Here is a 57,671-nt window from a genome sequence, read left to right as displayed (position 1 = left end):
GTTGTGCTCCAGCCGCACTGTCTTGATCGTGGCGGCGGAGCCGGGGAGCGGCCGGACGGTCAGCTCCGGCACGTCCGCGCCGTTGCCGACGATGACGACCTCGATGTCGCCGTCGGTCTGGGTGAGCGCGGACTCCACCGCCCGGTCGAGCTCAGCGATCCTGTTGCCCATGGTGAGGATGACACAGGAGATTTTCACCGCGTCATCGCCTCGACGTTGGGCGCACTACACACGACTTCATGATCACCGAGTCTGTATGGCCGGGCAATCCGGAATCTGCCTGGTTTACCGTGGCACAAGGGTATCGGAACTGCCACCAAACCCCTACCCAACCGCGAATGTACGGCCGGTCGGCAGTGTCTCCCGCTCACCATCGCGGCGCTCATATCCGCTCGGTCGTGCCGGAGGCGCGCCATGAACCCCCCTCGTCGCGCTCTGGTCGCTTCGCTCCCGCGCGCTCCTCAGTCCAGACCGGCGGCACGTCCCTCCGGATCGCTCTAACAGAAGCTCGCGCGGGAACCGGCGCGCTCATGAGAGCCGCCGCGAGGCGAGGATGCTGACCAGGTGCAGCACAAGCTGGACTCCCGCGATGACGACGCAGGCGACCACGAGGATCCGCGTGGCGGAGAACCAGTTGTCGAGCGCCGCCGCGACCACGACGATCAGCGACAGCTCGACGGCCTGGATCACCCGGTGGAACCGCAGCGCCGCCGCGGCCCTGCGGGCGAGCGCGAGCCGGGGCGAGGTGAACTGCTGCGCCGCCGTCTCGGTGGTCGCGACCAGGCCCGACCGGGCGCGGGCGACGTCGACCAGGTCGGTCTCCGACTTGATCAGGATCGCGCCGAGCGCCGCCGCCAGGCCCATCACCGTGTACCAGTCGGGCAACGTCTCCGAGGCCCGGAAACCCAGCCCGATCAGCAGCGCCGCCTCGGCGAAGTAGTGCCCGACCCGGTCGAGGTAGACCCCGGTGATCGAGGTGCGGCCGGTCCACCGGGCCAGCTCCCCGTCGGAGCAGTCGAGCAGCAGGTAGATCTGGATGAGCAGGGCCGCGCCCAGCGCCGCCCAGAAGCCAGGGAGTGCGAGCACGGCGCCCGCCGCCACCCCGCACACGATCATCAGGCCGGTGACCTGGTTCGGCGAGATGGGGGTCTTGGCCAGCAGCCAGGTGGCGTAGATGGACAGACGCCGCATGTACAGCAGGCCGGCCCAGTGCTCGCCGCTGCGGCGATCCATCGTGGTCTGCGGCTGGGCGACCGCGCGGAGTTCAGCGACCGACGGCGCGGACATAGTCCTCAACTCTCCCCCGGACCTCGCGCTCCGACAGGCGGAGGTGCTCAAGGATGGTGTAGCGGCCGGGCCGGGTGCTGGGGGCCAGCATCACCGCGGCCGTGAACTGATCGGTCGTCAGGCCGACGTCGCCGGGCACGACGGGCAGGCCGTGCCGTCTGAGACAGGCGGTCACCTGGCCGAGACGGTGCGCGTCCTCCCGGAGGAAGTAACAGAACGCCGCACCGATGCCGGCCAGCTCACCGTGATTGGAGGTGCCGGGGAAAAGCTGATCCACAGCATGAAGGATCTCATGATCGCCACCACTCGCCGGACGGCTTGACCCCGCGATGACCATCGACATCCCCGAAAGGATCAGCGCTTCCGCGAGCACGGTCAAGAACGCGTCCGCCTCGATCGAGTCCGGCCGGCCCAGCACCGCCTCGGCGGCGGTGCGCGACATGGAGATCGCCAGCCCGTCGATGGGCTCGCCCCGCTCGGTGTTGCCGAGCTGCCAGTCCTCGATGGCCGACAGGTTGCTGAGCACGTCGCCGATTCCCGACCGGACGAGCGAGGGCGGGGCGTCGTGGACGAACTCGAGGTCCACCATGATCGCCAGCGGCATGGGCACGCCGAACGAGCCCTTGCCGCCCTCGTACACCAGCGATGCCACCGGCGAGCAGATGCCGTCGTGCGAGAGGTTGGTGGCGACGGCGACCATGGGGATGCCGGCCAGCGACGCGGCGTACTTGGTGGCGTCGATCGTCTTGCCGCCGCCGACGCCGACCACCGCCTCGTAGTTGCCCTTACGCAGGTCCGCGCCGAGTGACACGGCCGCGTCCACGCTGCCGTCCGCCACCCGGAGCACCTTGGCCTCACCCAGCGACGGCGCGATGACCTCCGCGATGCGGTCGCCCTGCCCCACGCCGACCGCGACCGCGACCCGGCCGGAGGTGGCCACCCTGCTGTCGGCGAGCAGGGTGCCGAGCTGCGCGATCGCGCCCCGCCGCACCTCCATCGTGAGCGGGGCGGGGAGCATCCTTGCCAGAATCGGCATGCGAACTCCTCAGATGGCCGCGGGGATCAGTAGCGGCACGCGATCTCACGGGCCTTCGCGAGGTCGTCGTGGTTGTCCACCTCGACCCACTCGACCTTGCCGATCGGCGCGACGGCGATCTTCTCGCCGCGCTCGACCATCTCCTGGTAGCCGTCCTCGTAGTAGAGCTGGGGGTCGCGTTCGAAGGTCGCCTTCAGCGCGTCGGCGAGGCGCTCTGCCGCCCCCGGCCGGATCAGCGTGGCGCCGATGTACTCGCCGTACGCCTCGGCGGGGTCCATCAGCTTGGTGATCCGCTTCAGGCGGCCGTCCTCCAGCGTGACCTTCATCTCCTCGTCGGCCAGCGACTTCACGTCGTCGACGGCGAGCAGGATGTCGGAGGTGTCCTCGGCGGCCAGCAGGGTCCGCTCCACCGACACGGGGTGGACGGTGTCGCCGTTCACCAGCAACGCGCCCTGCGAGAAGTAGTCACGCGCGCACCACAGCGAGTAGGCGTTGTTCCACTCCTCGGCCTTGTCGTTGTGGACAAGCGTGAGCTTCACCCCGTGGCGCCGCTCCAGGTCGGCCTGCCGCTCCCGTACGGCCTGGGCCTGGTAGCCGACGATCACCACGACCTCGCGGAGGTCCACGGCCGCCAGGTTACGCAGGGCGATGTCGAGGATCGTGGTCTCACCGTCGACCGGCACCAGCGCCTTGGGCAGCGTGTCGGTGTACGGCCGCAGGCGACGTCCGGCTCCGGCGGCCAGCACCATTCCGAGCAATTTCCCGCACTCCTTGAGGTCGAGCGTCAGACAGTAACCCCAAAGGTTAGTTGGCTCGGCACCCCGGTTGGGTAATCCACCGTTGGTCTGACGTTAATCGGCGGGTGCCGGTTCCACGGACTCGTCGGGTGTGCGGGGGGCGGCGAGCCAGCAGGTCAGGCTCTCCCAGCCGAACAGGCACCACAGGTAGAGGGCGAGCAGGACGAACACGACCGGCACCAGGCCCAGCAGGCCGCCCAGGGCGACGACGAGCATCCGGCCGTCCCAGCCCAGCCCGGCCGTCGCGAGCCACGGCGGCGGATACACGTGCTGGCGCAGCCGATAGACCGTGTCGTAGTGGTGGAAGGCCATCGCGCCGAGCAGGGCGACGACGAGCACCGGAGGGACGGAGCGGGCGAACCCGGCCGAGGCGATGAAGCCGTACTCGGTCAGGCGCAGGATCGGGGGCGCCAGCCAGTCGAGCCGGCCGTCGTGGCGGTGCGCGCTGCCCGCCCCAGCCAGCAGCAGGGCCACCGCCGGGGCGAAGACCGCGAAGTCGTCGGCTCCGGCGACGCCGAGCACCAGCAGCACCGCGGTCACGAAAGCCCCCGCGACCGCGGGCGGCAGCGGCGGGAGCTGCCCGGCGACGAGCAGCCCCATCGCCTTCGCCAGCGGGCCGTCGTCGCGGTAGGCCGCCACGACGCCGCGCGGCACCGGGGTCATGTGGACGGAGATCGCGCCGCGGCCCTTCCCTCCGGCCTCGCGAGGGCGGCGGCTCATGCCACCTCCTCGCCTTCGGCTCGGAGCGGCATGCGCCAGGCGCTGTGTCGACCGATTCGCTCGCTACGCTCGCTCATGCCACCTCCTCGCCTTCGGCTCGGAGCGGCATGCGCCAGGCACTGTGTCGACCGATTCGCTCGCTACGCTCGCTCATGCGAAGGACCTCGCCATCCGCCCGGCGGCCGTGTAGGCCAGCGCCACCGCGCCCCAGCCCAGCAGCGCGAGGAACGTCACCCGCGCGTCGAACAGCGCGGCCGTGACCGAGATCAGCGCCATCCGTTCTCCGATCGGCAGCACGATCATCTTCTTGGCCCAGTACGCCACACCCCTCGCGCCGCTCAGCGCGTCGAGCCGCCGCGACAGCGCGAGCACCGATCCGGTGCCCTTCACGGCCGCCGCCGCGGGCGCCTCGTCCCACGGCACGGCCATCGGACGCGGGGCCGCCGCCCGCAGGCCCGCCGCCCTGGCCCGGTCGGTCACGGCTCCCGCGTAGGAGAAGTCGACCATGTGGCGGATCGTCTGGAGGACCATCGCGGCCACGGCCAGGGCCCAGATCTCCCACGCCTTGTCCGGCAGGGTCACGTATCCGGCCGCCAGCCCGACGTACACGAGGTATTCCTTGAGCCGGTCGCAGATCGCGTCGAGCCAGCCCCCGAGCGGGGAGAACCGGCGCGTGTAGCGGGCGAGCTGGCCGTCCAGGCAGTCGAGCACGAACGACAGGTAGAGCGCGACGGCGCCGACCACGAGCCCCGCGCGGTGGCCGTCGGAGAACCAGATCGCGGCGATGGCCGCGAACCCGACCGAGATGCCGGTCACCGTGTTGGGGGTCAGTCCGAGACGGGCGGCCGGGCGGATCAGGTGACGCGACCACGAGCTGACGCAGTAGGTGGTGAAGAAGCCGTCGCCGCTTTTGACGGCGGCGTCGAGCCTGGCCTGCGCCTCGTCGACGTCGGCCAGCTCGCGCACGGCGCGCTCGGCGGCCGGGCGCGTGCCGGCTCTCCCGCAGTGCAGGGTGCCCAGGGCGACGGCGTGCACCTGGACGCCGGCCCGCACCAGCCCGGTGAGCAGCAGTTCGGGCACCTCGCCGTCGCCGACGCGCCCGAGATGGCGGCGCTGGGCCAGATCGGCCAGGTCTTCGGCGATGTCGGCCAGCCCCGCCAGGTGGGCCTCCCCGACCTGGAGGACGCCGCGGAAGGTGCCGTTGGCCCATTCGACCTCGTGGAAGGACGTGCCCGCGGACACGACGCGGCCCCACTCGGTCCGTACGGGCGGCCGCAGCGGGGCGGGGTCGCCGCTGGCGACGATCGCGCCGGTCGGGCGCGCGGGATGGTCGAGCAGCAGCGACAGCGCCTCGGTGTGCGCGACCACGTCGGCCGCCAGCACGGCGACCGGGGAGGTCGAGGCGCGGGCCGTCTTGGCGACGATCCGCAGGTCCTCGGCGAGCCCGTCGCTGACGCAGATCTGCCGGCGCGGGCCGCCCGTCTCCGCGCCCTTCTCCCACCCCCCTGCCTGGGCGTCCTGGGCGCGCACCACGATCAGCACCTCGCGGACCGGCAGGGTGAGGAGTTGTGCGGCGAGCCGCTCCAGGAGGCTGCCGTCCGACCGGGCGCCGTCGGACCAGGGCAGCCCGGCGGCCGGCGAGGTCGCGAGGACGACCGCCACCGTCTCTGTGTCCCGTGACGTACCGGGCTTGCTCGGATCCGCCCCCATATGGAAACCCGCTTCACGTCGACCGCACGTGCTCACCTCGCAAAGTAACCGAGTGATCACTAGGTGGCAATCACCTTCTCCGGCTTCCGGCACGGGTATGGTCTCCTCCGGGGAGGACAACATGATCGCCGAATCGCGTCTGCGCAGGGTGGGGGTGGTGCTGGCCGGCGGTGTCGGCCAGCGCGTGGGCCTCAACACCCCGAAACAGCTTTTGAAGATCGCCGGGAAGACGATCCTGGAGCACACCCTCGACGTGTTCGACGGCCATCCGGAGATCGACGAGGTCGTCGTCCTGATGGCACCCGGCTTCGTCTTCGAGGCCGAGGAGCTCGTCAGGAGGAACGGCTACACCAAGGTCCGCGGGGTGCTCGAAGGAGGCGCGAGCCGTACCGAGACGACCTGGCGGGCGTTGAGCGCGCTGGGCGAGCAGGAGTGCGACGTGCTGCTGCACGACGCGGTGCGGCCGCTGATCGAGCCCCGCATCATCAGCGAGTGCGTCGCCGCCCTCGAACGCTACGAGGCGGTCGAGGTGGCGATCCCGTCCTCCGACACGATCGTGGTGGCCGCGCCCGGCCCTCGTGGCGACATCATCCGCGACATCCCCGACCGTTCCCGGCTGCGCCGGGGGCAGACCCCGCAGTGCTTCCGGCTGTCGGTGATCCGGGCGGCGTACGAGCGCGCCCTGGCCGACCCCGAGTTCCCCTCGCTGCCGACGACCGACGACTGCGGCGTCGTGCTGCGCTACCTGCCCGACGTGCCGATCTACATCGTGCCCGGCAGCGAGCACAACATGAAGGTCACCCATCCCGTCGACGTCTTCATCGCCGACAAGCTCTTCCAGCTCGCCGAGAACACCGCGCCCGCGCTGGACGAGGAGGCCTACCGGGCCGGGCTCGAAGGCCGCACGCTCGTGGTCTTCGGCGGCAGCTACGGCATCGGCGCGGACATCGTCGCGCTGGCCAGGGGCTACGGCGCGAGCGTCCACTCGTTCTCCCGCAGCCAGAACGGCGTGCGCGTCGAGGACGTCGCCGCCGTCGAGGACGCGCTCGCCCGCGTGTACGCCGAGACCGGCCGGATCGACTACGTCGTCAACACGGCCGGCGTGCTGCACATGGGCAAGCTCGGCGAGTCCGGGCAGCACACCATCGAGGAGACCATCGGGGTGAACTACCTCGGACCGGTCAACATCGCCCGCGCGTCCGTGAAGTACCTGATAGAAACCCGCGGCCACCTGCTGCTCTACACCTCCTCGTCCTACACCCGCGGCCGGGCCGACTACAGCCTCTACTCCTCCACGAAGGCCGCCGTCGTCAACCTCACCCAGGCGCTCGCCGACGAGTGGGCCTGCCAGGGTGTCCGCGTCAACTGCGTCAACCCCGAGCGCACCGCCACCCCCATGCGGCTGCGCGCGTTCGGCGACGAACCCGCCGGAACGCTTCTCTCCCCCGCCGCCGTCGCCCACACCAGCCTCGATGTGCTGCTGTCCCGCCTCACGGGACAGGTCGTGGACGTACGGCTCAGCCGATGACCGCAACCATGTACGGAGGGACGGGCGCTCGCCCATGGGGGGAAACATCACGGGGCGCAGGGCCCCGAACGCACTGGTCGCGATAGCCCGGAGGCCGGCCCTGAGAGGCCTGGCCGGGGGACGCAGAGGCGCGTTCACCGCGCTCACGCTCGCGTCGTACCCGGCCCTGGTCGCGGCCGCCGTGTGGCCGCTGCCCGTGGCCTTCGCGGTGCTCGTGCCACTGTCGTACGCGGCGGAGGCCGCGCTGCCCGGCCGGGCCGCGGCAGCGCTGAGCCGGGCCCATCTCGGGGCCACGGTCCGCTTCCTGTCACGGGAGACGGCGGCCGTCGTGCTGCTGGCGCGGCTGGCGCCGGGGCGGCCGTGGTCGTTCGCGGCGCTCGCGGCCGGGCTGTTCCTGTTCCACGGCCTGCGGGCGGTGCAGACGTGGCTCGCCGAGCACGTCGACCGCCGGCACAACCAGATGCCGGTGATGACCCGCAACATCGACCTGCCCGCGCTGCGGATCCCGCCCGCGCCGCCCGGTGTGCTGCTCACCCGGGGCGCCCGGCTGCTCCACCTCGACGCGCTCGCGGTCGTGCCCGCCGCGGTGACGGCGCCCATGAGCCCGGGTTGGACGGGCCGTGGCTGGGTGGGCGCGGGCTGGACCGGCGTCGCGGGCGCCGTCGTGGCCCTGGCCCTGGAGACCGCCGCCGTCGCCGCGCTGCTCGCCCACGCGCGGCGCGCCAGGCACCTGGGCGACCGGCGCCGGGTTCTCGCCGCCGTGGACGACTGGGTCGCGGCCTACCGGCCCGAGGTCGTCATGTACTTCTCCGGGCCGGTCACCGCGGCCTACCAAGCCAGCATGTGGCTCGGCACGCTGGAGCGGATCACGCCGAGGACGCTGGTGGTGCTGCGAGACCGGCCGCTGGCCACGGCCCTCGGCGCGACGACGCTGCCCGTCGTGTGCATCCCCTCGTCGGTCGACCTCATGAACTTCCGCGCGCTCGACGGCGTGCGGGTCGCGCTGTTTCCCGCCAACGTCGGCAACAACATCCACATGCTCCGCGTGCCCGGCGTGCGGAGCGTGTTCATCGGCCACGGCGACAGCGACAAGGAGGCGTCCTTCAACCCGTACACCAAGGTGTACGACGAGGTCTGGGTGGCCGGGCCCGCCGGGCGCGACCGCTACCTGCGCGCCCAGGTGGGTGTGCGGGACGAGGCCGTCGAGGAGGTCGGCCGCCCCCAGCTCGCCGGGGTGCTGCGCACCAGCCCGTACGCCGAGGGGGCGGCGCCGTACCGGACCGTCCTGTACGCGCCGACGTGGGAGGGCTGGAGCGACGACCTGTTCCACAGCTCGCTCGTCGCCATGGGCCCCGCGATCGTGCGCGCCCTGCTCCGCGAGCGGGTGCGGGTGATCTACAAGCCCCACCCGCTGACCGGCCACCGCTCACCGGCGGCCCGGGCGGCGCACCGGAAGATCCTGGCCCTGCTGCAGGAGAGCACGGGAATGCCCCACGTCGCGGTCACGGGCCGGGAGCCGTCGCTGTACGAGTGCTTCAACGAGGCCGACGTGCTGATCTCCGACATCTCCAGCGTGGTGTCGGACTTCGTGGCCAGCGGCAAGCCGTACGTCGTCGCCAACGTGGCGGACCTGCCGCCCGACCGGTTCCGCCGGCGCTACCCGGCCGCCGGTGCGGCGTACCTCCTCGGGCCCGGCCTGGCGGAGCTGCCCGGCATCCTGCGCCGTCTCGACGCGCCGGGAGGCGACGACATGGCCGAGGCCCGGCGGGCGCAGCGCGCCTACCTGCTCGGTCCCGATCACCCTGACCCGCTGGCCCGCTTCGACGAGGCCGTACGGCGTGCCGCCGCCCGGGCCGAGGCCCGCGCCCGCTCCCTCGGCCTCGAAGCCCTCACCCCTTCCGCCCGCGACTGAATAAGCCGAGGAGAGCCATATGGACGCTGTCGAAGCCCCGCCCGCGCCCGCACTGGCGCCGGTGCCCGGCCGGCCTCTGCCCAGGACGCCGCGCGAGCTGTACGACGCGCTGCCTCCGCTGCCCGGCCTGCAGACAGAGGTGATCGACGGTCGGCTCGTCACCCGCCTACGGGACGCTCCCGAATACGCGTCGGCGGCGATGCAGTTGTTCGAGGCGCTCCTGCCGCTCATGGACGACCGCGGTTGGCAGGCGTGGGCGGGAAACGTGGGCGTGTGCCTCGACGAGACCAACGAGCCGGTGGTGCCGGATCTCGTGCTCGCCCCGTGGGGCTGTCCTCGGGACTGATGCTGGTGGCCGAGGTGGTATCGAAGGGCAGCGCGGAGGACGACCGTCTCAAGAAGCCCGCGATCTACGCCGGGGGCGGCGTGCCGGTGATGCTGCTCGTGGACCCGCTGACGAAGCCGGCGTCGGTCACGGTCTACAGCGACCCCAAGGAGGGCCAGTACCAGGTGATCTCGGCGGTGCCGTTCGGGCGGGAGATCCACGTCCCCCACCCGATCGGCTTCACGCTGGACACCTCAGTCTTCGAAGAGGTCCTCTAGCCTCGCCCGTTCGGGCTTGGGACGGGGCTTGCTGAGCTTCGGGGGGCTGGTCAGGAAGCCCGTCCCCCACGAGACGTGCATGGTGGCGTACACCAGCGGGAGCCGCACGAGCGCGGCGCCGGGCAGCCCGCGGCCGGTGAGGACCGAGCCCGCGAGGATCGCCGCGAGGTAGCCGCCGGGGATGATCAGGCCGGGCCAGAAGAACGGCGAGACCACCAGGCCCAGCGCCATCGCCGCGACGGCGGCGGGCGGGGCGAGATAGCGCAGGTTGATCGTGCCCTGGTGGGTGCGGGAGACGACCCGCCGCCAGCGGCCGTAGTGGAAGTACTGCTTGGCCAGCGCGCGCACGTTGGGCCGGGGACGGTAGGTGACGCGCATCCTCGGCTGGAACCACACCAGCCCGCCGGTCTCCCGGATGCGGTGGTTCATCTCCCAGTCCTGCGCCCGCAGGAAGTGCTCGTCGTAGCCGCCCACCCGGTCGAGGGCGCTGCGGCGGAAGACCCCCAGATAGACGGTGTCGGCCGGACCGGCCTGCCCGCCCGTGTGGAACCGGGCGTTGCCCACGCCGATCTTCGAGGTCATGGCGCAGGCCACCGCCTGCTCGAACGGCGTGATCCCCTCGGCGGCCATGATGCCGCCGACGTTGTCGGCGCCGGTCTGCTCCAACGTCTCCACGGCCGTACGCAGGTAGTCGCGGGGCAGGATGGCGTGCCCGTCCACCCGGGCGATGATGGGATTGCGGGACGCGGCGATGGCGGCGTTCAGCGCGTTGGGGGTACGGCCCGTGGGGTTCGGCACGACGACGACGCGGCGGTCCGCGGCCGCGATGGCGTCGGCCACCTCCTGGGTGCGGTCATGAGAGGGGCCCACGCTGATGACGACCTCGAGAGGGCCCTCGTAGTCCTGTTCGAGCACCTGCCGTACGGCGTCGCGCAGGTGCCGCTCCTCGTTGAGCACCGGCATGATCACCGAGATCGGCGGCCAGCTCCGCGCGGGATTCTGGCTCGACTGTCGCGAGTCGGGAAAGGGCTTCATGGCGGCGCTCACGCTACTGTACGGAGGGGTGGAGACGGCAACCGGAGGACGGGAATGCCCGGCGAGGATCAGGAGGACTCCGGCGTCCGTATAGGGGGCGACGGGAACGGCGGCGTGAGAGTGACGGCGCAACGCGCCCGCCGTCGGAGAACAAGCCTCCGATCCCTGGTCGTTTCGGGCTCGCTCTCCGGAGTCGTGCTGCTCGGTTCCGGCGCACTGTGGCTGCTGCCCAACTACGCCGCCGGAAAGATCCAGTCGGTGGACGCGGGCACGAGCGAGGCCGAATCCACGGGCGCGATGAACATCCTGCTGGTGGGCGTGGACAAGCGCGACAACCTGAGCAGGCGCCAGCAGAACCAGCTCCACCTCGGCCGCGACGTCGGGCAGCGCACCGACACGATGATGGTGATCCACCTGTCGGAGGACCACCGCAAGGTCACCGTCGTCAGCCTGCCGAGGGACACCTGGACGACGATCCCCGGCAAAGGCGAGCACAAGATCAACTCTGCGTACCAGTTCGGCGGCGCCAAGCTGGCCGTGAAGACGGTCGAGCAGGCGACGGGACTGCGCGTCAACCACTACGTCGAAGTCAACGTGCTGGGGTTCATCGACGTGGTGGAGTCGCTCGGCGGGGTCACCGTCTGCACTCCGGTGACGATCGACGACCCGAAGACCAAACTGTCCCTGCAGCCCGGGACGTACACGCTGGACGGGGTCAAGGCGCTCGCGTACGCCCGCACGAGGGCCACGGCCCGGTCCGACCTCGACCGGATCGACCGGCAGCAGCAGGTCATCTCCGCGCTGCTCAGCAAGGCGCTCAGCGGCGGCACACTGACCAACCCCGCCAAACTCGCCGGGCTCGTCGATTCCACGCTCAAGACGCTCACCGTGGACACCGCCCTGGCCAAGGACCTGCTCGGCCTGGCCAACCAACTCAAGGACGTCTCGACCGACGACGTGTCGTTCGCGACCGTGCCGCTGGCCGACGTGAACTACCACGCGCCGACGGGCGAGTCGGCGGTGCTGTGGGACAAGGAGGCCGCCCGCGACCTGTTCCGCCGCATCAACGCGGACCAGCCCCTCGTCGAACCGTCCGCGAGTGCCTCCGCGAAGGCCTCGGTGTCCCCTTCGGGTTCGCCCTCGGCGGCCGGCTCGCCGTCCGCCTCGCCGACGGCGCTCACGATCCCGCCCGGGCGCATCTCGGTCAAGGTGCTCAACGGGACGCTCATCACCGGCCTCGGCGCGACCACGAAGGCCCGCCTCGTCGAAGCGGGGTTCATGGTGCCCTCGCCTCCCGGTGACACGCCCCGCCGCGACTTCGCCACCACGGTGATCCGCTACCCGCCCGGCCGCGAGGACTCGGCGCGTACGGTGGCCGCCGCCATCCCCGGCGCCGAGTTGCGCGAGCAGCCGGACGTCGCCGGCATCGAGGTCGTCGTCGGCCAGAACAACCATGACGTCAAGAAGGTGACGGTGGCCGAGCCGGTGGGCGAGCCGGTTGGCTCCGCCGCATCGGCGACGCCCGCTGCGCAGGCGACTCCCACGGCCCGCACCGCGACGCAGAACATCTGCAAGAAGTAACCGCCCCGGCCGGCTCGCCTTCGGCTGCGGCAGAACTGCCGCAGCCGGGCCTCAGCCGATAGCGTCCGGGGCGTAGATGTCGTCCAGGCCGATCAGGCGGATACCGGGGTCCTCGGCTGCCGACGCCCGCAGCTCGGCCGTGAAGCCCGAGCCGCCGTAGCAGGCCAGAATCGTGTCGCGGGTGTCGTAGCCCTTGGCGGCGAGGAGATCGCGGGCCCGGGCCGGCCGCCCCACGTGGTGGTGGCTCATCGTCTCTCCCCACTTCGCCTCCCCCAGAGACAGCAGCCTGCCCGCCCGGCCTCCGTCAGGGGGCGAGAAGACCGCCACATCGATCTCTATCCGCGTACGGTTCTCCGGGTCGTTCACGGTGCCCGCCCCCACTATGGCGGGGAAGCCCCCGAACACTTCTTCGCCGGCGCCCCGGGCGTAGTCGCGGCACAGAGCCTCGAAGTGCGGGCCCACGATCTGGGCCAGGAAGGTCTCACGTACCGAGCCCCAGACAGTCTCACCGCGGTACGCCTCCAGCTCGGGCCAGCGCCGCCGCATCACGCCCTCGTAAAAGGTGATCAGTGGCTCGACGATGCGGTAGCGGGAACGGCCCTGGCGGAAGACGTCCGGTTCGCGGGCGACCAGCGCGCAGTCCTCGAGGACGTTGAGCGGATGAGTGATCTGGTCCGACCTGCGGCCGGGGCTGTCGCGGAGGTGCTACCGGGCCTGCGCCGTGATCGCGCCGCGGACCGCGTCGAGGAGCGTGGCGGCTCTCCGGTCCGGTACGCCTTCCTGAATGCGGTTCATGACGTACCCGAAGGCCAGGCCGGTTGCCGGGTCGGCGAAGCCGAGCGACCCGCCGTAGCCGGGGAAACCGAAGGCGGTCGGGCTGTACCAGAAGGCGTCGGGGGTCGGCAGGCCGAAACCGGTGGCGATCCGGACGGGCACGCGCAGGACGCGGTCCACGCCGCTGACCTGTTCGGCGGTCGCCGCCGCCAAGGTGTCCGGCGAGAGGATGCGATGCCCGTCGACCTCGCCGATGAGCGCGGCGTAGAAACGGGCCAGCGAGCGGGCGGTGCAGATGCCGTTGGTGGACGGCATCTCCGCGAGCTGCTCGGCGGGGTCGTCGTGGTTCGGCATCGGCGTGACGACGGTCATCGCCCGCATGGTCAGCGACGTGGGATCGGCGTAGGCCCTCATCACCTCGCGCGCGGGCTCGGGAAGGGCGTCGAGGTCGATCCCGGCCAGTGCGCCGAGGTCGATCGGGTCGGCGACGATCCGGCTGGCCCGGTGCTGCTCGGACTCCGGCAGCCCGATCCACAGGTCCAGGCCGAGCGGCGCGGCGATCTCCTCGGCGAGGAACGTGCCGAGGCTGCGGCCGGTCACCCGGCGGACCACCTCGCCGACCAGGAAGCCGTACGTGTGGGCGTGGTAGCCGTGATCGGTGCCTGGCTCCCAGAACGGCCGCTGAGCGGCCAGCGCGGTCACCATCGGGTGCCAGGCGATCGCCTCCGCCGGAGTGATCGGGTGATCGAGCGCGGGCAGTCCTGCCTGGTGAGTGAGCAACCACCGGACCGGGACGCGGTCCTTGCCGTTCGCCGCGAACTCCGGCCAGTAGTCGGCGACGGGCGCGTCCAGGTCGAGCTCGCCGCGCTCGGCCAGCAGGTGCGCGCAGGCGGCGGTGACGCCCTTGGTGGTGGAGAACACCACCTGCAGGGTGTCGTGCTCCCAGCGGCGGCCGCTGCCGGGGTCGGCGATGCCGCCCCACAGGTCGACGACCTTCCGGCCATGCAGGTAGACGGCGACCGCGGCCCCCGTTTCCTGTCCGCCGGACAGATTGACCGCGAACGCCTCACGTACCGCTTCGAATCCAGGTGCGGTCTCGCCACCGATTTCGGGCATGCGTCATCGCCTTCGAAATGGAATTGATCGGGGAAAGTGCTATCTCCGCCAGTGTCCGATGAGCCAGGCGCAGATCTCCTGCTCGGTCATCTCGGGAAACTCTTCGGACAAGGTGACGAGCGCGCGCAGCGCTTCATCCCGGTCCATGCCTCGCGCCGCCGCTTCTTTCAGGTATTCCTGTCGGGCGGCGGTAGGACGTCCGCCGCCGACGCCACGGCCCGGCAGGCCGTTGCGCCACTCGGTGATTTCCGCCAGCCGATCAGGCCGCCAGCCGGGAGTTCCGTCGACCTCGACATCGGGCTCCGGGAACGGGTGCTCCGAATCACCGGGATAGCGGGAGCGCCACTTGTGCACCGCGTGCCGGCTCACGCCCAGCGCCTCGCCGATACCGAGAACGCCGAGGTATCGCTCGGTCATGGTGCACCAACTCTGTCTGTACGGGCCTCCTCCGCGGATCTCATTACTACCACGCCCAGGACGGAGTCCCGCATCACCGATGCGTCTAACCTCGTCCCTCCTAGAGACGAAGTTAGACCAGGAGGCGGAACATCGTCAACAGAAGCCGGCGGGGCCGCTCGGGTTTCGAGTGCATTGAATCGCCTCGGCCGGTGCTCGACGCGATGACCGATGTTCCCCCGCCGGAGCCGGAATCAACGAGCATGATCGCTAGAAGCGACTGCGGTTTCTGCACCACTTCGCCCCGCGCCTTGCGGCGGGCGCTTCCACCTGGCCCCAGGCGCACCCGCCCGTGTCATGGCTGGCGATCGTCGTGTACGCACTGGTGGCCCGGCACCGCCGTCACCTTCCGGACGGCACCGCGGCATGCTCGATATCGGCGGGAATCAACCGGCCGAAGACTCGATCAAGCCCCACCTCATCGCAGTGGTGACCGCCGCCGTCCGGCCGGAGACGTCGAGCTTGCCGAAGATGCGATTCAAATGCGTCTTCACGGTGCTTTCACCTATGATCAGCGACCGTCCGATCTCGGCGTTCGACAGCCCCTTCGCCACCAAAGAAAGAACCTCCGCCTCGCGAGGAGTCAGGGATTGCATGTCCGGCATGCTCATCCTGGACACGAGTTTCGTGGCCACCGGCGGAGCGAGAACCGTGCCTCCCTCGACGACCGTGAAAATCGCCGCGAGCAGTTCGATGGCGCTGGTCTCTTTCAACAGGTAGCCGGCCGCTCCTGCCGCGATCGCCCCGAAGATGTCCCGATCATCCGCGGCACCGGTCAAGACCACCACCCGCGTCTCAGGGCGGTCGTCCAGGATGCGTGCGACAGTGTCGGCGCCGCCTCCGGATGACATCCGCAGATCCATCAATACGACGTCGGGCCGCAACTCCCTCGCCCGGACGACGACCTCCTCCCCCGAGGACGCCTCGCCCGCGATCGCGATATGGGAGTCGGCGGCGAGGACGGCACGCAACCCTTCTCGAAATATCGGCTGACTGTCCGCAATGATCATTTTGATCATGAAAATCCCACTATAGAGCAGCTCCGAGCCGCTGTCGGCACACCTGTCGTCGTCAACTTCACCGAAGCGAGCAGGCGTGAACTATCCCCATAGCCGCCAGGATGCTTCCCCGCCGAGATGGCCCGTGCCCGTTTCCCCGTGTGACGCTCGGGCGAACATGACTTTCATGGATGCCGGTTCGGCCGCCACGACCTTGAAAGTCGCCGCGGATGGCCATAGGCATCCACGAACCGTCGCGATCCCCGTGATGGCGTCGACCAACCCCACAAGGGTCGGTGATGTCGTTACCACTCTTATCCCACCCGCAACGCGCTCACAAGATCCTCATGCGGGAAATCTCGCTTGCCGGATCACCCCGGCCGGCGTCCGCGGGCCGATGTCGTCTTTCCGGCCAGTTGTCTGAACTCCGCCGTTCCCGGATCATCTCTCGAAAAGGTGCACCCGAAGGGCAACGATGAAGACAATGCTCGCACTCCTGGGCGCCGCCGCAGTGGGGGCGTTTGTCGCGGTCCTCCTGTTATTGCGGACGGCGCCGGACGGCGGTGCGAATGAGGAGCGCGCGGCGTCAAGTTCCACCGGCACGGCCTCCGTTTCCTCCGCGGCCTCCGCTTCCCCTGCGGCGGCCCGGAAGAGCGTGTTGCTGGATGTCGACGGCACCGTCATCGAGGAGTTCTCCGGCGACTGCGCGGGCAGCGGACATCCCTATCTCTGCCGTCAGGTCAGGAAGCGACTTCTCGCCGAGGACCCGCAACTGCTCACCCGCGACGGCCTGACGATCCGGACGACGATCGACCCGCGGCTCCAGCGGGCCGCGCAGCGAGCCGTCGACGCCTACGTCCATCGCGACGATCCGCAGCTCGCCGCCCAGGTCGTGATCGTTCCCGGCGAGGGCGCCGTCAGGGCCATGGCCACCAACCGTGATCCCGCCGACGGGCCGGCCTTCGCGCAGGGCACGACGGCGATGCCCTACGCCCTGACCGCCGCGCTCGCCGCAGGGCTGCGGTACGAGGACGGCTTCGTCGTCGCGGACGAGTACCGCGCCCCCCGCTTCTCGGCGTTCAAGGACTGTGCGGGCCGGCTTGTCGCCGATACGAGAATGGCCGTGCACAACCGGAAGGAGGGCGGGACCCGGTTTGTCACCCTGCGATCGGGCACCCGGGACGCGGTGAACACCTTCCACATGCAGTTGCAGCAGAAGGTCGGCCTGTGCGAGGTCGTCAAGACGGCCGAGCGGCTCGGCCTCAGGAGCGCCGCCGGGGAACCGCTCCGGGAATTCGAGACGTTCGCACTGGGCTTCAACGAGGTCGATCCCATCTCGGTAGCCAACTCGTACGCGAGCCTCGCCGCCCGCGGCCGCTTCTGCGAGCCGAGGGTGATCGCCGAAATCCGCGACGGCTCCGGTGCCACCCGCTCCTTCCCACCGCACTGCGTGCAGGTCCTGGACCCGGCGGTCGCCGACGCCGTCACCGGAGTGCTGTCGGACGTCCTGGCGAGGAGTCCGCTCAAGGGCGTCGGCCACGAGGCGGCGGGCATGCCCGGCATGGGCGACGCCTCCCGCACCGCCTGGTTCGCCGGCTACACCCCCGGCCTGGCCTCGGCCGTCAGCCTCGGCGACTCTCGTGGCCCGCTACGGCACCCGATGGTGGACGTCACCATCGGCGGCCGCCACTACGCGCACATGGACGGCACGTCGATTCCCGGCCTGATCTGGAAGAAGGCGATGAGCAAGGCGCTGCGCGGCACGCAGGAGACCCGGTTCGTCCGGCCGGACACCGAGCGCTTCGGCGGCTGCCACGACGCCTGCCCACCCCCCTGACCACTCGGTGAGCGGTCAAGCGCCGCTACTCCCGGGACGACGCGGTGAAGTCGCTATGGGAGCCGCCACAGCACCCGGCGCCGCTCGATCCCGCCGCTCGATCCCCCTGCTCGTAACGATGCTCAGGCACGGGTGATCGTCCTCGCGGAGCAGAGGGTGACGGCGGGCAGGGCGTTCGGCCTCAGCCGCGCATGCTCTCGTCGCTCAACTCGTTGAGGGGGGTCAGCGTCGCCGAGGCCTCGTCGTGATCCATCCCGGTCGCCTCGAGCAGGTCGACGGCGATGGAGCGCAGCTGCGCGATGATGACGTTCGCCGAGAAGCCCAGGGTCTTGGGCCGCTCCCGTGCGGCGACGGCGAGCAGCGCCTGCCTGGCCAACGTCGGTTCGCGCCCGGCCCCCAGTTCGAGCTGGAGCAACAGTGCCGCCTCCGAGACTTCGCGCAGCAACTCCGCCAGCGCCACCGGCGGCGGGCTCGGCTCCCCCATCGCCGCGAGCGTGCGGCGGACCAGTACGCGTGCGTTGCGCAGCGCCAGGTCCACCGGTAGGGCGGCGGTCTGATATCTGGCCAGCCTGGCTCGGTGGTGCCGGCGCAGCGGCGAGATCCTGATGATCTCCTTGCTGTTCTCCAGCGCCGCCGCGAACTCCTCGACCGCGGTCTGGGTTTTGCGTCCGCACTCCAGCGCCTCGGCCGCCAGGTCCATATCGCCCTTCTCGATGGCCTCCGCCGCCTGTTCCAGCACGGTGGAGAAGGCGTCCAGTACGCCGGACAGATGTTTGCCCGCGATGGTGAGAGGACTGGCGGGCAGCAAGGCGACCGCGACGATGCCGACGATGCCACCGGTGAGCGCGTCGGCCATCCGGTCGAGCCCGCCGCCGTCCTCGCCCGGCACCAGCATGGCGACCAGCACCGCGGACGACCCGACCTGCGACACGAACAGCTCGCTGCTGTTCAACAGCCCCGCGACGGTCATCGCCAGCGCGATCACGAGCGCCAGCTGCCAGGGACCCGAGCCGATCCAGGACACCAGCAGGTCGCCGACGCCCACCCCCAGACTGACGCCGACCACCAGCTCGGCCAGCCTGCGCAGCCGCTGCGCGTGCCCCACCCCCACGCAGATCATCACAGAGATGGGTGCGAAGAGGGGGTGGGCGTGGCCGAGCAGATGAACGGCGGCGATCCAGGCCAGCGCGGCTCCTACGGCACACTGCACGATGGAGGGCCCGATCAGGCCGAACGTGCCCAGCCGTTTCCTCACCTGATCACCGAGCCACGTCCGCACCCCTCCACGATGTCGGATCTTTATGACATTGGGATCACATTTGCCCCGAAATCTTCTGATGTGAGCTAATCGGCGAAGATCGAGGGATCCGCGGGCCACCCGCCCGCCGGAGCACGAAACCCCACTGCCCGAGGCGGGACTTCCGCACCTCAGGCGTTCGGCGACGGGCCGCGTCCGCCGCCCGGCGATCAAGCCATCGCCATCGGGACACCTCGCGCACCCCGGACAGCACCGCGACGACCGGCCGCCGGCTCCGTCGAGGTCACGCCGTACAACCCTCACCATCGACGGCCTCCAGCAGCGGCGCCGGCACCGCTCAGTGCACAGAGATCGAATTGCCGGGCGCAATTTAGAACATAGCGCCCATCAGGGACAGAACATCAGCTATGCCGCGAGGTCACACCTTTCCGATCAGAATTGACCAAAAAACACGTTAACGAGCACCCTCAAATAATTCATTGGGTTGCTGTCAATTTTTCCGGTTCCCGGCGAATTACTGACAAGTGGACAGCGCGACGTTACTCTGCGAATCAGTCGAGCCGGCGTCTTCCATGGCGAAGGGAAAATCGTGGAGTCGGACTACTGGCTGCAGTTGCACAAGGATGTGGTCACGCGATTCACGGCCGTGATCGAACTACTCGAGGAGGCCACTGCCTCTGCCCTGCACTGGTCGCCCGACGACAGTGACTCGGAGGCGTCCCTGCGACACCTCCGCCGACGGCGCCAGTCGGTGGTCGACCTCGAATTGCGAATGCCGATCGTGGCGCCGATGAAGGCCGGAAAGTCGACGATCATCAACGCTATCGTCGGATACGACCTACTGCCCGCGCGCAGTGAGGCGATGACCACCCTGCCGACCCGGATCGAACTGGTCGACGGTCTGACCGAACCGGAGCTGACCATCGCCAGGGAGGACGCTCTGCTTTTTTCCTCGCTCATCGAGGAACTGGCCGTCCAGGTCGAAAACCATTTCTCCATGCTGGCCGACAAACTCTCTCACCTGGAGGAGCTGCTCGAAGATCTACGCGCCAGGAAGCTCGGCCCGATCGAGGAATGTTATCGGGGGCACTCACGCGTGCTCACAGTTCTGATCCTGCTGAACGATCTGGTTCGGCTCAGCGGCATGCTGCTTCCCACGGCGGATATCCTCGGTCAGATCTCCGACGCCCCGACACTGCGCACGCCGTACTGGCGGCGGCCCGAGCTGGGCACAGCCGAAACGACGGGCCGGCTCTCCCTCATCGACACACCCGGACCCGACGAGACGGGGACCGCGGTCCGGCTCACCGGCGCGGTGCGGACTCAATTGGAAAACTGCCATGTCGTCCTGATTCTGCTGGACTACACCGCAATGGGTCGCGAGGCGGACGAGAAAATCAAGAATCTCACCGACCCGGTGGTCGAACAGATCGGCCGGGGGAAACTGTACGCGGTCGTCAACAAGGTGGACCAGCGGAGGCCGGGCGACCGTGACACGGAAGGTGTCCAGCGTTTCGTCCGCGTAGACCTCGGCCTCGTCGAGAATTCCGAGGACCGGCGGATTTTCGAGACGAAGGGCCGTCTCGGCCTCGTCGCGGCCAAGGCGCTCGCGGCCCTCGATCGGGAGGGCGAGCGGTTGGTCATCGCCGACGACCATGCTGCCCGCCAGTTCGTCTGGGAGCAGTACGAGGATGACGAGGATCGCAACGACGCACTGCGCACCTGGAGCCACGAGCAACTGCGCAGGCGTGCGGCCCGCAAATGGGACGAGTCGGGACTGCCGCAGCTCCTCCAGCACGGGATCAGCCGGGTGCGTGCGGAGGCCGTGCCGATCCTGATCGGTTCGGCTCTGAATCAGCTCGACGCGGTGCTCAAATCGCTGATCGAGGTCGCAAGGTTGCGCATGCAGGGGGCCGCCGCCGACGCGAAACGCATCCAGGACGAGTTGGAGGCGCTGAAGAAGGAGACGAGACTGCTGGAGAGGCTGCGGTCGGACATGCCGCAGCCGAAGCAACTCAGCAAAGAGATTCAGGGCCGGTTGAACGCCCACATCGCGAGGTTGCGCGTGGCGGGCGACCATGTCCTGTCGGCGCTCGACGTCGGCGAGACCCGCTCCGCTTCATCGGACACAGGCGTCTTCGGCTGGCTTGGCCGCCGCATCCACCTGGCCAGGGAGTCCGTGGGCGACGCGATCAGCGGAAAGAAGCACCGATCACCCGGAGTGCTGGAGTTCGGCACGAGGGCGGAGGCGGACCTGCACATCAACCTCCTGACAGGGGCGGTGATGGAGCCGCTGCGAGCCGCTCTCGAGCAGGGGCGCGACGAGATCGCCGGCGCGGTCGCCGAGATCGCGACGAAGGTCGTGGCAGCCGAGGACAGAAAGGCACGCCCCATCATCGAGCGGGCCAGTCGCCGTCTTTCGACGGCGTTCGACGTCACGCTCACCGTGCCTGAGCTCGACATCGCCTATCACGACATCGAGGTGCCCGCGGCCGGCCCGCAGGAGCAGGTGTACACGGTCAAGAAGACGCGGAACGTCGAGAAGAAAGTCCGGGAATGGAAGTACTGGCTCAGGCTGATACCTCGGAAGAGGATCACCTCTGAGGAGTATCAGGTCGAGGAGTCGGTCTTCCTGGTCAGCCAGGAGAGGGTCAAGCGAGAGCTCAGCATGAGTTTCTCCAGCCAGATCGACCAGATCGCCCAGGAGCTCGGCGAGTACGTCGTCGGAGAGCTGTCGGCGCAGCTCATGGCCTATTACGACGGCCTGGACGCGTTTCTCGGGCGATATCACGCCAGCCTGAAGCAGGCTCTGGAGGACGCCGGCCAGAGCGACGTGCAGCAGCAGGAGATGCACGCCAAGCTCATGGCCGTCATCACCGCCGCCGAGGAGCATCTCATCGCGATCGCGAGCTTCCAGCGCCAGCTCAAGGCCGGGAAGTGATTCGCCACAGTGGGCGCGATCACGTCCTCGCGTGACGGAGATCCGGCGGCGGCGCGCCTGCGAACCAGGCTCGTCGCCTGCCTGAACGGGCTGGCCGCATTGTTTCGAGACGCCGCGGCGAACGGCCGGGGCGAGGTGCCGGGCCGGGACGAATTCGCCGATCGCATCGCCGGTGAGGTGAGGTCGGCCTTGGGCGGTGGTGCCCCCGTCGGCGCCGTGAGCACCCTGCGCGCGGTGCGAGATCTGACCGTGCTGCTGCAGAGCGCGGTCGACAGTGGTGTGGGAGCGACGGACACGCGCCTCGCCACCCGCGCCGAGGCCTACCGGCAGTCTCTCGACCGGCTGCTCGCCGGGGAGCGGCGGCTCATGGAGGCACGCACCACGCTTCCGCCGGCCACACGGATCCAGGATCAGATCACGACTGCCGCGCACGATGCCGTCGCTGCCGCCGTTGACAGCTCGGCGGAGGCACTCCGGTCGCTGCGTCACGCGCCGTTGCCCGGGGCGGACACACGCTGGGGCCGGGAGCATGCCAGGATCTTCGCCTCACGCGACCACGCACAGGAATACCTCGAACGCCACTGCCGACCGGCCCTGAGATCGATCGGCTCCGCCGTCCAGACCTGTCTGCTGGAGATCGACACGGTCGTGGGCCGCTGTCACGCGGAAGCCGCAGCGGCAGACCAGGCGCTACGCGCCCTGGCAGCGGAAGGCGCCGTCGACATCGGCGGGAGCACCGCCGGGGGGATCGCGAGACTCGTGGGCGCCGAACCGCCGAGGACACCCGCCCGGCCGGCCGGTCCCCGGGCGGAGCTCGTAGCGGAGGCGCTCCGGGTGGTCGCCCGCGACGCCGTTCACCCCACACCCCCCGAGACGTCACTGGTGCGCCGGGTCGTCCTGGCCGCCTCCTATCCACGTGATCTCAGGTTCTTCGGCCACCGCGGTCACATGGCGACCCGCGACGCCGTCAACGCGTCGCTGGCCGCGGCATGCCACCGGGTGACCGAGGCGCTTCGTGCCGAGGTCGACACCCACCTGAAGAATTTGTGGCGAGGGGCCTTCGGTGCCTATCTCACGGCACGCGACACCTACGTGTCCCGCTGCGCGGACGTCCTCGTCGCGACGAGGCGTTCGATCGGGCATGAACTCGCCGCTGTGCTGACGCAGCAGCGAGCCCTGCACGACCTCGCGTCGGAGTTCGCCGGACTTCGACGAACCGCCGAGGAAATCATCACCGGCGTCGACGGCGAGGTTCCCCAGATCCTGCGCTGGCCGTTGACCGCGGCCGCGGGGCACCCTGGGATCCCGGCGGACACCGCGACCGAGCTCAGGCGTCTGGCCAACGGCTCCGCCGACGTCCGGGTCGTGGTCGTCGCGCCCATGAGCGCCGGGAAGTCCACGCTGATCAACGCGCTCCTGGGGGCCGAGGTACTGCCGACGCGACATGCCGCGATGACGTGCTTTCCGACCTACCTGTCGCTCCGCAGTCCCGGCGAATGCCCGGTTCCCACGCTGCGTCTGGACACCCGGTTCCGCCACGGACTACAGGTGCTCGCCCACCGCATCCGCTCCGTGGTCGATCCTCCCGAGTCCGCTCGTCTCCGGGTCGATCGCCACCTGCATCTCGCTCTCATGCTCCAGCGGCTGCACGAAAACGCCTTCCAGATGGGAGCCGAACACGTCGGCGCCGATCGGGTTCGGGAGGCCTTGACCGAGATCAACGACCTCGTCCGGCTGTGCCTGCTCCTGACCCCGGGCCAATCCCTGCCTCCCCACCTGCGTGAGCCCGTGGACGTCCTCGTGCCGTACGGCGACGGCGCGCCCGGAGGGTGCCGGATCCAACTTGTCGATACGCCGGGATTGGACGAGGGAGGCCTGTCCGGGGACTTACGACCGCTCATCCGGGCCGAGCTGGACAAGGCGCACGCGGTGATTCTCGTGCTCGATTTCACCCGGTTGTCCAGCGAGGCCGACCATGCGACCCGCGAACTCCTGCGCGCGTTCATCGAGGTCGTCGGTGACCAGGGCGTCTGGGCCGTGGTCAATCGGGTCGACCAGCGGCGGCCGGGAGACCGCGACGAGGCCGGCGTGCGCCGGCTCGTGCGCGCAGAGATCGGTGTGATGGAGGAGCACATCGTGGAGATGTCCGCGCATCGGGCGGAGGTTGCGCTGGCCTATCTGGCAGGGCCCGGTGCCGCGGGTCGCCCGGAAGAGGAGTGCGCGCGACGAGATGATCGAACGCGGGCCTTGCTCTCCGTCTGCTACCCGGGAGACTGGGAGGAGCGTCTGACGGAGTTCGACGCCGATCGCGGACGGGAGATCGCGTCGCGCCTGCTCGCTCGCTCCGGCATCCGGCGGGCACGCCAGGCGATTCTCACCACGCTGCACCGGGATGGTGGACGCCTCATGGGGCGGGCCACTGCCCGGCGTCTTCTGGCCGCTCTCACGCCTGTGTCCGTCGCGGATCCCCAGCTCGCTCGACTGACCTCTGAACTCGCTCTGAGCCTGACGATCACCGAAAGACAGCCGACATGAACTCTTTGGAACAAACAGCGAGGGGGATCCCCCTGGTTCCGGATCGGATGCTCCTCGAACTGGCCAACGGCATCCGCGTCGCCGAGGACCTGAGTGGGCGGCGGAGATCGGTCTTCAGCCGCATGATCGACGGGATCACCGGAAAGAGCGCACAGGCCGATCGAGTCGCCCTCGGGGCGCTTGCCGGTGGTCAGCGTGCGCTGATGGAGTGGGTCACCGAGGTGACCGAGAGCAGCGCGGTCACCAACCTCACTCTGGCCCGGGTGACACGGCAGGTCCTCGACACCCGGCGCCGGCTCGCGCAGGCCGACGCCGCGGGCCGGCGGAACGCCGAGGGCATGCGCCTGCTCGCCGAGTTCCTCGACGAGGCGCTCAGCCAAGTGGACGACCGGCTTACCCGGATCGAGCGCCGTCTGGACTGGATCGAACGCCGGCAGGACGTCCTTGAGCTCAACTTCACGGCCCAGGCGAGCTTCGAGCTGTCGGTCGGCGCATGGGCGAGCGGCCAGACGTACGGTGATCTGCCCTGGATATGCCAGGTCGCCCTGCTTGCCTGGGAGGTGGCCATCGGCCCCGCGGGCCAGGTCGAATATCTCACCGGTGATCACCGATACCGCGACAAGCTGATCAACAGCATTCTCGGCCACGAGTGGACCCGCAGGGCGGTCCCCGCGCCGTTCACGGTGAGTGGGCTGCTTGACGAAGCCGCCAACCGGCTGCACACGCCCGAGCGTCGACTGCTGATCGCGGAACTTCTCGGCAGCGGGCTGACCGGGCGACTGGCGACGCCGATGTGGCCGCTGTGCGCGGCGTTGGTGACGGCACTCGAACTCGCGGCGATCCCCGAGGGCGCGCCGGAGCATCCGGGGAAGATCGCTTTGGAGCTGGTCCGGCAGCGGCACGGATGGCTGGACGGCAGCGCGGAGCCGATCGGCTTCGTCCGGCGCATCGTCAACGAGCAAGCCGACGCGGCCCACGTTCTCCGTGCGGGACTGGAGAACGACGATGACGAGTGATGCTTTCGGAGCAGGCAGCCGGCCGTCCCTCCCCGAGCCGCCGGAACCGCGAGCCCACGTGGGACTGGTGCTGAGCGGGGGTGGCGCCAAAGGCGCATACCAGGCGGGGGTCGCGGCGTGTCTCGCCCGTCACGGGCTGGAGCTCCGAATGATCTGCGGAGCCAGCATCGGAGCGCTGAACGGCGCGATCCTGGCCTGCGAGAAATCCCTCAAGGACGGCGCGCAACGGCTCCTGGCGGTGTGGCGCGAGGTAGGCGCCGTGGCGGGACGAGCCGAAGCGCCCAACCCGATCCCCCCTGGCGGGCCGCCCGGTCCGCCGTCTTCCGGCGCCTGGGAGCCGCCGGATCCGTCGGCGCTGGGACAACTGGGCAGCTTGATCTCGAATTTCGCCAGCCCGGTCCTGCGACACGGCTTCATCGAGGACCTCATCGTCCGGCACGTCGGCATCGCCGAGCTCCGTACCGGACCGCGCTTCTACGTGTCGGCCTATCCGGCGGCCGGCTACGACCTGGTCGTGCCCAGCTGGGGCTGGCTGCTCGACGTGATCCGGGCGCCCTTCACCACGGAGGGACGATGGCTCTGCGTCAATCGGCTGGCGGCCTCGCAGGTACATCACGCGGTGCTGGCCAGTGCGTCCCTGCCGCCCGTCCTGCCACCCCGGGAGGTCGCGGGCATCCGCTACCGCGACGGAGGCCTGTTCGACAACCTGCCGGTCGGGCCCATCGCCGCCGACCCCGACTGCCGCTTCGTCGTCGTCGTGCATCTCCAGCAGGGGTCGTTGTGGAACGCACGGGATTATCCGGGGCTGGAGGTGATCGAGATCCGTCCGACCCGTCCCCTCGCGGATCCGGGACCTCTCGGCTGGGCGAACGGCATGCTCGATTTCTCACCCGAGCGGATCGAGTGGCTCATCCGACGCGGCGATGAGGATGCGGAAGACGCCCTGAAACCGCTCCGTGCAGCGCTCGAAGCGACCGATCACCTTCGGACCAGCCGGTCCCTGGCGGTCGAGGCGGCCGACGCGCTCGACCGAGAGTTCCCGCTCGACGCCTAGAACGCGGGCGCTGCCGGCCGGCGGCGCCCGCGAGGTGATTACATGTCCGGGCCGGGAGGGGTCGGCCGGCCAGGGCCGCTCCCTCCCGGGAACCATCAACGCCGATGCCCCGGCACGACCAGCAGGGTGATCGAATTCGCCGGGTACGTCGCAGTGACCCGGCCCTGGTGCACCAGGAGATCGTCACCGCGCACGATCGAGCCGAGATCGGCCGGGCCGTAGGTGAATCGCTGTGCCTTGGCGTTGCCGTGCAGTCCGGCGATCGACAACGGTGAGGTCAGCTCACCGCCGGTCTTGTTGATGACCATCAGGGTCAGCGCCTTGTCGCGCGAGCGCTGCGCCCCGTACACCGCCAGCTGCCCTTGATCGCTGCTGGCCGCCGACACGCTCACGTCGCCGAACCGGCTCCCCGCGCCGTCATAGTTGCGATACATCCGGAACGCGTAGGCGCCGGGCTGCGTCGGCTGGGGTTCGCCCCAGATGGTCGCGAGGTCGAGATCCTCACGACCGAAGATGCCGAGAACGTCGGCCTGCGCCAGGGCGCCGTTGATGTCGTCCAGCGCGCCCCAGTTGTACTCGGTGATCGCGGTCTTCGTGCCGGGGTAGTACTGCGCGACCCACTCCTTCATCTTGCGGATGAACTGCAGCGGCGGCGCGTTCACGCCCGTGGGGCCGATCCAGGACTCCTCGACGTACGTCGGGTCCCACAGCGAACGCGTGGACCGCAGCCGCCACGCGTTGGACTCGGGGTCCTTGCCGCCGTTGATCTGCGGGTAGTAGTGCTGGTCGAAGTAGTCGAGCATGCGCTTGCGGCCGTGCGCGTCGCTGTAGTCCTTCATGTTCTTCAGGAACCACTGCGACAGGTTGAGCCCGCCGTGCGCGGCCGCGTCGGCGCCCGGCGCACAACCGTCCACCCCGGACGCGACCCACTCGCAGTATCCCCAGCCGGACGGGCCGAGCACGGCCGCGCTCGGGTCGGCGGCCTTGATGGCCGCGGCGGTCGCGGTGCTCTTGCCGCCCAGCTCGTCGTATGAGACCGCCTCGGGGTGCACGTCGCGATGCGTGGAGTTCCACAACACCGGCTCGTTGTCGAGCTCGTAGATCGACACGCCGCCGCGCGCCGCCCTGCCGAACCGGCTCACGAGATGCGACACCATCTCGCCGTCGAATGAGGCGCCCACCGGGATCGAGGTGTCCTCAGGCACCGCCCCGGTGAGGTTCGCGTTGTTGAGCCTGCCGTTGCCGCAGCCGGCGTCCCACTGGTCGAATCCGTCCTGAGCGGGGAACCGGCTGGCAGGGAATCCGCAGGCGAACGGGTGCTCGGCGGGCGAGTCCTTGGCCACCCACCCGCTCATCGGCACGGTGACGACCTGTTTGGTGCCGCGGTCCCGGTTGGTCGTGACGAACGCCTCGACCGTGTTGTCGGGCCCGGCGACGATGTTCTCGAAGTACCAGTCGCTTCCCGTGTTGTAGGTGTGGTTCTTGAAGTTGTAACGCGTGCTCGCGTTGCCGCCCCAGCGCGCCACCGGCAGGCCGATCTCTGCGGCGAACGCCGGGTCGGCGCCGTTCATGCCGTAGATGTCCGGACTGATCGCATGCCGGGCGGCGGACAGGTCCACCGACAACGTGGGACCCGCTGCCGCCGCGGCCGGGTTCAGGGCCGCCTGGGCGGTCAATGTCCCCGCCACGAAGGACACCGCTACGCCGAGCGTCGTGGCCGATCGCAGCTTCCGCCGCCGTTGAACACCCATCGTCGACGCTCCCGTCAATCGATCCACCGGTCGACAACCGAGGAGCCTGACCGGACGCTTCACCCGAGTCAAGGCGCCGCAGTCGCGCGGAGGCGGGCGGCCATGCGGAACCGAAGAAACCCGGCCCCCTGACTTCGGGCGTCTCCCGGTCCAGCCTTGGCCGCCTTGTAACAACCCGGCCGCGATTCGGGAGGACAGCCTGAAAGTTGCACGCAGCCCACGAATCCGGCCTCTCGGCCGCACGGCGACCCGCAGATCGACTTCGTGCGCCGGCGAACCCCGCCCGGTCCACCAGGGGAGGCGGGGTTTCCGCCGGTCAGGGGCTACTTGAGGAGCTGGCGGGCCATGACCATGCGCTGGATCTGGTTGGTGCCCTCGTAGATCTGGGTGATCTTGGCGTCACGCATCATGCGCTCGACGGGGAAGTCGCGCGTGTAGCCGTACCCGCCGAGGAGCTGCACCGCGTCGGTGGTGATCTCCATGGCGGCGTCGGAGGCGGCGCACTTGGCGGCGCTGGAGAAGAACGTGAGGTCCTTGACCGGGGTGCCGTTCATGGCCAGCTCCGACTTGGCGGCGGCGGCGTAGGTGAGCTGCCGGGCGGCCTCCAGCTTCATCGCCATGTCGGCGAGCATGAACTGCAGGCCCTGGAAGTCGGCGATCGGCCTGCCGAACTGCTTGCGCTCCTTGACGTACCCGACGGCGTAGTCGAGCGCGCCCTGGGCGATGCCGAGCGCCTGCGCGGCGATCGTGACGCGGGTGTGGTCGAGCGTGGCCAGGGCGGTCTTGAACCCGGTGCCCGGCTCGCCGATCATGCGCGACGCCGGGATCCGGACGTTCTCCAGGATGACCTGGCGGGTGGGCGAGCCCTTGATGCCGAGCTTCTTCTCCTTGGGCCCGAACGAGACGCCCTCGTCGTCCTTCTCCACGACGAAGGCGGAGATGCCCCGGGCGCCGGCCGCCGGGTCGGTCACGGCCATGACCGTGTAGTACTCCGACACGCCCGCGTTGGTGATCCACATCTTGGTGCCGTTCAGCACGTAGTGGTCGCCGTCCCGCTCGGCCCTGGTCTTCATCGAGGCGGCGTCCGAGCCCGCCTCCGGCTCGCTCAGGGCGTAGGAGAACATGGCCTCCCCCCGGGCGACCGGGGTCAGGTAGCGCCGCTTGAGCTCCTCGGACGCCGACAGCAGCAGCGGCACGGTGCCCAGCTTGTTGACAGCCGGGATCAGCGAGGACGAGGCGCACGCGCGGGCGACCTCCTCGATCACGATCACGGTCGCGAGCGCGTCGGCACCCGCCCCGCCGTACGGCTCGGGGATGTGGACGGCATGCAGGTCGGCGGCGACGAGGTCCTTGTAGACCTCCCAGGGGAACTCCTCGTTCTCGTCGGCCGCCGCGGCACGCGGGGCGATCTTCTCGTCGGCGAGGGCCCGGACCGTCTCGCGGAGCATCTCGTGCTCCTCAGCTGGGGCGTAGAGAGGGAAGCTCATAGCGCGATACTAGGACGTCCGAATAGAAAGTTACCAGTCAGTACGACACCTCCCCTGACGCATCACCCTGACAGGGGTGAGGAAGTGATGTCCTGGCGTCGACCGTACGGCCCCGGACCCGTACCGTGGGGGCCATGGTGCCGGTTTGCCCAGGTGGTTCACTGGGCAGTTGGTTGGGCCGGTACCATGCCAGATCACAAAGAGTCGGTAAGAGGGGAGCATGCCGTGCCGTACCGCCTCACCGTGCTGGGGACCGGATATCTGGGTGCTACGCACGCGGCGTGCATGGCCGAACTGGGCTTCGAAGTGCTCGGTCTGGACGTGGACCAAGGCAAGATCGAGCAGCTACGGCGCGGCGAGCTGCCGATCCACGAGCCCGGTCTGCAGGAGCTCCTCCGCCGCAACCTCGACTCGGGCAGGCTGCGCTTCACCACCTCCTACGAGGAGGCGGCGAAGTTCGGCGACGTCCACTTCATCTGTGTGGGCACCCCCCAGAAGAAGGGCGGGTACGCCGCCGACGTCTCCTACCTCGACGCGGTCGTCGACTCCCTGGCTCCCCACCTCGACCGCGAGTGCCTGGTCGTGGGCAAGTCCACGGTGCCGGTCGGCACCGCCGAGCGCCTCGCCGACAAGCTCGTACGGCTCTCGCCCGCCGGCATGCAGGTCGAGCTGGCCTGGAACCCCGAGTTCCTGCGTGAGGGCTTCGCGGTGCAGGACACGCTCCGGCCCGACCGGATCGTGCTGGGGGTCGTCTCGGAGCGGGCCGAGAAGGTGCTGCGGGACGTCTACGCGCCCCTGGGCGAGGTCCCGATCGTGGTGACCGACTTCCCCACCGCCGAGCTGGTGAAGTCGGCCGCGAACGCGTTCCTGGCCACGAAGATCTCCTTCATCAACGCCATGGCCGAGGTCTGCGAGGCCGCCGGCGGCGATGTCACCCAGCTGGCACAGGCGCTGTCGTACGACGAGAGGATCGGCGGCAGGTACCTCAACCCCGGCCTCGGCTTCGGCGGCGGCTGCCTGCCGAAGGACATCAGGGCGTTCACGGCCAGGGCCGACGAGCTCGGCGCCGACCGGGCGCTCGCCTTCCTGCGCGAGGTCGACGAGATCAACCTGCGGCGCCGCACCCGGACCGCCGACCTCGCCCGCGACCTGCTGGGCGGGGCGTTCGACGGCCGTAGGGTCGCGGTGCTGGGAGCGGCGTTCAAACCCAACTCCGACGACATTCGCGACTCGCCGGCGCTCGACGTGGCGGTGAAGATCGCCGAGCAGGGCGGGCAGGTCACGGTCTACGACCCGGTCGCCCTGCCCAACGCGCGGGCGGCCCATCCCCACCTCGGGTACGCCGAGTCGGCCCTGGAGGCCGCCCGCGAGGCCGACGTGGTGCTGCTGCTCACCGAGTGGCAGGAGTTCGTCGCCCTCGACCCCGAGGAGCTGGGAGCGGCCGTCGCGACGCGCACGATCGTCGACGGCCGCAACGCGCTCGACCCGGAGACCTGGCGGGACGCCGGCTGGGACTACCACGCCCTCGGCCGCCCCTGATCGAGGCGCCTACTGACCGAGGCGCCTACTTACCGGGCCGACTACTGACCGAGCTGGGCCGCTTCGGCGCGCAGCCGCTCGCCCTTGGCGTGCGCCTGGTCGCGCAGGGCGGCCTGGAACTCCTCCATCCGCCGCCGCAGCCTCTCGTCCGACGCGGCCAGGATCCGTACGGCGAGCAGTCCCGCGTTGCGGGCCCCGCCGACGGCGACGGTCGCCACGGGCACGCCGGCCGGCATCTGGACGATCGACAGCAGCGAGTCCATGCCGTCCAGATACTTGAGCGGCACCGGGACCCCGATCACGGGCAGCGGCGTGACCGAGGCCAGCATGCCCGGCAGGTGGGCGGCGCCGCCGGCCCCTGCGATGATCACCTTCAGGCCGCGCCCGGCGGCGCGGGAGCCGTAGTCGATCATTTCGGCGGGCATGCGGTGCGCCGACACCACGTCGGCCTCGAAGGACACGCCGAACTCCGCGACCGCCTCGGCGGCCTGGCGCATCACCGGCCAGTCCGAGTCGCTCCCCATGACGATTCCGACATCAGGCCCGGCGTCAGGCATCCACAGGTCCTCTCAGGCAGGTGACGGCGTGGTGAGCGCGGGCCCGCACCTCGTCGAGGTCGGTCCCGAGGGCGGTGACGTGCCCGATCTTCCGGCCGGGCCGCACGTCCTTGCCGTAGAAATGAATCTTGATGCCCGGGTCGTTGGCCATCACGTGCTCATACCGGGAGTACACGTCGGGGTCGGGACCACCCAGCAGGTTGGCCATGACGACGACCGGCGCGGTCATCGACGGCGACCCGAGCGGCAGGTCGAGCACGGCCCGCAGGTGCTGCTCGAACTGCGAGGTGCGGGCGCCCTCGATCGTCCAGTGGCCGCTGTTGTGCGGGCGCATGGCCAGTTCGTTGACCACGAGCCCGGTCTTCGTGACGAACATCTCGACCGCGAGGAGCCCGGTCACGCCGAGGTCGCGCGCGATCGTGAGCGCGACCCGCTGGGCGTGCGCCGTCTCCTCCTCGCTCAGGCCCGGCGCGGGCGCGATGACCTCGACGCAGATGCCGTCCTTCTGCACGGTCTCCACGACCGGGTAGCTGACGCCCTGGCCGTGCGGGGACCGGGCGACCAGCACGGCGACCTCCCGCTCGAACGGGACGAACGCCTCGGCCAGCAGGTCCACGCCGGTGGCGAGGACCTCACGTGCCTCGTCAGGGGACGAGCAGACCCACACGCCCCGGCCGTCGTAGCCGCCGCGCACCGCCTTCAGCACCACCGGCCAGCCGTGCTCCTCGGCGAACGCCTCGACGCCGGCCAGGTCGCCGACCCTGGCCCAGGCAGGGCAGGGCGCGCCGATCGCGGTGAGCCGCTCGCGCATCACCGCCTTGTCCTGCGCGTGGACGAGGGCGTCGGCCCCGGGGTGTACGGCGTATCCGTCCGCGGCCAGAGCCCGGATGTGCTCGGTCGGCACGTGCTCGTGGTCGAAGGTGACGGCGTCGCACCCCTTGGCGAACTCCCGCAGGTCGGCGAGGTCGCGGTAGTCGCCGAGGTGGGTGTCCACGATGACCTTGGCGGCGCTCTCGTCACGGGCGCCGGCGAGCACGCGAAGGTCGACGCCGAGCGCGATCGCGGCCTGCTGCGTCATCCTCGCGAGCTGGCCCGCGCCGACCATGCCCACAACTGGGGCGGTCACGGGCTTGGAGGGGGGAACGTTCGGGCTGTTCACGGCACGTAAGCCTACCCAGTCGCGCCGCAAACCCCGTCAGCCGGAGCCCCCGTCTGTGCCCTCGCCGATGTCCGCGAGGACCCGCCGCAGACCCACGGTCGTCATCGTGTTGTCCTCGGACACCTCGGTGGCCAGCATCAGGACCTCGCTGCCGGTGACGGTCGCGGATGTGCCGCCGGTGAACGCGCGTACGTCGGCGGCCCGATACCGGGGATGGACGAGGGAGGAACGGCCCGAGCCCGGCCTCTGGCTGAAGACGACGCGCAGCGCGTGGAACACCAGCGACCCGCCGCCGGGCAGCGCGAGCGCGCGGGCCGGTCCCTCGATGCGCACGTCCGTGGACAGGTGATCGGGGCGGGCCCTGCCGGGGGCGCCGACCAGTTCCGTGAGAAGGCCGCGCATGGGGTCGCCGGAGGCGAAGCGCACCCCGCTGACCCCTTTTCCGGCCACCCCCGCGGGATCGGTCAGGAACGCCACGTGCCGGGTGGGTGCGAGCCGCGCCCCGACGGCCGCGCCCGGATCGGCCGCGGCGTCGGTCACCTCGCCCTCCACGCCGTCCATCGCCGTCGGCGCCTTGCCCACGACCGGGATCGGCCCGGCGCCGAGCCGCCACCGGCCGTCCGCCCGTACGAAGACGAAGTAGGCGGGCCTGGGCTTTGCGGCCAGCACGGCGAACCAGGCGCCGTCACCGCCGTCCTGCCGGGCGGGCAGCAGGAACTCCGGATCACCCCATCCGCGAGGGCCCCTCGCGGATTGAAATCTTCCGTGAGATCCGATGGTCCGGGGGCCGGGAGAACCGGGCGCGGCCGCGCAGACGCGGCGGCCCACGGTGCTCTCGACCCCCGTCGTGAGCTGCCCGACCTTGGCGCAGTCCTCGTCCTTCCAGGCGTCGGCGAGGTCGCTCAGGCTGTCGAAGGCCGCCTGGGCGTCGGCCATCGTGATCTCGGCCGTCTCCGGGGACGTGGCGCCGGGATCGGCCGGGATCCCGCGTAAGCCCTCGGTCCCACACCCCGCGAGCAGGACGAGGCCGAGACCGAGGGTCGTGAGTCTCCGCAACACGGTGAAAGGCCACCCCTCCAGAGCAGGCGCCCCCGAAGCGAAGTGATCCTGGTCGGGCGAGAGCGTAGTGCGAAGAGCCCCCAGCCATCCCGCATAGCAGGATTTTTCTTGAAATGTTCTTTGGTGACCTGCGGCGAAGCGGGTCAGGGTTGCGGCAAGACCCCGATTTGTGCTTGCTACCGGTAGCCTGAGAAGACCTCGCCGCCGACCATGGCCGCTGAACAGGAAGGACCGTGCGGGACGTGCAACTTCTACGAAGCGCCTACGAGCGGTTCGCCGCGCTCATCCACGAGTTGCTCAAGTTCGGCACGATCGGCGCGATCGCGTTCGTCATCGACTACGGCGGCGCCAACCTGCTGACGTTCGGCGTCGGCCTGGGCCCGATCATCTCGAAGGTCATCTCCACCGTCGTCGCCGCGACGTTCGCCTACGCGGGCAACCGCTTCTGGACCTACCGGCACCGTCAGCAGAGCGGCCTGGCACGCGAGTACGTCCTGTTCTTCCTGCTGAACGGCATCGGCCTGCTGCCCTCACTGATCGCCATCGGGTTCAGGACCTACACCCTGGGCCTGCACGACACGCTGAGCTACAACGTCGCCCAGCTCGTCGGCCTGGTGATCGGCACGCTGTTCCGCCTCTGGTCGTACAAGAAGTGGGTGTTCCTGGCGACTCCCGAACTGGCCGAGGAGGCCGGCGCGCGGCCCCACCCCGAGGTGAAGGCACAGGCCGACCCCCTCGCCACCCGCTGAGCGGCACCCAGCCGAACCGCCCGTCAGGCGGGGCCGCTCACCACGCGGTGACGGTCGTTGTCGCGGGTGTGGCGTAAGAAGATCGCGAAGGTCGCCGGGCACCGCTTGACCAGCTCCAGCCGCCCGCCGTCCGCGGCCACCAGGGCGCGGGCGAGGGTGAGCCCCAGGCCCGTGCCGCCCCCTCCGCTGACGCTCCGCTCGAACACCCGGTGGCCGAGGGCCTCCGGGATGCCCGGCCCCTCGTCGGCCACCTCGATCACCACAGACCTGCCCGTACTCGATGTGTTGATCGTCAGCACGCCGTCGCCGTGCTTGAGGGAGTTCTCCAGCAGAGTGGACAGCACCTGGCTGAGCCCGCCGGTCGTGCCGAAGGCGCGCAGGCCGCGGTCGCCCGCCAGCACCAGCGACCGGTGAGCGCGCCGGAACGCGGGCTCCCACTCGACGATCTGCTGCCCCAGCACGTCGTCCACGTCGATCGGCTCCGCCTGGGCGTGCCGCTGCCTGCGGGCTGCGGCCAGCAGTTCGTCGATCACCGCCGTCAGCCGCTCGACCTGCACGATCGCCGCCTCGCCCTCCTCGCGGACCACCTCGGGCTCGTCGGCCGCCGCGACGATCTCCTCCAGGCGCATGCTCAGCCCGGTCAGCGGCGTACGCAGCTGGTGGGATGCGTCGGTCGCGAACTCGCGCTCCCGGGCGAGCAGGTCGGAGATCCGCAGCGCGCTGCGGTCGAGGACCTCGGCCACGAGATCCAGCTCCGGGATGCCGTAGCGGTGCCTGCTCGGCCTGGCGTCGCCCGAGCCCAGCCGCTCCGCGATCCTGGTGAGATCTTGGAGCGGCAGGCTCAGGCGACGCGAGGTGACGGTGGCCAGTCCGATCGCGGCTCCGAGTGCCACGACCGCGAGCGCGATGATGAGCACCAGCCGCGCCTGGGTGTCCTGGTGGATCTGAGCCGAGTCGCGGCTGACGCGTACGTAACCGTTCTCGGAGCGCGCCTCCTCGGTCAGGTCGCGGCCCGCCGGCGGAGGCGAGCCCACGACGATCGGCGGATTCCCGCGGACGAACACCTGGAGATACCGGTCCGGGTAGTTCCGCGCGAGCTGGTCCGGACTGATCTCCTGGCCCTGGCTGACGGAGTACTCCACTCCGAGCAGCAGGCGGTTCGCGTCCGTCCTGAGCTCCTGGGCGACCTCGTCGTTGATCAAGCGCACGACGACCACGCCCAGGGGCACGCCTAACAGCAGGACCGCGATGACCGCGACGAGCAGCATGGAGGAAAGCAGGCGCCGGCGCACGTGCTAGCCCCTCCCCCGCAACCGCCCCACGACGGCTACTCGCGCTCGAAACGGAAGCCGACTCCTCGGACTGTCGTGATGTAGCGCGGCTTGGCCGCGTCGTCGCCGAGCTTTCGGCGCAGCCACGAGATGTGCATGTCCAGTGTCTTCGTCGACCCCCACCAGTTCGTGTCCCACACCTCGCGCATGATCTGCTCGCGGGTGACGACCTTGCCCGCGTCACGTACGAGCACGCGCAGCAGGTCGAATTCCTTGGTGGTCAGGTGCAGTTCCTTGTCTCCCATCCAGGCCCGGCGGGAGTCGGCGTCGATGCGGACGCCTTGCACCACCGGGGTCTCCGATGTGCCGCGCCTGAGCAGGGCCCGCACGCGGGCGAGCAGTTCTGCCAGGCGGAACGGCTTGGTCACGTAGTCGTCGGCCCCGGCGTCGAGGCCGACGACGGTGTCGACTTCGTCGACGCGGGCGGTGAGGATCAGGACCGGAGTCCCGTGTCCCTCCGCGCGAATGCGGCGAGCGACCTCCAGCCCGTCCATCTCTGGAAGGCCGAGGTCGAGAACAATCAGGTCGACGCCCCCCGACAAGGCCCTCTCCAGGGCCTGCGGGCCATCGGGGCTCACCTCCACCTGATAGCCCTCCCGGCGCAGGGCACGCGCCAGTGGCTCGGAAATCGAGGTGTCATCCTCGGCGAGAAGTACGCAGGTCATGGTGCGATCGTAGGACCTTGTGCGATCGTTTCCCGGCTACAGCGCGCCTTTTGACTTGTCGTTGACTCATCAATTGACCTGGGCAAACACTGATAAATCCGGGATAGTCAGCACGCAAGCGACGCGATCTTCTACCCTATTTTCGACCATTCAGAACATCGTTACAGGAAAGCGGATGAGGGTATAAAAAACGCCCGCCGAAACGATGACGGCGGGCGTTGTCCATCTGAATTCCCGTGCGCCTTCCCACGAGCGCGGCAAGCGACGGCCTCAGGAGGACGACGGCGGCTCCGCGTACCGCTGGAGGTAGAGCTGCTCGCCCAGGCTGTCCAGAAGGCCAAGCTCGGTCTCCAGGTAGTCGACGTGGTGCTCCTCGTCGGCCAGGATGCGCTCGAAGAGCGTGGCCGAGGTGATGTCTCCCCGCTCCCGCATGAGGGCGATCCCCGGGCGCAGCCGCTTGATCACGCCCAGCTCCAGCTCCAGGTCGGCCTGAAGCTGCTCTTTGACGGTCTGGCCGATGTGCAGGGTGTTGAGCTTCTGATAGTTCGGCAGACCTTCCAGGAACAGAATCCGGTCGGTGAGTTCCTCCGCGTGCCGCATCTCGTCGATCGACTCCGCCCGCGTGATGGCGGCGAGCTTCGTATACCCCCAGTTCTCCTGCAGCTTCGCGTGCAGGAAGTACTGGTTGATGGCGGTCAGCTCGGAGGTGAGCTGCTCGTTGAGCAGCGCGATGATCTCTTTGTCGCCCTGCATAAGCTTCCTCGATCTATGCACTGGTTACCAGGTCTTCTGACCGTTTCAGGATCGCACAGATCTTCCGGACGCAGGACGCGCAGTCCCCCCCTGCACCGGTGACGTCCCGCACCTGGCGAGCCGTCCTCGCCCCGTCGGCGATGCAGTCGTGCACCTCGCTCTCGGTGACGGCGCGGCAGATGCAGACGTACATGGGTCGCCTCTCAGGGATCTTTTGGAAGGTAAGGCATACCTAACATAACTCACTTTGGTAAGGCTTGCCTACGTGACCCGGGACACAAAAGGGGGCGGCGCCGCTCCGCGCGGCGCCGCCCCCTCCCCGGGTTTCCCGGCAGGTCAGAGCACGACGACCGACCGCAGCACCTCCCCGCGGTGCATCTTGCCGAACGCCTCCTCGACCTGGTCGAGGCCGATGGTCTCGGAGACGAACCCGTCGAGGTCGAGCCTGCCCTGCAGGTAGAGGTCGATCAGCATGGGGAAGTCGCGGCTGGGCAGGCAGTCGCCGTACCAGGAGGACTTGAGCGCGCCGCCGCGGCCGAAGACGTCGAGCAGCGGCAGTTCGAGCTGCATCTCCGGGGTCGGCACGCCGACGAGCACGACGGTCCCGGCCAGGTCGCGGGCGTAGAAGGCCTGCTTGTAGGTCTCCGGACGGCCCACCGCCTCGATCACGACGTCCGCGCCGAACCCGCCGGTGAGGTCGCGGATGGCCTCCACGGGGTCGGTCTCGCGCGAGTTGACCGTGTGGGTGGCGCCGAAGCCGCGGGCCCACTCGAGCTTGCGGTCGTCCACGTCGACCGCGACGATCGTCCGGGCTCCGGCGAGGTGCGCGCCCGCGATGGCCGCGTTGCCGACGCCGCCGCAGCCGATCACCGCGACCGTGTCGCCCCGGGTCACGCCGCCGGTGTTGATCGCGGCCCCGAGGCCGGCCATCACGCCGCAGCCGAGCAGGCCGGCGACGGCCGGCTTGGCCGCGGGGTTGACCTTCGTGCACTGCCCGGCCGCCACGAGGGTCTTCTCCAGGAAGGCCCCGATGCCGAGCGCCGGGCTGAGCGCGGTGCCGTCGGCCAGGGTCATCTTCTGCGCGGCGTTGTGGGTGTTGAAGCAGTACCACGGCCGTCCCCGCAGGCACGCGCGGCACTGCCCGCACACCGCCCGCCAGTTGAGGATCACGTAGTCGCCGGGCTCGACCTCGGTCACGCCCTCGCCGACCGCCTCGACGACGCCCGCGGCCTCGTGGCCCAGCAGGAACGGGAAGTCGTCGTTGATGCCGCCCTCCCGATAGTGGAGGTCGGTGTGGCAGACGCCGCAGGCCTGCACATTGACGACCGCCTCGCCGGGCCCGGGGTCCGGCACGACGACCGTCTCCAGCGTCACCGCCTCTCCCTTGCCGCGCGCCACCACGCCCTGGACTTCGTACGGCATGTCCCGCACCTCACCTTTCTCGGCTGGATCTCCTCAGAACATACGGCTCCACCACGCCGAGCCCCCTGGCGGGGCGGCGGCGGAGTTTGACCAGGTCGACGCCCGGCGCCTCGGCGAGGCCCGCGGCCAGCTCGCTGTCGGCGAGGATCGTGCCCGGCCGGGCGATGGCCGTCAGCCGCGCCGCCAGGTTGACCGTCGTGCCGAACACGTCGCCCATCGCCGGCAGCACCGGCCCGTACGCGAGCCCCACCCGCACGTCGGGCCCCTCGGCGTCCCGCTTGAGCTCGTCGAGCAGGTCGAGCGCGATGAGGGCCGCGGTCCGCGGGTCGCCGGCGGTGAAGAGCACCTCGTCGCCGAGCGTCTTGACCAGCCGCCCGTCGTGCGCCGCGATCACGTCGGAGGCCCGCGACTCGAACCCCTCGACCAGGTCGGCCAGCGCCAGCTCGTCCAGCTCGCGCGACACGCGGGTGAAGGCGACGAGGTCGGCGAACCCGACGGCGAGCCTCGGGCGGGTCGGCGAGACGTCCTCGCCGGGCTCGGCCAGGGAGACCAGGCGGCTCGCGGTCGCGGCGAGCTGGGAGCGCCATACGTGCACCAGCGTCTGCTCGAAATCCGGCAGCAGACGGCTGACCGTGTCCATCATCTGCCGCAGTGCGTCCTCTCCCGCCCGCGCCCCGGGCTCGATCAGCGCGTCGACCATGATCTCGGCCTGCCACTGGGCGAGCCGGGCGGTCGTACGGCCGAGGGCCCTCGCCATGCGGATGACGGTCCGCTCGTCGAGCATCTCCGCGTCGAGCAGGTCGCGGATGCGGTGCAGGGCCGCCAGGTCGGCCGCGGTGAACGCCACGGCGTCGTCGGCGAACGTGGCGAAACCGAGGGCCCGCCAGATCCTCGCCGCCAGATCCTGCGGGATGCCCGCCGCCTCGGCCACCTGCCGTCGCGTGTAGGCCGGTGGCGGCCCCAGGAACAGCTGCCGCATCTCGTCGGCGCCGGGGCGCCCACCTGTGTCCACGTCCCCCTCCCCCGTGTCCTGCTTCCTCGTCGTGTCCGGGCCCGCCCGGCCGGACGGCCCAGGGGCCACGTCGCGCTCAGTCTCCGTCGATGTTCCCGTCCGCGGCGTCCTCCACCAGCCGGAACAGCTCGTGCCGTACGCGCTGGATCTGGGGGATGTCCTCGTAGTCGATGTCGCCCTTCTCGGAGGCCGACTCGACCCGCAGCGTGCCGCATCCCAGGATGCGTTCCATGAGCCGCTGGTCGGAGCTCACGCTGCTCACCTTGGCCAGCGGGATGTCGTCCTCCGACTTGTTGAGGACTCCGGTGCTGATGGCGAAGCGGTGCGAGGTCAGCGTGTAGGAGGTCGTCGCCCAGCGCAGATACGGAATGATCGTCCACAGGACCAGGGCCACGAAGGCGACCACGGCCACCGCGCCGCGGGCGTACCCCGCGTACTCGTAGTCGCCGGGAATGAAGATGAAGGCCGCGACGGCGGCGGCCAGCACGACGATGAGGGCGAGGACCGGCAGGACCAGCCGCTTCCAGTGCGGATGGAACGATAGAACGATCCGCTCGCCGTCAGCCAGATATTGATCGGGGAGACCCATGGCGCAAATCGTGACACGATCGCCGGTCGATTGCATGCGTTCGGCTAGCCCACGAACCTTGGCCGGATCGGTCACTGCGCAGGAAGGAACCTCCGGTCCTCGCGACGCCCGCTCCGCTGGGCCTTCGCTCCGGTCCTCGCTCCCTTCCGCTCCGCTCCCTCCACCCCGGTAAACGTTGGTGGACAGCGCACTGGCCCAAACGAACTAGCGCGGTGGGCCCGGCTCCGGGGACGGCCCCCGGCGGACGTGGACCACGTCGCCCGCACTGAGCGCGTGTTCTCCGTCCCCGGCGCGCACGAGCAGGTGACCGGACGCGTCGACGCCGGTCGCCAGACCGGTCAGCACCCGCTCGCCGGGCAGGTCGATCCTGACCTCCTGGCCGACCGTGGACGACCACGCGAGGTAGGCGGCGCGCAGGCCGGCGGCGTCCGCGTCGCCGTCGGCGGCCGTCCACTCCCGGTAGTGCGACTCGACCTCCCGCAGGATGGCGCGCAGCAGCGGGTCGCGGTCGACGCAGGCGGCGTCCTCGATCACGAGGGATGTGGCCCGTTCCACGGGCAGTTCCTCCGGCCGCAGCGAGACGTTGAGCCCCATGCCGACGACCACCGCGCGGTCCACCCGCTCGGCCAGGATCCCGGCGAGCTTGCGCTCCCCCACCATGAGGTCGTTGGGCCACTTGAGCCGCACGTCGACCTCCGCGATCCGGCGTACGGCCGAAGCGGCGGCGAGGCCGACCAGCAGCGCCAGCCAGCCCTGCCGGGCGAGCGGCACCTCCGGCCGCAGCAGCATCGAGAACGTCAGCCCCGAGCGTGACGGCGCGGTCCAGGGCCGCCCGAGCCGGCCGCGGCCCGCGGACTGCGACTCCGCGACCAGCACGGCGCCCTCGACCGGGCTCTCGCGCACGGTCCTGGCCAGGTCGGCGTTGGTCGAACCGGTCCGCTCGACGACGCGTACGGACGACCACAGCGAGCCGGGGCGCACCAGAGCCCTGGTCAGCGCGGCCTCGGACAGCGGGGGCCGATCGAGATCGGTGTACGGCGAGTCGGGCACCCACCCAGGCTATCGGCCTCCCGGGCCGTCTCCTCCGCGCACCGTCCGCCACCGCGCGCAGGATCGGGCAGCACTGTGGACGTAACGAGCTGCGGACATGACGAGCTGCGGACATGACGAGCTGCGGACATGACGAGCTGTTGGCGCTGCTGGGCCCGACCCGGTGCCGGGCCAGCGCACAGTGCCCGCCGGTCGAGGCCCTGCTCCTCGGCGACTCGTCCGGATCGCCGGCTCCCCGGCCCGGCGCTCACCCGTCTCGGTGCGCGTCCCGCGTGCCCGCGGGGGTCCGCCACCAGGGGCCGCCACGCTCGTCGGCCAGGCGCAGCGCCTCGGAGGCGACCTGCTCCGGCGGGATGTCGAGGCAGCCGAGGGCGAAGGGGCAGGCGAACTGACGGCAGGGCGCGCACGCGGTCGGCACGGTGAGGATGGACGCCGGGCCGAACCGCGGCCGATACTGCTCCACCTGCTCGGTGCCGGCGAACAGCACGACCACGGGCGTACCGGCCGCGCTGGCCAGGTGTGCCCCGCCGCTGTTGTTGCACACGACCACGTCGACGGCGGCGATGAGCGCCGCCAGGACCGGCACGTCGAACCGGCCCGGCAGCAGGACCGCGCCGGGCACGCCGGCGCCGGTGGCCTCGACGAGCGGCGTCTCCCCGGCCGTGCCCGCCACGACCACCCGCAGCCCGGCGGCCGTGAGCAGCCCGGCCACCCGGGCGAACCGGTCGGCCGGATACCGCCGCGCGGAGCAGGAGGCCCCCGGGAGGAGCAACACGCACGGCCGCCTGCGGCCGTCCCCACGACGGTCTCCGTGGCCGTCTCCGGCGGGCCGGCCGCCTGCGACGACGCCGAGCAGGCGGCGGGCCGTACGGGCCGCCTCGGCGGGCACGCGCACGCGCAGCCTGCCCTCGACCGGAGGGACGCCCGCCCGTTCGAGCATGTACAGCGCGCGGTCCACCTGGTGGGTCTCGTCCGGCGGCGAGGGCACCCAGTGGGTCAGCCCCGCCCCGCCGAACTCCTTGGACATGCCGACCCGTACGGGCACCCCGGCGAGCCGGCAGAGGTACGCGGCCGGCCAGGGTGCCTGGGAGAACGAGGTCAGGATCACCGCCGCCTCGTAACCGCCCCACCGGATCCGCTCGACGAGGTCCAGGTCGTCGGTGACCGGGACGTCCTCCCCGCCCGTCTTCTGCCACGAGACCGAGGCGGTGAGCACGCCGTCCACCTCGGGGAGCAGCGCGGCCGCGGCGGCGCCCGCGGGGGCGGCCAGCAGGTCCAGCCGGGCGCGGGGAGCGGCCCGCCGCAGCGCCCGCAGCGCCGGCCCCGCCATCACGACGTCGCCGAGGTTGTCCGGGCGGATCACGAGCACGCGGGCGAGGCTCCGCCACGGGACCGGCGTGCCTGCGAGCGCCGCGGGATGTTCCATCTCCTGCGCGTACCCCTCGAAAACGGGACACAAAGCCTCATAAACGCATGGTTTGCCCCGTTAGTCCCTCGGGCACCCTCCCGGCGCGACGGCACGGCCGGTCCCGCTGCGAACACCTCTTCTGCGGCACTGGGGAGGGGGCGAGAGCACGGCGGGTGCCGTGGACGCCGGAGGCGTGCAGGCACCGGCCCGGCAGGCCGGTCGCCGTAACCGTCAGCCGGGGGAAGCCGGGGTGGGGAGGCGGACGTGACGGAGTGGGGCCGGATTCGCGTGGCCATGGTCCACGGTCCCGGGCCCGCCGACCGCGACGGCGTCGGCGACTACGTCGAACGGCTCGTCGGCGCGCTCGGCGACGCCGGAGTCGAGGCGGTGCGCGTGCCCGTGGGATCGCCGGGATCCCGCTCCCCCTGGCACTGGCTGCCGGCCACACTCGACGCGGCCCGGCGGGTGCGGCGGCTGCGCCCGGACGTCGTTCACGTACAGTTCGCCCCTTCGGCCTACCGGTTCTCCGGGATGCCAGGACTGCTGCCGTCTCTGCTGCCGCCCGGCGCGCCGCTGGTGACGACCCTGCACGAGTACGGCTGGTGGGCGGCCCCCGGATGGGTCCCCGACCCCGTCTGGCGCCCCCTCGAACGCGCACGCCTGTGGGACCGGGAGACCGGGCGGCTGGTGCCCGCGAGCGCCCTCGTGGTCGTGACCAACGCCTCCCACGCCCGGCAGGTCAGGCGGCGCGTGGGGACCGCCGCCGTGGAGGTGCCGCTGGCACCGAACGTCGTCGATCACGGCGGCGCGGGGCAGGCGCGCGTGCGGGTGCGGGACCGGCTCGGCATGGGCCGGGACGACCCGCTGCTCGCCTTCTTCGGATTCGTGCACCCCGTGAAGGGCGTGCGGCAGCTCGTCGAGGCCCTGCCCACACTGTGCGCGGCCCGCCCCGGCCTGCGCCTGCTGGTCGTGGGCGGCTTCACCTCCCAGGCGCTGCCGGAGGCCGAGGCCCTGGCCTTCCGCGCCGAACTGGAGGCGCTGGCCGCACGACACGGCGTCGCGGACGCGGTGACCTTCACCGGGCACCTGCCCGCCGCGCGGGTGTCGGAGCTCCTGCACGCGGCGGACGCGGGCGTCCTGCCCTTCACCGCCGGGGTGACGACCAAGAGCGGCGCGCTGCTCACGATGCTGGCGCACGGACTGCCGACCGCGGTCACCGTGCCGGACGAACCCGACCCCGCCCTCCCGCTCGGGGAGACCGTCGCCGTGATCCGGGCCCGCCGCGACGCCGCCGCCATCGTGGACGCCGTCGGGCCGCTGCTCGACGACCCCGGGGCGCGGCGGCGCATGCGCCGCACGGCCCGGCGGCTCGCCGCCCGCCACTCCTGGTCGCGGGTCGCCGCCGCCCACCGGGCGCTGTACGAGACCCTGGCCGGCCCGCGCCGCCCGCTCGGCGGCCGGAATGCGTGAGCCGTACCGGGAGATCCTGGTCGTCGACCTGCTCGGCGGAATCGGCGACCTGGTGATGCTGCTGCCCGTCGTGCACGGCCTGGCCCTGCGTAATCCGGGCGCGTCACTGCGCGTGCTCACGCACGAGCCCGGCGCCGCCCTCCTGCGCGGCGACCCCGCCGTCACGCGCGTGCTCACCCCCCGTCACGACGGCGCGGGCGCGGAGCGGGAGGCCGTGGCCGACGCCCTGGCCGCCCGGCGCCCGGACCTCGCGGTCACCACCACCCGCTACGACGGCATCCCGGATCTCCTCGCCGACTCGGGCGCCCGGTGCGTCACCGACCTGTGGCGCCGCCCGCCGCCCGGCGAGCCGGTCGGCGAACGCTACCTGCGCATACTGCTCGCCGAGGGGCTGCTGCGGCCCGAGGACGTCCGTGCCCGTCCGGCCGTGCGCCTGACGTCCGCCGAGATCGCGGAGGGCGAGAGGACACTCGCACGTCACCTCCCGGCCGCCACCCCCGCCGTTCCCCCGGCAGGCACTCCGCCAATCATCCCGGCAGGCACGGCGCGGCCCCCGATCGTGCTGATCACTGATGCGGGCATGGACGTGAAGCGGTGGCCCTCCGGGCGCTGGCGCCGACTCGCCGCGCTGCTGGCCCGGCGCGGCCATCCCCTGCTCACACCCGACGCGCCGCCCAAGCGCGGCGCGGTGCGGGCGATATTCGGCCCGGAAGTGGCCGTGCTGCCGCGGTGCGGGCTGCGCGGGCTCGCCGCGTGCTTCGCCGCTGTGGCGCGGCGCGGCGGCGTGGTCGTGGGCGGCGACACCGGGCCGCTGCGGCTGGCCGCAGCGGCCGGGGCGGCCACCGTGGGGCTGTTCGGGCCCACCTGGGCCGGCCGGTACGGCATCGCGGACTCCCCCGGCCCCCGGGATGACCTCCCGGAGGGCATGGAGGCCGTCGACCTCCAGGGGCTGGCGTCCTGCCCGCACCGGCGGCCCACGGCCATCACCGAGCAGCCGTGCTGGTGGACGGCCGGCTGCCCGCTGTCCCCGGACGGCCCCGCCTGCATGGCCGACATCTCGGTGGCGTCCGTCGCCCGCACCGTGACACGTCTGTGCGCCGTCTCCCCCTCACACCACCCGGCGCGCGACGGCTGAGACGCGGCGTGGCAGGCTGCGTACCGGAAAGAACGGCAGCCACGCCCTGGAGGAGACGGCACATGGAACGGGACGGCGCGGCGCGGCCCTCGGCTCGGCTGGGGCCCGTCACGCGCGCACGCGTCCGGAGGGTGTCCGGATCGTCCGTACGCGACCGGCGTGACGACCTCGCCACGGAGGAGCCGCTGGAGATCCGGCTCCTGGCAGGGGGCGAGAGCCGTACGGTGGCGATCACGATGCGGACCCCGGGCGCGGACTTCGAGCTCGCGGCGGGCTTCCTGCACGGCGAGGGCATCGCGGGCCCCGGCGACATCGCCGCCATCGGCTACTGCACCGACGAGGATCTGGACCCCGAGGCGCGCTACAACACCGTGACCGTGCGGCTCACCGCTCCCCGGCTGCCCGACCTCGGCGCGCTGGCGCGCAACTTCCTGACGTCGAGCGCGTGCGGCGTCTGCGGCACGGCGAGCCTCGACGCCCTGCGCGACCGCTGCGCCGTGCCGGCCGCGCGCCCGCCGGTCGGCGTGTCCGCCACGACCCTGTACGGCCTGCCGGACCGGCTGCGGGAGGCCCAGGGCGTGTTCGGCAGGACGGGCGGGCTGCACGCCGCCGGGCTGTTCGCCCCCGACGGCACGCCCGTGGCCGTGCGGGAGGACGTGGGACGGCACAACGCCGTGGACAAGCTGGTGGGCTGGGCGCTGCTCGGCGGCCGGACCCCTCTCGACCGGCAGGTCCTGCTGGTCAGCGGCCGGGTCAGCTACGAGATCATGCAGAAGGCCGCGAGCGCCGGGATCCAGATCGTCTGCGCCGTGTCGGCGCCCTCCTCGCTCGCCGTCGATCTGGCGCGGGAGTTCGGCGTCACGCTCGTGGGATTCCTGCGTGAGGAGCGCTTCAACATCTACGCCTGCCCGGAGCGGATTGAGGTCGGGCGGATCGACGTCGGGCAGGCCGGCACCGCCTGACCCGGCGGTGCGGCGCCCGCTCTCGCACCGCGACGGCAGGGCCCCGGCCGGCCGGACCGGCGGGACCCTCCCGAAGCGATCGCCGGGGCCTCGGCCGGGGTCGCGAGCAGGCTCGCGACCCCGGCCGAGGCGTCAGCCGGTGTTCTGCAGACCTGCCGCCACACCGTTCACGCTGAGCAGCAGCAGCGTGGACAGGCGCTCGCGCTCCTCCTCCGAGAGGTCGCCCGGCCCCCGCAGCACCGACAGCGCCCGCAGCTGCAGGTGGCTGAGCGCGTCCACGTAGGGGTCGCGCAGCTGGACGGCGCGCGACAGCACCCGCCGGTTCTCCAGCAGGCGGGCGTGGCCGGTCACCTCCAGCACGAGCCGCCTCGTCAGGTCGTACTCCTCCAGGACCTGCTCGGCGAAGTCGGTCCGGCCGCCCAGCGCGAGGTAACGGGACGCGATGGACCGGTCGGTCTTGGCCAGCGACATCTCCGCGTTGTCCAGCATCGCGGCGAACAGCGGCCACTCCTGATACGCCGAGCGCAGTTCGGCCATGCCGCCGTCGGTGACCACGGCCGCCAGGCCGCTGCCCAGGCCGTACCAGCCGGGGAGGTTGACCCGCGTCTGGGCCCATGAGAACACCCACGGGATGGCCCGCAGGTCGTCCAGGGAACGGGGCGCGCCGAGGCCGCGCCGCGCGGGCCGGGAGCCGAGCCGCAGGGAGCCGAGCTCCTCCAGCGGGCTGACCAGCGCGAACCACTCGGGGAAGCCCGGGGCCTCGGTCAGCGCCCGGTAGGCGCGCTCGGAGGCCACGGCGACGGTGTCGGCCAGCCGGCGGAACTTCGCCGCCGCCTCGGCCGCGCTCGACTCCACCGCCGAGGTGGACGCGAGCAGCACGGCGTTGGTGACCTGCTCGATGTGCCGCTTGGCGATGGCCGAGTGGCCGTACCGCGCGAAGATGACCTCGCCCTGCTCGGTGACCTTGAAGCGGCCGGAGACCGAGCCGGGGGCCTGGGCGAGCACGGCGCGGTTGGCCGGGCCGCCGCCCCGGCCGAGCGCACCGCCGCGGCCGTGGAAGAGCGTGAGCGTGATGTCGTTGGCCGCGGCCCACGCGGTCAGCGCCGCCTGCGCGTCGTACAGGCGCAAAGTGGCCGCCGCCGGGCCGAGCTCCTTGGCCGAGTCGGAGTAGCCGAGCATGACCTCCATGCGCCGCCCGTTCTCGGCGAGCCGCCGGCGCACGGGCTCCAGGGCGGCCATGCCCTCCAGCACGGCGGTGGAGTTGTCGAGGTCCTCGCCCGACTCGAACAGGGGGACCACGTCGAGCACCGGGGCGCGCTCGCCCATGGCGTGCCTGGCCAGCTCGTACACCGCGGCGATGTCGTCGGCGGAGCGGGTGAACGAGACGACGTAGCGGGAGCAGGCGGTCACGCCGAAGCGCTCCTGGATCCAGCCGATCACCCGGATCGTGGCCAGGACCTCCTCGGTGCGCTCCGACAGCGTGCCCGAGGCGATCTCCTTCAGCGCCGCGGCGTGCACCGCCGAATGCTGGCGCACCTCCAGCTCCGCCAAGTGGAACCCGAAGGTCTCGACCTGCCAGATCAGGTGCTGCACCTCGCCGTAGGCCTGCCGTACGGCGCCGGCGCCGCGCAGGGAGTCCTGCGCGAGCCGCAGGTCGGCCAGCAGCTCCGACGGCGCGCGGTAGGCGAGGTCGAGGTCGCGGCGGCGGGTCGCGGCGATCCTGGCCGCCACGAACATGAGCCACTGGCGGTGCGGCTCCTGCGGCGAGCGGGTGGCCATCTCCGACACCAGGTCGGGGTGGTCGTCCTCGGCCTGCGCGAGCGCCGCGCGCAGCTCGGCGGACGGCGGCGTGAAGGCTCCGGCCAGCGTCAGCGACCTGCCGATCCGGGTGGCCGCGTTCTCCAGCGCGATCAGCACGTGCTCGGCCTGGATCTGGATGGCCTCCCTGGTCACCTTGGCGGTGACGTTGGGGTTGCCGTCGCGGTCGCCGCCGATCCAGCTGCCGTAGCGGATGTACGCCCTGGCCAGCGGCTCCCGCGTCCCGGTGCCTGGCGCGAGCGCCGCGTCGAGCGAGCGGTAGATCTGCGGCACCGTGCGGAACAGCGTCTCGTCGAACGCCGCCATCGCCGTACGGACCTCGTCCAGCGGGTCGAGCTTGGTGTGCCGCAGCTGGGCGGACCGCCACAGGATGTCGATCTCCTCCAGCAGCCGCCGGTGAGCCTCCTCCCGCTCGGCGGCGCCCCGGCCCGGGGTGTTGTAGGCGTCGAGCTGAGCGCTGATCCGCTGGATGGCGGTGACGATCGCCCGCCGCCGCGCCTCCGTGGGATGGGCCGTCAGCACGGGCCGGAACTCCAGCCCGTCGATCAGGTCTTGGAGCCGGTCGTCCCCGCGCAACCGCTGGACGGCCTCGGCGAGGGACTCGCGCAGCGGCACGTCGTCCTTGTCACGCTGCCGCAGGATTCGGATCCGATAGTGCTCTTCGGCGAGGTTGGCGAGGTGGAAGTAGCAGGTGAAGGCCCGGGCGATCTGTACGGCGCGGTCGACGGGCCACTCGGCCACCAGGGCCGCGACCTCGTCGGCCGTCGTCTCCTGACGCCGGGCGGCGATCACCGCCTTACGGAGGCGTTCCACGTCGGCGAGGAGGTCGGGACCGCCGTGTTCGGCGATCACCTGACCCAGGAGTCCACCCAAGAGGCGCACGTCAGCGCGGAGTTCGTCCGGCATCTCCGCTACGGCGTTGTGTCGTTCGGCAGGAGCGATGGCGGCCATGCTTGGAAGGCTAGCGAATCGCGCTCGGTCTCCCGAGGGCGGTCTCACCAATTGGACTAGACCACTAATTCCGGGCTGGTCAGACCGGCCGTGCGTCCGGGGTGGGAAGCACCGTCAGACCGGTCGCGCGTCCGGGGTGGGGAGCACCTCGGCCGGGGATTCCGGGAGCGCCCTGAGGCGGCGGGTGAGATATTGGGCGAGCCGCCCGTGCAACACCACGATCGCGGCGAACGCGGCGATCAGCACGGTGATCGGCGTCAACTGGCCGTCGTCCGCCAGGACGATGATCTTCGCGTCGCCGACCCCCGTCCTCGCGGCCATCAGCCCGGTGAGCGCGGCGGTCACCCACCGGCCCGCATGCATGATCACCGGACGCGCGGTCGCGGTCACCGCGGCCGGCAGGGCCAGCACGACGAAGACGACGAGGATCCCGACCGTGCCCGCCAGGGACATGCCGGTCAATCCGCCGACGGCCAGCGCGATGCCCCGCATCAGGAGGCGTGCCGCCGCCCCGATGACCAGCCCGCTCAGCACCGCCGCACCCACCGGCGCCCAAATCACACGGCCCAGCCGCCTGCCTTCGCGCATTATTTCTCCCCTAGAACGGTCCAAACGGTTATAGGGGCGGGCCGAATCCCCCGCAATCGCCGCAATAACTTCGGGACCGCTCTGTTATCGAGAAAGGTCACCGATCCGTGTCACGCGGCCGGCAGGCGTCGGCGACGGCTTCGGGGTCCCAATAGAACGGGCGGCATTCGAGCATGCGCCCGTTCCTGACGGTGATCAGCTGCACGATCAGGGTGTCGACTTCCCGGCCCGTGGCACGGGCGCGAAAGCGCACCCGATTGCGCACGACCACGGTGTCCTCGTCTCCCCAGTGCTCCTGCTCCAGGAACTCCATCGACTCCCAGACCTCGCTGAAGCGGGCCAGGAACCGCTCCATGCCGTCATGGCCGCGCCATGTTCCCGTGCCGGTGAAGGGCAGGCCGGGAGCCTGGTGCAGGGTCACCTCGGGGTCCAGGTAAGCGGCGACCCGGTCATAGCTCGCCTTGCCGAACCCGCCCGAGGCCACGTACGCGGCCTCGGCCGTGTAGAACCTCTCCATCACCGTCCAGGCGTCGACCGGCGGCTGCTCGTCCGCTCCCGGTCCGCCGGTCGTCGCCGCAGTCGTTGTGCTCATGGCGCCAGCATCCCGTGCCGGGGAAGGTCTCCACTGGCGGTGATCGGACCTCTCAAGGACGGACGACCGGTCAGGTGGGGCGGGAGACGGCGGCGAGGAGTTCGGGGAGGCGGGCGAAGCCGATGCCGGCGGCGAGCCGGCGTCCCGCCCAGGCGACCGCCACGCCGTACGGCACGGCGAGCACGGCCCACCAGGTCAGGCCGAGCAGGACCGGCACCACGACGGGCAGCGCGAGCACGCCGGTGGCGACCATCGTGGCGAGGGAGGCCCCGAACGCCTGCCCTCCCTGCCCCGGAGCGGCGCCGCTGAAGGCGTTCAGGCGGTCGGGGTAGGTGTACGGCGCGGTCACGCTGGTGAGCGCGCCGACGCCCATGGCGACGCCGAGCACACCCCAGGCGACCGGGACCGCGGCGAGGGCCCAGAGGGCGTCGCCCGCCAGCAGCGCGGCGATCACCGACACCAGGGCCAGCAGCGGCACCCCGATGACCGCCATGGACAGGTGCCGCCCGGCCAGGTCGGTACGCACATCGCGCGGGGTGGAGAACGCCACCGCGTTCATCCACAGCGACCTGCCGTCGATGCCGAAGGAGTTGGCGGCCTGCAGTCCGATCATGACGGCCGCCAGGCAGGCGGGCCCGATCACCGATCCCGGCCCGGCCCCGCCGTCCCGTCCCTGCATGGACAGTGTGATGATCAGGGTGACCACGAGCGCGGTGATCCAGTTCACCCGGCCCCGCGGCTCTCTCGCGGCGTACTTCAGCTCCTTCGCGACGACGGCGCCGAGCATGCCGTCGGGCAGGAACCGGCCGAGCGGGACCCGTCCTGACCGCCGGACGGAGCCGCCGCCCTGGCTGGAGGAGTCGGGCCGCACCAGTGCGTACCGCAGCGCGGCGATCCACAGCCACCCCAGCACGACGACCGCCACCGCGACGACGATCAGTTCGGCGACGCCGGCGAGACCGCCGTCGGCGATCGCGTGCGCGGCCAGCCCCGGCGGCGTCCACCGCAGGACCTCCCCCACCGACGCCAGAATTCGCGTGGGGTCGCCCGACAGCCCCCGGTTGATCAACAGGTTGGGCACCTGGACGAGCAGCACCACGAAGATGGCGGCGACCGCGAGCAGGTCCCGCCCTCTGCGGGTGCGCAGCACGCCCGACAGCGCGGTCGTCACCAGGCGGGAGACCGTGAGGCAGAAGGCGAACTGCAGGACCACCGCGGGCACCCCGAGCAGCACCCCGCCCGGCCCGTGGGCGAGCGCGACCACGCCGCCGAACAGCGCGGCCAGCGAGGCGATCGGCCACGGCCCGGCCGCCGACGCGGCCAGCATGCCGGTCGCGAGCTGCCGGGTGGTCAGCGGGAACAGGGCCAGCCGGGCCGGGTCGAGCGTCTCGTCCAGGCCGAAGGCCGTCAGCGGCACGACGATCCACCCGACGGCGAACACCGCGAACGCCGCCGACACGAGGTCGAGAGCGACCGCGGACGGCGCGAACCGGATGAGGGACAGCAGCCCGAACCCCGCGACGGCGGCGAGGAATGCGAGGCCGAGCGAGAAGATGAACCCGACCTGCTTGCCGGTCTCACCGCGCAGGCCGCCGCGCACCAGGCTGAGCTTGAGCCGGACGAACAACCAGGTCATGCCGGCGACCCGAGCCACGACAGGCCCTCCTCCCCGGTGCCCCGCACGCCGACGAGGTCGAGGAACGCCTCGTTGAGCGTGCGGCCCCGCCGTACGTCGTCGAGCGGGCCCTGCGCGACGACGAGCCCCTTGTTCATCACCGACACCCAGTCGCACAGCCGCTCGACCAGGTCCATCACATGGCTGGAGAAGACGACGGTGGAGCCCGAGGCGGTGTATCTGCGCAGCACCTCGGTCAGCGTGTTGGCGGACACCGGATCGACGCCCTCGAACGGCTCGTCGAGGAACAGCACGCCGGGGTTGTGCAGCAGCGCCGCCGCGAGGCCGATCTTCTTGCGCATGCCGGTGGAGTAGTCGACCACCAGCTTGTCCTGCGCCTCGACCAGGTCCATGACCTTGAGCAGCTCGCCGGCGCGCCTGCCGACCTCGTCCAGGGGGATGCCGCGCAACCGGCCGCAGTACATCAGCAGCTCGCGGCCGGACAGCCGCTCGAACAGCCGCAGGCCCTCGGGCAGCACACCGATGTGCGCCTTGACGCTGACGGGATCGGCCCACACGTCGTGGCCGTCGATCTCGATCCGCCCGCCGTCCGGACGCAACAGCCCGGTGATCATGCTCAGCGTCGTCGTCTTGCCCGCGCCGTTGGGCCCGACCAGGCCGGCGAAGCTGCCCTTCGGCACGACCAGGTCGACCCCGCCGACCGCCACCTGCTGCCCGAAGCGCTTGTACAACCCCTGCGTGCGTACGGCATCCGTCATGGAGCCCCCATTTGTGTAAAGCCGTCATAAAGGCGAACGAACGAGGCACTGGCCTCGTTCCTGGGGCGTTCCCCCTCCGGACAATTGCGATCCCGGTGAGCGTGCCCCGGCGCGACCGCGGGGCCCCGGCCTGGTTACCCTGTCGGCCATGAATTCGACGCGACCCGGAGCGGCGTTCGGGACTCGGGGGCCGCTGAGCACAGGAGAAACGCCGGGCACACGAGAAAGCACACGAGGAACGGTGAGCCTGCGATGAGCGCCGGACGCGCCCACGAGGTCGACATCCACACCACCGCCGGCAAGATCGCCGACCTGGAGCGCCGCCGGAGCGAGGCGGCCCACGCCGGCTCCCAGCGTGCGGTGGAGAAGCAGCACGCCAAGGGCAAGATGACGGCCCGTGAGCGGCTGGCGGCCTTCCTGGACGAGGGCTCCTTCGTGGAGTTCGACGAGCTGGCCAGGCACCGGGCGACCGCCTTCGGCCTCGACCGCGAGCGCCCGTACGGCGACGGGGTCGTGACCGGGTACGGCACGGTGGACGGCCGGCCGGTCGCGGTGTTCGCGCAGGATTTCACCGTCTTCGGCGGCTCGCTGGGCGAGGTCTTCGGCGAGAAGATCGTCAAGGTCATGGACCACGCGGTCAAGACCGGCTGCCCGGTGATCGGCATCAACGACTCGGGCGGTGCGCGCATCCAGGAGGGCGTGGTCTCCCTCGGCCTGTACGCCGAGATCTTCAAGCGCAACGTGCACGCCTCCGGCGTGGTGCCGCAGATCTCACTGATCATGGGCCCGTGCGCGGGCGGCGCCGTGTACTCCCCCGCCCTGACCGACTTCGTCCTGATGGTGCAGGAGAAGTCGCACATGTTCATCACCGGGCCCGACGTCATCAAGACCGTGACCGGCGAGGAGGTGACGTTCGAGGAGCTGGGCGGCGCGCACACGCACAACTCGAAGAGCGGCGTCGCCCACTACGAGGCGTCCGACGAGCAGGACTGCCTCGACTTCGCCAGGGCGCTGCTGTCCTACCTGCCGTCCAACAACATGGACGATCCGCCGGCCTTCGACGTGGAGGCGGACCTGGAGACGACCGACGAGGACCGCGAGCTCGACACGCTGATCCCCGACTCGGCCAACCAGCCGTACGACATGCACACGGTCATCGAGCACGTCCTCGACGACGGCGAGTTCCTGGAGATCCACGCGGGCTTCGCACCGAACATCGTCGTCGGCTTCGGCCGGGTCGAGGGGCGGTCCGTGGGCGTCGTCGCCAACCAGCCGATGAACTTCGCCGGCACGCTCGACATCGCCGCCTCCGAGAAGGCCGCCCGCTTCGTACGCACCTGCGACGCCTTCAACATCCCGGTGCTGACCTTCGTCGACGTGCCCGGTTTCCTCCCGGGCACCGACCAGGAGTGGAACGGCATCATCCGGCGCGGCGCCAAGCTCCTCTACGCCTACGCCGAGGCGACCGTGCCGCTGGTCACGGTCATCACCCGCAAGGCCTACGGCGGGGCGTACGACGTCATGGGGTCCAAGCACCTCGGCGCGGACGTCAATCTGGCCTGGCCCACCGCCCAGATCGCCGTCATGGGGGCGCAGGGCGCGGTCAACATCCTCTACCGGCGCGAGCTGGCCGCCTCCGACGACCCGGACGCCGCGCGGGCCCGGTTCGTCAGCGAGTACGAGGACACGCTGGCCAACCCTTATCTGGCGGCCGAGCGCGGCTACGTGGACGCGGTCATCCGGCCCTCGGACACCCGGGTCCAGATCGTCCGCGCGCTGCGCGCCCTCCGCAACAAGCGGGCCACGCTGCCCCCGAAGAAGCACGGGAACATTCCGCTGTGACCAGCCAGGAGCCGTACCTCAGCGTCGTCCGGGGGGACGCCACCCCCGAGGAGACCGCCGCCCTCGTCATCGCCCTGACGGCGCGGGCGGCCACGCGCGGCGCCCCGCCGGCGGCGCCGGGAACGAGCACAGGAAACTGGAGGAACCCGGCACATCGGCTGCGTCTGGGACTCCCACACGGCCCGGGGGCCTGGCGCAGAGCCTTCTTCCCGGGCGGGTGACGGCGTCTGCCGATACCACGGACCGATTACATCGGCCGAACCGGGTGTCAACTGGCTCAAGAGTTGGGACTATCTAGAAAGCGGGGGGATATAGTCAGCCGATCATCTAGTGACGAGTCCTGGAGGACACCATGGCCATCCCGGACTTCAGCGCACATGGCATTGCCGCAAAGTATGCCGTTCTCGTGGACGTCGGTTATCTTTACGCGGCCGCCGGTGAAGTTCTCTTAGGCGCCAAGGAGCGTAAGGAGTACCGCGTCGCCGCGGACGAACTGATTCAGGCCCTGCAGAAACACGCGCTCGAACGCATCCCGGGTGAGCTGCTGCGCGTCTACTGGTACGACGCCGCCCGCGACCGCGTGCCCACGGTGGACCAGCGTGTGATCGCGCAGCTGCCCTGGGTCAAGGTGCGGCTGGGCAACCTGAACGCCCGCGGCCAGCAGAAGGGCGTCGACGCGCAGATCCGCAGCGACCTCGAGGCCCTCGCCCGTCACCACGCCGTGAGCGACACCGTGCTGATCGCCGGAGATGAGGACATGGTGCCCGCCGTGGAGGCCGCGCAGGCGTACGGCGTGCGCATCCACCTGTGGGGCGTAGAACCGCCGTTCGGGACCAACCAGGCCGAGCGGCTCGTCTGGGAGTCGGACACCGTCGAGATCCTGAGCGCCGACTTCCTGCGTCCGTTCTTCACCCGCGCTCCGGTGCCGGTCGCCGTGCCCGTGCCGCCCACGCCGTCGCCCGCCCAGGTCTTCGCGGGCCGTACGGTCAAGCCGAAGACGCCCGTCGGCCAGGTCGCCAAGCTGGGCCCGGGCCGGCCGCGTGTCGAGGAGGTCGGCGAGCACGTCGCGCAGAAGTGGATACTCACCCGCGGCCGGGACAACATCCGCGACCTGCTGCCGGGCCCGCTGCTGCCCACGGTGATCGACACCGAACTGCTCATCGAGGCCGAGAAGGAGCTCGGCCACTCTCTTCGGCCCTACCCGGAGGCACGCGTGTGGCTGCGTGACGGCTTCTGGGCCCGGGTCTACCGCGAGTTCGACCTCGGGGTCGGCATCTCCAGCAAGTAGACGGCGGCGTCATCGCTGTCCGAGCTCGCGCGGGAGCACTCCCGGCACGTCACTGCCCGGTCTCGCGCGAGGCCGCCCCGCGGTTCCGGCGCGGCACTCTGACGGCCGCGTCCGATTTCCGCCAGCCCGCACCGTTGGCCAGCGCATAACGTCGTGTGCGTGACCACACGACAGCTCGATTTCGACGCGTGCTACCTCGCCGTATCGGCCCGGGACTCCCGCTTCGACGGGCGTTTCTACACGGCTGTCACCACCACCGGCATCTACTGCCGCCCGATCTGTCCTGCCCGCACTCCCTCGCGGTCCAACGTCCGCTTCTACCGCCACGCCGCCGCGGCCGAGGCCGCCGGGTTCCGTCCCTGCCGCCGCTGCCGCCCTGAGCTGAGCCCCGGCGACCCCGGCTGGGACGTGCGCGCCGACCTGGTCGGACGCGCGCTGCGGCTGATCGACGACGGGGTCGCCGACGAAAGCGGCGTCGCCGGGCTGGCCCGGCGCCTGCACGTGACCGAGCGGCACCTGCACCGCCTGTTCGCCGCCGAACTCGGCACCGGACCGCTCGCCGTCGCCCGCACCCGGCGGCTGCTGCTCGCCAAGCAACTGCTCACCGAGACGGCCCTGCCGATCACCGACGTCGCGTTCGCCGCCGGGTTCGGCAGCGTACGGCAGTTCAACGCCGCCATGAAGGAGTCGTACGGCTTCGCGCCGGGTGAGCTGCGCAGGGCCAGCGGGCCGGTGCAGGGCACGCAGGGTCCGGTCGCTCTCACGACCGGTCTGACCCTGCGGCTGGGCCATCGGGAGCCGTACGACGCGCAGGCGGTGCTGCGTTTTCTCGCCGCCCGGGCGATCCCCTCGGTGGAGGCGGTCTGCCGGTCGGGGCCCGACGTGACGGCGTACACGCGGGCCGTGCCAGGCGGCTCGATCACGCTGCGCCCCGCGGCCGGCCATGTCCGGCTCACCGTGCGGACGACCGAGGCGCATCTGCTCTCCCGGCTGGTCGCACGCTGCCGCCGGCTGCTCGATCTCGACGCCGACCCCGGGGCGGTGCGGGAGATCCTCGGCGCGACGTCGCTCGCGCCGCTGGTCGCGGCCCGTCCCGGGCTGCGCGTTCCGGGAGCGTACGACGGGTTCGAACTGGCGGTCCGGGCCGTCGTCGGGCAGCAGATCTCGGTGGCCGGCGCCCGCACCCTGCTCGGCCGCATCGCCGCCCGAGCCGCGCTGCCCGCCGGCACCGGGGCGGTGGAGCCCGGCCGGGTTCCGTTGCTGTTCCCCACGGCGGACGGGCTCGCCGCCGCCGACCTCGACGGCCTCGGGCTCACCACCCGCAGGGTCGCCACGATCAGGGCGCTGGCCGAGGCGGTCGCCTCCGGCGCGATCGACCTCGACGGCGCGGGCGACCCCGGCGACACCGTCGCCAGGCTGCTGGAGATCCCGGGCATCGGCCCGTGGACGGCCGGCTACATCGCGCTGCGCGCGCTGCGCGACCCGGACGCGTGGCCCGACGGCGACCTCGTGCTGCGCAGGACGATGGAACGGCTCGGCATCGCCGCGGACGAGACCGAGCGGTGGCGGCCCTGGCGCGCGTACGCCGCACTCCACCTGTGGAGCCACGCCGCCACCACCTGAAGCGTCAGCCCGCCGGGCCTCCGTCGTCGGCGTGAGCGCTCCGGACACCCGCACAGCGACCACAGACACCACACCACAAGGACGCGACAGATGATCCTCACCCAGACCGTGCCCACCCCGGTGGGTCCCCTCGCTCTGCTCGCCCGCGACGGCGTGCTCGTCGCCGCCGGTTTCACCGCCGACCCGCGCGAGATGTTCGCCCGGCTCTCGCCGTCCCTGCGGGCGCTCGCGCTGCGGGAGGGCGATCTCGGCGACGCGGCGGAGGCCGTACGGGAGTACCTCG

Annotated in this window: 51 protein-coding genes (2 of these 51 cut by a window edge); 20 read left to right on the top strand and 31 right to left on the bottom strand. The window is 71.0% G+C overall.

What is annotated here, in order from left to right; genetic code table 11:
• From AB0O28_RS13660 to AB0O28_RS13635, 6 genes are all read right to left on the bottom strand, one after another.
• On the bottom strand, positions 1–198 hold the start of the coding sequence (locus AB0O28_RS13660; protein WP_363639731.1) for a glycosyltransferase. The gene continues 684 nt to the left of window position 1, outside the view; only the first 198 of its 882 coding nucleotides appear in the window; the start codon lies at positions 196–198; its stop codon lies beyond the left edge, outside the window.
• 330 nt (positions 199–528) lie between these two features.
• Positions 529–1,287: a CDP-alcohol phosphatidyltransferase family protein gene (locus AB0O28_RS13655; RefSeq protein WP_363639729.1), complete on the bottom strand. Its 759-nt coding sequence runs from the start codon at positions 1,285–1,287 to the stop codon at positions 529–531.
• Complete coding sequence (locus AB0O28_RS13650; RefSeq protein ID WP_363639845.1) at positions 1,265–2,305, bottom strand: iron-containing alcohol dehydrogenase family protein; 1,041 nt, start codon at positions 2,303–2,305, stop codon at positions 1,265–1,267. The genes AB0O28_RS13655 and AB0O28_RS13650 overlap by 23 nt, the downstream gene beginning before the upstream one ends.
• Before the next feature lie 44 nt (positions 2,306–2,349).
• Entirely contained in the window at positions 2,350–3,081 is a 732-nt protein-coding gene (locus tag AB0O28_RS13645) for a phosphocholine cytidylyltransferase family protein (protein WP_142561593.1), read from the bottom strand.
• Positions 3,082–3,174: 93 nt separating this feature from the next.
• Entirely contained in the window at positions 3,175–3,840 is a 666-nt protein-coding gene (locus AB0O28_RS13640) for a DUF5941 domain-containing protein (RefSeq protein WP_363639726.1), read from the bottom strand.
• A gap of 150 nt (positions 3,841–3,990) precedes the next feature.
• On the bottom strand, positions 3,991–5,502 hold the full coding sequence (locus AB0O28_RS13635) for a CDP-alcohol phosphatidyltransferase family protein (RefSeq protein ID WP_363639724.1): 1,512 nt from the start codon (positions 5,500–5,502) through the stop codon (positions 3,991–3,993).
• A 169-nt stretch (positions 5,503–5,671) separates the two neighbouring features.
• On the opposite strand from AB0O28_RS13635, the gene AB0O28_RS13630 reads away from it, so the two are divergent.
• The 4 genes from AB0O28_RS13630 to AB0O28_RS13615 are packed head-to-tail and all read left to right on the top strand — an operon-like array spanning position 5,672 to position 9,593.
• Complete coding sequence (locus tag AB0O28_RS13630; protein WP_363639722.1) at positions 5,672–7,078, top strand: bifunctional cytidylyltransferase/SDR family oxidoreductase; 1,407 nt, start codon at positions 5,672–5,674, stop codon at positions 7,076–7,078.
• A 34-nt stretch (positions 7,079–7,112) separates the two neighbouring features.
• Positions 7,113–8,990, top strand: a complete 1,878-nt coding sequence (locus tag AB0O28_RS13625; RefSeq protein WP_363639720.1) for a CDP-glycerol glycerophosphotransferase family protein — start codon at positions 7,113–7,115, stop codon at positions 8,988–8,990.
• A 19-nt stretch (positions 8,991–9,009) separates the two neighbouring features.
• Positions 9,010–9,336 (top strand): hypothetical protein, encoded by a 327-nt coding sequence (locus AB0O28_RS13620; protein WP_363639718.1) that lies wholly within the window; start codon positions 9,010–9,012, stop codon positions 9,334–9,336.
• Entirely contained in the window at positions 9,315–9,593 is a 279-nt protein-coding gene (locus AB0O28_RS13615; RefSeq protein ID WP_363639716.1) for a Uma2 family endonuclease, read from the top strand. Before AB0O28_RS13620 ends, AB0O28_RS13615 begins: the two co-directional genes overlap by 22 nt.
• Here the strand turns inward: AB0O28_RS13615 and AB0O28_RS13610 are convergent.
• On the bottom strand, positions 9,570–10,628 hold the full coding sequence (locus AB0O28_RS13610) for an ExoA family glycosyltransferase (protein WP_363639843.1): 1,059 nt from the start codon (positions 10,626–10,628) through the stop codon (positions 9,570–9,572). The two genes, AB0O28_RS13615 and AB0O28_RS13610, sit on opposite strands and share 24 nt — an antisense overlap.
• 195 nt (positions 10,629–10,823) lie before the next feature.
• Between AB0O28_RS13610 and AB0O28_RS13605 the strand changes: the two genes are divergently transcribed.
• Positions 10,824–12,209 carry an LCP family protein gene (locus AB0O28_RS13605; RefSeq protein ID WP_363639714.1) on the top strand — a complete coding sequence of 462 codons (1,386 nt, stop codon included), beginning with the start codon at positions 10,824–10,826 and terminating at the stop codon, positions 12,207–12,209.
• A 51-nt stretch (positions 12,210–12,260) separates the two neighbouring features.
• Here AB0O28_RS13605 and AB0O28_RS13600 read toward each other — a convergent pair whose 3' ends face one another.
• From AB0O28_RS13600 to AB0O28_RS13585, 4 genes are all read right to left on the bottom strand, one after another.
• Positions 12,261–12,755, bottom strand: a complete 495-nt coding sequence (locus AB0O28_RS13600) for a hypothetical protein (RefSeq protein WP_363639712.1) — start codon at positions 12,753–12,755, stop codon at positions 12,261–12,263.
• Positions 12,756–12,914: 159 nt separating this feature from the next.
• On the bottom strand, positions 12,915–14,099 hold the full coding sequence (locus AB0O28_RS13595; protein WP_363639710.1) for a serine hydrolase domain-containing protein: 1,185 nt from the start codon (positions 14,097–14,099) through the stop codon (positions 12,915–12,917).
• Between the two features lie 39 nt (positions 14,100–14,138).
• Complete coding sequence (locus AB0O28_RS13590; protein WP_363639708.1) at positions 14,139–14,516, bottom strand: hypothetical protein; 378 nt, start codon at positions 14,514–14,516, stop codon at positions 14,139–14,141.
• A 425-nt stretch (positions 14,517–14,941) separates the two neighbouring features.
• Positions 14,942–15,574, bottom strand: a complete 633-nt coding sequence (locus AB0O28_RS13585) for a response regulator transcription factor (RefSeq protein ID WP_363639707.1) — start codon at positions 15,572–15,574, stop codon at positions 14,942–14,944.
• Positions 15,575–16,211: 637 nt separating this feature from the next.
• Between AB0O28_RS13585 and AB0O28_RS13580 the strand changes: the two genes are divergently transcribed.
• On the top strand, positions 16,212–17,390 hold the full coding sequence (locus AB0O28_RS13580; protein WP_363639705.1) for a penicillin-binding transpeptidase domain-containing protein: 1,179 nt from the start codon (positions 16,212–16,214) through the stop codon (positions 17,388–17,390).
• Positions 17,391–17,571: 181 nt separating this feature from the next.
• Here AB0O28_RS13580 and AB0O28_RS13575 read toward each other — a convergent pair whose 3' ends face one another.
• Positions 17,572–18,669, bottom strand: coding sequence for an FUSC family protein (locus AB0O28_RS13575; protein ID WP_363639703.1), 1,098 nt, complete (start codon positions 18,667–18,669; stop codon positions 17,572–17,574).
• Positions 18,670–19,132: 463 nt separating this feature from the next.
• On the opposite strand from AB0O28_RS13575, the gene AB0O28_RS13570 reads away from it, so the two are divergent.
• The 4 genes from AB0O28_RS13570 to AB0O28_RS13555 are packed head-to-tail and all read left to right on the top strand — an operon-like array spanning position 19,133 to position 26,194.
• Positions 19,133–21,589: a dynamin family protein gene (locus AB0O28_RS13570; RefSeq protein ID WP_363639701.1), complete on the top strand. Its 2,457-nt coding sequence runs from the start codon at positions 19,133–19,135 to the stop codon at positions 21,587–21,589.
• A gap of 9 nt (positions 21,590–21,598) precedes the next feature.
• Positions 21,599–24,124 carry a dynamin family protein gene (locus tag AB0O28_RS13565; RefSeq protein WP_363639699.1) on the top strand — a complete coding sequence of 842 codons (2,526 nt, stop codon included), beginning with the start codon at positions 21,599–21,601 and terminating at the stop codon, positions 24,122–24,124.
• A gap of 47 nt (positions 24,125–24,171) precedes the next feature.
• Positions 24,172–25,140: a hypothetical protein gene (locus AB0O28_RS13560; RefSeq protein ID WP_363639697.1), complete on the top strand. Its 969-nt coding sequence runs from the start codon at positions 24,172–24,174 to the stop codon at positions 25,138–25,140.
• The gene (locus tag AB0O28_RS13555) at positions 25,130–26,194 is read left to right on the top strand and encodes a patatin-like phospholipase family protein (protein ID WP_363639695.1); all 1,065 of its coding nucleotides are present in this window, start codon (positions 25,130–25,132) and stop codon (positions 26,192–26,194) included. The genes AB0O28_RS13560 and AB0O28_RS13555 overlap by 11 nt, the downstream gene beginning before the upstream one ends.
• Positions 26,195–26,289: 95 nt before the next feature.
• On the opposite strand, the gene AB0O28_RS13550 is transcribed toward AB0O28_RS13555, so the two are convergent.
• Both AB0O28_RS13550 and AB0O28_RS13545 read right to left on the bottom strand, forming a co-directional pair.
• Entirely contained in the window at positions 26,290–27,945 is a 1,656-nt protein-coding gene (locus tag AB0O28_RS13550; RefSeq protein WP_363639693.1) for a glycoside hydrolase family 44 protein, read from the bottom strand.
• A gap of 323 nt (positions 27,946–28,268) precedes the next feature.
• Positions 28,269–29,432 carry an acyl-CoA dehydrogenase family protein gene (locus tag AB0O28_RS13545; RefSeq protein ID WP_363639691.1) on the bottom strand — a complete coding sequence of 388 codons (1,164 nt, stop codon included), beginning with the start codon at positions 29,430–29,432 and terminating at the stop codon, positions 28,269–28,271.
• 225 nt (positions 29,433–29,657) lie between these two features.
• Between AB0O28_RS13545 and AB0O28_RS13540 the strand changes: the two genes are divergently transcribed.
• Complete coding sequence (locus tag AB0O28_RS13540) at positions 29,658–30,971, top strand: UDP-glucose/GDP-mannose dehydrogenase family protein (protein WP_363639689.1); 1,314 nt, start codon at positions 29,658–29,660, stop codon at positions 30,969–30,971.
• A gap of 41 nt (positions 30,972–31,012) precedes the next feature.
• Here AB0O28_RS13540 and purE read toward each other — a convergent pair whose 3' ends face one another.
• The 3 genes from purE to AB0O28_RS13525 form a co-directional block, all read right to left on the bottom strand.
• Entirely contained in the window at positions 31,013–31,528 is a 516-nt protein-coding gene (gene purE, locus AB0O28_RS13535) for a 5-(carboxyamino)imidazole ribonucleotide mutase (RefSeq protein ID WP_363639687.1), read from the bottom strand.
• Positions 31,521–32,654, bottom strand: coding sequence for a 5-(carboxyamino)imidazole ribonucleotide synthase (locus AB0O28_RS13530; RefSeq protein ID WP_363639685.1), 1,134 nt, complete (start codon positions 32,652–32,654; stop codon positions 31,521–31,523). Before AB0O28_RS13530 ends, purE begins: the two co-directional genes overlap by 8 nt.
• A gap of 69 nt (positions 32,655–32,723) precedes the next feature.
• Positions 32,724–33,746 (bottom strand): hypothetical protein, encoded by a 1,023-nt coding sequence (locus tag AB0O28_RS13525; RefSeq protein WP_363639683.1) that lies wholly within the window; start codon positions 33,744–33,746, stop codon positions 32,724–32,726.
• 242 nt (positions 33,747–33,988) lie between these two features.
• On the opposite strand from AB0O28_RS13525, the gene AB0O28_RS13520 reads away from it, so the two are divergent.
• The gene (locus AB0O28_RS13520; protein ID WP_363639681.1) at positions 33,989–34,495 is read left to right on the top strand and encodes a GtrA family protein; all 507 of its coding nucleotides are present in this window, start codon (positions 33,989–33,991) and stop codon (positions 34,493–34,495) included.
• 23 nt (positions 34,496–34,518) lie between these two features.
• On the opposite strand, the gene AB0O28_RS13515 is transcribed toward AB0O28_RS13520, so the two are convergent.
• From AB0O28_RS13515 to AB0O28_RS13475, 9 genes are all read right to left on the bottom strand, one after another.
• Positions 34,519–35,787, bottom strand: coding sequence for an ATP-binding protein (locus tag AB0O28_RS13515; RefSeq protein WP_363639679.1), 1,269 nt, complete (start codon positions 35,785–35,787; stop codon positions 34,519–34,521).
• 35 nt (positions 35,788–35,822) lie between these two features.
• Positions 35,823–36,491: a response regulator transcription factor gene (locus AB0O28_RS13510; protein WP_030451323.1), complete on the bottom strand. Its 669-nt coding sequence runs from the start codon at positions 36,489–36,491 to the stop codon at positions 35,823–35,825.
• Between the two features lie 270 nt (positions 36,492–36,761).
• Positions 36,762–37,244 carry a bacterioferritin gene (bfr, locus tag AB0O28_RS13505; RefSeq protein WP_363639677.1) on the bottom strand — a complete coding sequence of 161 codons (483 nt, stop codon included), beginning with the start codon at positions 37,242–37,244 and terminating at the stop codon, positions 36,762–36,764.
• A gap of 13 nt (positions 37,245–37,257) precedes the next feature.
• On the bottom strand, positions 37,258–37,437 hold the full coding sequence (locus AB0O28_RS13500; protein WP_030509437.1) for a (2Fe-2S)-binding protein: 180 nt from the start codon (positions 37,435–37,437) through the stop codon (positions 37,258–37,260).
• A gap of 143 nt (positions 37,438–37,580) precedes the next feature.
• Positions 37,581–38,666, bottom strand: a complete 1,086-nt coding sequence (locus tag AB0O28_RS13495) for an S-(hydroxymethyl)mycothiol dehydrogenase (RefSeq protein WP_363639674.1) — start codon at positions 38,664–38,666, stop codon at positions 37,581–37,583.
• A 10-nt stretch (positions 38,667–38,676) separates the two neighbouring features.
• On the bottom strand, positions 38,677–39,678 hold the full coding sequence (locus AB0O28_RS13490) for an adenylate/guanylate cyclase domain-containing protein (RefSeq protein WP_363639672.1): 1,002 nt from the start codon (positions 39,676–39,678) through the stop codon (positions 38,677–38,679).
• A gap of 76 nt (positions 39,679–39,754) precedes the next feature.
• Positions 39,755–40,267 carry a PH domain-containing protein gene (locus AB0O28_RS13485; RefSeq protein ID WP_363639670.1) on the bottom strand — a complete coding sequence of 171 codons (513 nt, stop codon included), beginning with the start codon at positions 40,265–40,267 and terminating at the stop codon, positions 39,755–39,757.
• A 204-nt stretch (positions 40,268–40,471) separates the two neighbouring features.
• Positions 40,472–41,317 carry a biotin--[acetyl-CoA-carboxylase] ligase gene (locus AB0O28_RS13480; protein WP_363639668.1) on the bottom strand — a complete coding sequence of 282 codons (846 nt, stop codon included), beginning with the start codon at positions 41,315–41,317 and terminating at the stop codon, positions 40,472–40,474.
• Between the two features lie 247 nt (positions 41,318–41,564).
• Positions 41,565–42,743 carry a glycosyltransferase family 9 protein gene (locus tag AB0O28_RS13475; protein ID WP_363639666.1) on the bottom strand — a complete coding sequence of 393 codons (1,179 nt, stop codon included), beginning with the start codon at positions 42,741–42,743 and terminating at the stop codon, positions 41,565–41,567.
• A gap of 246 nt (positions 42,744–42,989) precedes the next feature.
• Here AB0O28_RS13475 and AB0O28_RS13470 point away from each other — a divergent pair, with 246 nt between their 5' ends.
• The 3 genes from AB0O28_RS13470 to fdhD all read left to right on the top strand — a co-directional run bounded on the left by AB0O28_RS13470 (position 42,990) and on the right by fdhD (position 46,292).
• Positions 42,990–44,195 (top strand): glycosyltransferase family 4 protein, encoded by a 1,206-nt coding sequence (locus AB0O28_RS13470; protein ID WP_363639664.1) that lies wholly within the window; start codon positions 42,990–42,992, stop codon positions 44,193–44,195.
• The gene (locus tag AB0O28_RS13465; protein ID WP_363639662.1) at positions 44,188–45,330 is read left to right on the top strand and encodes a glycosyltransferase family 9 protein; all 1,143 of its coding nucleotides are present in this window, start codon (positions 44,188–44,190) and stop codon (positions 45,328–45,330) included. Before AB0O28_RS13470 ends, AB0O28_RS13465 begins: the two co-directional genes overlap by 8 nt.
• Positions 45,331–45,392: 62 nt before the next feature.
• Positions 45,393–46,292 (top strand): formate dehydrogenase accessory sulfurtransferase FdhD, encoded by a 900-nt coding sequence (fdhD, locus tag AB0O28_RS13460; protein WP_363639660.1) that lies wholly within the window; start codon positions 45,393–45,395, stop codon positions 46,290–46,292.
• Positions 46,293–46,424: 132 nt separating this feature from the next.
• On the opposite strand, the gene AB0O28_RS13455 is transcribed toward fdhD, so the two are convergent.
• The 5 genes from AB0O28_RS13455 to AB0O28_RS13435 form a co-directional block, all read right to left on the bottom strand.
• A complete protein-coding gene (locus AB0O28_RS13455) occupies positions 46,425–49,061 on the bottom strand; it encodes a phosphoenolpyruvate carboxylase (RefSeq protein ID WP_363639658.1) in 2,637 nt (878 codons plus the stop codon).
• Between the two features lie 114 nt (positions 49,062–49,175).
• Positions 49,176–49,649, bottom strand: a complete 474-nt coding sequence (locus tag AB0O28_RS13450; protein WP_363639656.1) for a hypothetical protein — start codon at positions 49,647–49,649, stop codon at positions 49,176–49,178.
• A gap of 97 nt (positions 49,650–49,746) precedes the next feature.
• A complete protein-coding gene (locus AB0O28_RS13445; protein ID WP_363639654.1) occupies positions 49,747–50,241 on the bottom strand; it encodes a nuclear transport factor 2 family protein in 495 nt (164 codons plus the stop codon).
• Positions 50,242–50,311: 70 nt separating this feature from the next.
• The gene (locus AB0O28_RS13440; RefSeq protein ID WP_363639652.1) at positions 50,312–51,895 is read right to left on the bottom strand and encodes a hypothetical protein; all 1,584 of its coding nucleotides are present in this window, start codon (positions 51,893–51,895) and stop codon (positions 50,312–50,314) included.
• The gene (locus AB0O28_RS13435; RefSeq protein WP_363639650.1) at positions 51,874–52,635 is read right to left on the bottom strand and encodes an ABC transporter ATP-binding protein; all 762 of its coding nucleotides are present in this window, start codon (positions 52,633–52,635) and stop codon (positions 51,874–51,876) included. Before AB0O28_RS13435 ends, AB0O28_RS13440 begins: the two co-directional genes overlap by 22 nt.
• 252 nt (positions 52,636–52,887) lie before the next feature.
• Between AB0O28_RS13435 and AB0O28_RS13430 the strand changes: the two genes are divergently transcribed.
• The 5 genes from AB0O28_RS13430 to AB0O28_RS13410 form a co-directional block, all read left to right on the top strand.
• Complete coding sequence (locus tag AB0O28_RS13430) at positions 52,888–54,477, top strand: acyl-CoA carboxylase subunit beta (protein WP_363639648.1); 1,590 nt, start codon at positions 52,888–52,890, stop codon at positions 54,475–54,477.
• Entirely contained in the window at positions 54,474–54,698 is a 225-nt protein-coding gene (locus AB0O28_RS13425; protein WP_363639646.1) for an acyl-CoA carboxylase subunit epsilon, read from the top strand. Before AB0O28_RS13430 ends, AB0O28_RS13425 begins: the two co-directional genes overlap by 4 nt.
• 185 nt (positions 54,699–54,883) lie before the next feature.
• Entirely contained in the window at positions 54,884–55,765 is an 882-nt protein-coding gene (locus tag AB0O28_RS13420) for an NYN domain-containing protein (protein ID WP_363639644.1), read from the top strand.
• A 159-nt stretch (positions 55,766–55,924) separates the two neighbouring features.
• A complete protein-coding gene (locus AB0O28_RS13415) occupies positions 55,925–57,388 on the top strand; it encodes an Ada metal-binding domain-containing protein (protein ID WP_363639642.1) in 1,464 nt (487 codons plus the stop codon).
• 90 nt (positions 57,389–57,478) lie between these two features.
• Positions 57,479–57,671: the 5' end (the start) of a methylated-DNA--[protein]-cysteine S-methyltransferase gene (locus AB0O28_RS13410; protein WP_363639640.1), read on the top strand. 302 nt of this gene lie beyond the right edge of the window; the window shows 193 of its 495 coding nt (coding positions 1–193); its start codon is at positions 57,479–57,481; its stop codon lies beyond the right edge, outside the window.

Source organism: Microbispora sp. NPDC088329, from assembly GCF_040685655.1.
GTDB lineage: Bacteria > Actinomycetota > Actinomycetes > Streptosporangiales > Streptosporangiaceae > Microbispora.
Note: the sequence above shows the minus strand (reverse complement) of the source record. Positions and strands in the feature narration are given on the sequence as shown.

Bases quoted from the DNA above. Each gene is read 5' to 3' on its own strand.
- AB0O28_RS13510 (WP_030451323.1), bottom strand. From the start codon at position 36,491: ATGACCTGCGTACTTCTCGCCGAGGATGACACCTCGATTTCCGAGCCA.
- AB0O28_RS13620 (WP_363639718.1), top strand. From the start codon at position 9,010: ATGGACGCTGTCGAAGCCCCGCCCGCGCCCGCACTGGCGCCGGTGCCC.
- AB0O28_RS13500 (WP_030509437.1), bottom strand. From the start codon at position 37,437: ATGTACGTCTGCATCTGCCGCGCCGTCACCGAGAGCGAGGTGCACGAC.
- AB0O28_RS13590 (WP_363639708.1), bottom strand. From the start codon at position 14,516: ATGACCGAGCGATACCTCGGCGTTCTCGGTATCGGCGAGGCGCTGGGC.
- purE (WP_363639687.1), bottom strand. From the start codon at position 31,528: ATGCCTGACGCCGGGCCTGATGTCGGAATCGTCATGGGGAGCGACTCG.
- AB0O28_RS13455 (WP_363639658.1), bottom strand. From the start codon at position 49,061: ATGGCCGCCATCGCTCCTGCCGAACGACACAACGCCGTAGCGGAGATG.
- AB0O28_RS13495 (WP_363639674.1), bottom strand. From the start codon at position 38,666: ATGCCGTACGAAGTCCAGGGCGTGGTGGCGCGCGGCAAGGGAGAGGCG.
- bfr (WP_363639677.1), bottom strand. From the start codon at position 37,244: ATGCAGGGCGACAAAGAGATCATCGCGCTGCTCAACGAGCAGCTCACC.
- AB0O28_RS13545 (WP_363639691.1), bottom strand. From the start codon at position 29,432: ATGAGCTTCCCTCTCTACGCCCCAGCTGAGGAGCACGAGATGCTCCGC.
- AB0O28_RS13435 (WP_363639650.1), bottom strand. From the start codon at position 52,635: ATGACGGATGCCGTACGCACGCAGGGGTTGTACAAGCGCTTCGGGCAG.
- AB0O28_RS13595 (WP_363639710.1), bottom strand. From the start codon at position 14,099: ATGCCCGAAATCGGTGGCGAGACCGCACCTGGATTCGAAGCGGTACGT.
- AB0O28_RS13465 (WP_363639662.1), top strand. From the start codon at position 44,188: ATGCGTGAGCCGTACCGGGAGATCCTGGTCGTCGACCTGCTCGGCGGA.
- AB0O28_RS13650 (WP_363639845.1), bottom strand. From the start codon at position 2,305: ATGCTCCCCGCCCCGCTCACGATGGAGGTGCGGCGGGGCGCGATCGCG.
- AB0O28_RS13445 (WP_363639654.1), bottom strand. From the start codon at position 50,241: ATGAGCACAACGACTGCGGCGACGACCGGCGGACCGGGAGCGGACGAG.
- AB0O28_RS13630 (WP_363639722.1), top strand. From the start codon at position 5,672: ATGATCGCCGAATCGCGTCTGCGCAGGGTGGGGGTGGTGCTGGCCGGC.
- AB0O28_RS13555 (WP_363639695.1), top strand. From the start codon at position 25,130: ATGACGAGTGATGCTTTCGGAGCAGGCAGCCGGCCGTCCCTCCCCGAG.
- AB0O28_RS13485 (WP_363639670.1), bottom strand. From the start codon at position 40,267: ATGGGTCTCCCCGATCAATATCTGGCTGACGGCGAGCGGATCGTTCTA.
- AB0O28_RS13585 (WP_363639707.1), bottom strand. From the start codon at position 15,574: ATGATCAAAATGATCATTGCGGACAGTCAGCCGATATTTCGAGAAGGG.
- AB0O28_RS13475 (WP_363639666.1), bottom strand. From the start codon at position 42,743: ATGGAACATCCCGCGGCGCTCGCAGGCACGCCGGTCCCGTGGCGGAGC.
- AB0O28_RS13560 (WP_363639697.1), top strand. From the start codon at position 24,172: ATGCTCCTCGAACTGGCCAACGGCATCCGCGTCGCCGAGGACCTGAGT.
- fdhD (WP_363639660.1), top strand. From the start codon at position 45,393: ATGGAACGGGACGGCGCGGCGCGGCCCTCGGCTCGGCTGGGGCCCGTC.
- AB0O28_RS13640 (WP_363639726.1), bottom strand. From the start codon at position 3,840: ATGAGCCGCCGCCCTCGCGAGGCCGGAGGGAAGGGCCGCGGCGCGATC.
- AB0O28_RS13610 (WP_363639843.1), bottom strand. From the start codon at position 10,628: ATGAAGCCCTTTCCCGACTCGCGACAGTCGAGCCAGAATCCCGCGCGG.
- AB0O28_RS13550 (WP_363639693.1), bottom strand. From the start codon at position 27,945: ATGGGTGTTCAACGGCGGCGGAAGCTGCGATCGGCCACGACGCTCGGC.
- AB0O28_RS13600 (WP_363639712.1), bottom strand. From the start codon at position 12,755: ATGCGGCGGCGCTGGCCCGAGCTGGAGGCGTACCGCGGTGAGACTGTC.
- AB0O28_RS13655 (WP_363639729.1), bottom strand. From the start codon at position 1,287: ATGTCCGCGCCGTCGGTCGCTGAACTCCGCGCGGTCGCCCAGCCGCAG.
- AB0O28_RS13625 (WP_363639720.1), top strand. From the start codon at position 7,113: ATGGGGGGAAACATCACGGGGCGCAGGGCCCCGAACGCACTGGTCGCG.
- AB0O28_RS13450 (WP_363639656.1), bottom strand. From the start codon at position 49,649: ATGCGCGAAGGCAGGCGGCTGGGCCGTGTGATTTGGGCGCCGGTGGGT.
- AB0O28_RS13430 (WP_363639648.1), top strand. From the start codon at position 52,888: ATGAGCGCCGGACGCGCCCACGAGGTCGACATCCACACCACCGCCGGC.